59 protein-coding genes and 1 pseudogene (1 of these 60 running past the window's edge) are annotated in these 54,509 nt (G+C 70.3%); 45 read left to right on the forward strand and 15 right to left on the reverse strand.

All coding sequences use genetic code 11. From position 1 onward, the window contains the following. Positions 1–56 precede the first annotated feature (56 nt). Positions 57–917, forward strand: coding sequence for a bifunctional DNA-formamidopyrimidine glycosylase/DNA-(apurinic or apyrimidinic site) lyase (gene mutM / locus ABZ016_RS23695; protein ID WP_356918796.1), 861 nt, complete (start codon positions 57–59; stop codon positions 915–917). Here the strand turns inward: mutM and ABZ016_RS23700 are convergent. Together ABZ016_RS23700 and ABZ016_RS23705 are read right to left on the reverse strand one after the other, a co-directional pair. After that, positions 907–1,305 (reverse strand): helix-turn-helix domain-containing protein, encoded by a 399-nt coding sequence (locus ABZ016_RS23700; protein ID WP_356918653.1) that lies wholly within the window; start codon positions 1,303–1,305, stop codon positions 907–909. The genes mutM and ABZ016_RS23700 overlap by 11 nt on opposite strands. Positions 1,306–1,398: 93 nt before the next feature. Continuing rightward, a complete protein-coding gene (locus tag ABZ016_RS23705) occupies positions 1,399–2,541 on the reverse strand; it encodes a CAP domain-containing protein (RefSeq protein WP_356918654.1) in 1,143 nt (380 codons plus the stop codon). A gap of 162 nt (positions 2,542–2,703) precedes the next feature. Between ABZ016_RS23705 and ABZ016_RS23710 the strand changes: the two genes are divergently transcribed. From ABZ016_RS23710 to ABZ016_RS23725, 4 genes are all read left to right on the forward strand, one after another. Continuing rightward, the gene (locus ABZ016_RS23710) at positions 2,704–2,985 is read left to right on the forward strand and encodes an acylphosphatase (RefSeq protein ID WP_086840414.1); all 282 of its coding nucleotides are present in this window, start codon (positions 2,704–2,706) and stop codon (positions 2,983–2,985) included. A gap of 379 nt (positions 2,986–3,364) precedes the next feature. Further along, positions 3,365–3,568 carry a hypothetical protein gene (locus tag ABZ016_RS23715; RefSeq protein ID WP_003993245.1) on the forward strand — a complete coding sequence of 68 codons (204 nt, stop codon included), beginning with the start codon at positions 3,365–3,367 and terminating at the stop codon, positions 3,566–3,568. A 210-nt stretch (positions 3,569–3,778) separates the two neighbouring features. Beyond that, complete coding sequence (smc, locus tag ABZ016_RS23720; protein WP_356918655.1) at positions 3,779–7,387, forward strand: chromosome segregation protein SMC; 3,609 nt, start codon at positions 3,779–3,781, stop codon at positions 7,385–7,387. Between the two features lie 222 nt (positions 7,388–7,609). Next, on the forward strand, positions 7,610–9,028 hold the full coding sequence (locus ABZ016_RS23725) for a sugar porter family MFS transporter (protein WP_356918656.1): 1,419 nt from the start codon (positions 7,610–7,612) through the stop codon (positions 9,026–9,028). A gap of 113 nt (positions 9,029–9,141) precedes the next feature. Here the strand turns inward: ABZ016_RS23725 and ABZ016_RS23730 are convergent, their stop codons facing one another. Next, positions 9,142–10,113, reverse strand: a complete 972-nt coding sequence (locus tag ABZ016_RS23730; protein WP_356918657.1) for an LLM class flavin-dependent oxidoreductase — start codon at positions 10,111–10,113, stop codon at positions 9,142–9,144. A gap of 305 nt (positions 10,114–10,418) precedes the next feature. Here ABZ016_RS23730 and ftsY point away from each other — a divergent pair, with 305 nt between their 5' ends. Next, complete coding sequence (gene ftsY / locus ABZ016_RS23735; RefSeq protein ID WP_356918658.1) at positions 10,419–11,618, forward strand: signal recognition particle-docking protein FtsY; 1,200 nt, start codon at positions 10,419–10,421, stop codon at positions 11,616–11,618. Positions 11,619–11,726: 108 nt separating this feature from the next. Here the strand turns inward: ftsY and ABZ016_RS23740 are convergent, their stop codons facing one another. Continuing rightward, positions 11,727–12,392 (reverse strand): bifunctional DNA primase/polymerase, encoded by a 666-nt coding sequence (locus ABZ016_RS23740; protein WP_356918659.1) that lies wholly within the window; start codon positions 12,390–12,392, stop codon positions 11,727–11,729. A gap of 445 nt (positions 12,393–12,837) precedes the next feature. Here ABZ016_RS23740 and ABZ016_RS23745 point away from each other — a divergent pair, with 445 nt between their 5' ends. The 5 genes from ABZ016_RS23745 to ffh all read left to right on the forward strand — a co-directional run bounded on the left by ABZ016_RS23745 (position 12,838) and on the right by ffh (position 20,472). Next, a complete protein-coding gene (locus ABZ016_RS23745; RefSeq protein WP_356918660.1) occupies positions 12,838–14,337 on the forward strand; it encodes a hypothetical protein in 1,500 nt (499 codons plus the stop codon). Positions 14,338–14,686: 349 nt separating this feature from the next. Then, positions 14,687–16,027, forward strand: coding sequence for an ammonium transporter (locus tag ABZ016_RS23750; RefSeq protein ID WP_356918661.1), 1,341 nt, complete (start codon positions 14,687–14,689; stop codon positions 16,025–16,027). Continuing rightward, positions 16,024–16,362, forward strand: a complete 339-nt coding sequence (locus ABZ016_RS23755) for a P-II family nitrogen regulator (RefSeq protein WP_003993253.1) — start codon at positions 16,024–16,026, stop codon at positions 16,360–16,362. The genes ABZ016_RS23750 and ABZ016_RS23755 overlap by 4 nt, the downstream gene beginning before the upstream one ends. A gap of 28 nt (positions 16,363–16,390) precedes the next feature. After that, on the forward strand, positions 16,391–18,838 hold the full coding sequence (locus ABZ016_RS23760) for a [protein-PII] uridylyltransferase (RefSeq protein ID WP_356918662.1): 2,448 nt from the start codon (positions 16,391–16,393) through the stop codon (positions 18,836–18,838). 83 nt (positions 18,839–18,921) lie between these two features. Then, positions 18,922–20,472 (forward strand): signal recognition particle protein, encoded by a 1,551-nt coding sequence (gene ffh, locus ABZ016_RS23765; protein ID WP_356918663.1) that lies wholly within the window; start codon positions 18,922–18,924, stop codon positions 20,470–20,472. A gap of 91 nt (positions 20,473–20,563) precedes the next feature. On the opposite strand, the gene ABZ016_RS23770 is transcribed toward ffh, so the two are convergent. Next, positions 20,564–21,418, reverse strand: a complete 855-nt coding sequence (locus ABZ016_RS23770) for a methyltransferase domain-containing protein (RefSeq protein ID WP_356918664.1) — start codon at positions 21,416–21,418, stop codon at positions 20,564–20,566. 199 nt (positions 21,419–21,617) lie between these two features. On the opposite strand from ABZ016_RS23770, the gene proS reads away from it, so the two are divergent. From proS to ABZ016_RS23850, 16 genes and pseudogenes are all read left to right on the forward strand, one after another. Next, the gene (gene proS / locus ABZ016_RS23775) at positions 21,618–23,033 is read left to right on the forward strand and encodes a proline--tRNA ligase (RefSeq protein WP_356918665.1); all 1,416 of its coding nucleotides are present in this window, start codon (positions 21,618–21,620) and stop codon (positions 23,031–23,033) included. 250 nt (positions 23,034–23,283) lie between these two features. After that, entirely contained in the window at positions 23,284–23,892 is a 609-nt protein-coding gene (locus ABZ016_RS23780; protein ID WP_356918666.1) for a hypothetical protein, read from the forward strand. Positions 23,893–24,173: 281 nt separating this feature from the next. Next, the gene (rpsP, locus tag ABZ016_RS23785; protein ID WP_356918667.1) at positions 24,174–24,593 is read left to right on the forward strand and encodes a 30S ribosomal protein S16; all 420 of its coding nucleotides are present in this window, start codon (positions 24,174–24,176) and stop codon (positions 24,591–24,593) included. A 2-nt stretch (positions 24,594–24,595) separates the two neighbouring features. Continuing rightward, positions 24,596–24,835 (forward strand): RNA-binding protein, encoded by a 240-nt coding sequence (locus ABZ016_RS23790; protein ID WP_003973401.1) that lies wholly within the window; start codon positions 24,596–24,598, stop codon positions 24,833–24,835. 82 nt (positions 24,836–24,917) lie between these two features. Beyond that, positions 24,918–25,460, forward strand: coding sequence for a ribosome maturation factor RimM (gene rimM, locus ABZ016_RS23795; RefSeq protein ID WP_356918668.1), 543 nt, complete (start codon positions 24,918–24,920; stop codon positions 25,458–25,460). Continuing rightward, positions 25,460–26,293, forward strand: coding sequence for a tRNA (guanosine(37)-N1)-methyltransferase TrmD (trmD, locus tag ABZ016_RS23800; protein ID WP_356918669.1), 834 nt, complete (start codon positions 25,460–25,462; stop codon positions 26,291–26,293). Before rimM ends, trmD begins: the two co-directional genes overlap by 1 nt. Positions 26,294–26,428: 135 nt before the next feature. Next, a complete protein-coding gene (gene rplS / locus ABZ016_RS23805) occupies positions 26,429–26,779 on the forward strand; it encodes a 50S ribosomal protein L19 (protein WP_003993262.1) in 351 nt (116 codons plus the stop codon). A gap of 45 nt (positions 26,780–26,824) precedes the next feature. Beyond that, positions 26,825–27,553, forward strand: coding sequence for a signal peptidase I (gene lepB, locus ABZ016_RS23810; RefSeq protein ID WP_356918671.1), 729 nt, complete (start codon positions 26,825–26,827; stop codon positions 27,551–27,553). After that, a complete protein-coding gene (gene lepB, locus ABZ016_RS23815) occupies positions 27,546–28,637 on the forward strand; it encodes a signal peptidase I (protein WP_356918672.1) in 1,092 nt (363 codons plus the stop codon). The genes lepB (ABZ016_RS23810) and lepB (ABZ016_RS23815) overlap by 8 nt, the downstream gene beginning before the upstream one ends. Continuing rightward, positions 28,525–29,487, forward strand: coding sequence for a signal peptidase I (lepB, locus tag ABZ016_RS23820; protein WP_356918673.1), 963 nt, complete (start codon positions 28,525–28,527; stop codon positions 29,485–29,487). Before lepB (ABZ016_RS23815) ends, lepB (ABZ016_RS23820) begins: the two co-directional genes overlap by 113 nt. A gap of 51 nt (positions 29,488–29,538) precedes the next feature. Then, positions 29,539–30,318 carry a signal peptidase I gene (gene lepB, locus ABZ016_RS23825; protein ID WP_356918674.1) on the forward strand — a complete coding sequence of 260 codons (780 nt, stop codon included), beginning with the start codon at positions 29,539–29,541 and terminating at the stop codon, positions 30,316–30,318. Continuing rightward, the gene (locus tag ABZ016_RS23830; RefSeq protein ID WP_356918675.1) at positions 30,308–30,832 is read left to right on the forward strand and encodes an NUDIX hydrolase; all 525 of its coding nucleotides are present in this window, start codon (positions 30,308–30,310) and stop codon (positions 30,830–30,832) included. The genes lepB (ABZ016_RS23825) and ABZ016_RS23830 overlap by 11 nt, the downstream gene beginning before the upstream one ends. Positions 30,833–30,888: 56 nt before the next feature. Next, on the forward strand, positions 30,889–31,197 hold the full coding sequence (locus tag ABZ016_RS23835) for a DUF2469 domain-containing protein (protein WP_003993268.1): 309 nt from the start codon (positions 30,889–30,891) through the stop codon (positions 31,195–31,197). A gap of 82 nt (positions 31,198–31,279) precedes the next feature. Then, on the forward strand, positions 31,280–31,681 hold the full coding sequence (locus ABZ016_RS23840) for a YraN family protein (RefSeq protein ID WP_356918676.1): 402 nt from the start codon (positions 31,280–31,282) through the stop codon (positions 31,679–31,681). After that, positions 31,681–31,932 (forward strand): annotated as a pseudogene (locus ABZ016_RS23845) (magnesium chelatase domain-containing protein); the annotation flags it as partial. The gene ABZ016_RS23840 and the pseudogene ABZ016_RS23845, both read left to right, overlap by 1 nt. A 41-nt stretch (positions 31,933–31,973) precedes the next feature. Continuing rightward, complete coding sequence (locus tag ABZ016_RS23850; RefSeq protein WP_356918677.1) at positions 31,974–33,596, forward strand: recombinase family protein; 1,623 nt, start codon at positions 31,974–31,976, stop codon at positions 33,594–33,596. A 60-nt stretch (positions 33,597–33,656) separates the two neighbouring features. Here ABZ016_RS23850 and ABZ016_RS23855 read toward each other — a convergent pair whose 3' ends face one another. Then, positions 33,657–34,835 carry an integrase gene (locus tag ABZ016_RS23855; protein ID WP_356918678.1) on the reverse strand — a complete coding sequence of 393 codons (1,179 nt, stop codon included), beginning with the start codon at positions 34,833–34,835 and terminating at the stop codon, positions 33,657–33,659. 76 nt (positions 34,836–34,911) lie between these two features. Here ABZ016_RS23855 and ABZ016_RS23860 point away from each other — a divergent pair, with 76 nt between their 5' ends. Further along, a complete protein-coding gene (locus ABZ016_RS23860; protein WP_356918679.1) occupies positions 34,912–35,235 on the forward strand; it encodes a helix-turn-helix transcriptional regulator in 324 nt (107 codons plus the stop codon). Between the two features lie 39 nt (positions 35,236–35,274). Here ABZ016_RS23860 and ABZ016_RS23865 read toward each other — a convergent pair whose 3' ends face one another. Then, positions 35,275–35,949, reverse strand: a complete 675-nt coding sequence (locus tag ABZ016_RS23865; protein WP_356918680.1) for a hypothetical protein — start codon at positions 35,947–35,949, stop codon at positions 35,275–35,277. Between the two features lie 126 nt (positions 35,950–36,075). Between ABZ016_RS23865 and ABZ016_RS23870 the strand changes: the two genes are divergently transcribed. The 16 genes from ABZ016_RS23870 (at position 36,076) to ABZ016_RS23945 (ending at position 46,004) form a co-directional block, all read left to right on the forward strand. Then, a complete protein-coding gene (locus ABZ016_RS23870; protein ID WP_356918681.1) occupies positions 36,076–36,303 on the forward strand; it encodes a helix-turn-helix transcriptional regulator in 228 nt (75 codons plus the stop codon). Further along, positions 36,303–36,479 carry a hypothetical protein gene (locus ABZ016_RS23875; protein WP_356918682.1) on the forward strand — a complete coding sequence of 59 codons (177 nt, stop codon included), beginning with the start codon at positions 36,303–36,305 and terminating at the stop codon, positions 36,477–36,479. The genes ABZ016_RS23870 and ABZ016_RS23875 overlap by 1 nt, the downstream gene beginning before the upstream one ends. 125 nt (positions 36,480–36,604) lie before the next feature. Then, positions 36,605–37,123: a hypothetical protein gene (locus ABZ016_RS23880; RefSeq protein WP_356918683.1), complete on the forward strand. Its 519-nt coding sequence runs from the start codon at positions 36,605–36,607 to the stop codon at positions 37,121–37,123. 153 nt (positions 37,124–37,276) lie between these two features. Continuing rightward, positions 37,277–37,759 carry a hypothetical protein gene (locus ABZ016_RS23885; RefSeq protein WP_356918684.1) on the forward strand — a complete coding sequence of 161 codons (483 nt, stop codon included), beginning with the start codon at positions 37,277–37,279 and terminating at the stop codon, positions 37,757–37,759. Next, complete coding sequence (locus ABZ016_RS23890) at positions 37,756–38,166, forward strand: hypothetical protein (protein ID WP_356918685.1); 411 nt, start codon at positions 37,756–37,758, stop codon at positions 38,164–38,166. The genes ABZ016_RS23885 and ABZ016_RS23890 overlap by 4 nt, the downstream gene beginning before the upstream one ends. 5 nt (positions 38,167–38,171) lie before the next feature. Continuing rightward, positions 38,172–39,449 (forward strand): AAA family ATPase, encoded by a 1,278-nt coding sequence (locus tag ABZ016_RS23895; RefSeq protein WP_356918797.1) that lies wholly within the window; start codon positions 38,172–38,174, stop codon positions 39,447–39,449. 290 nt (positions 39,450–39,739) lie between these two features. Beyond that, complete coding sequence (locus ABZ016_RS23900; protein WP_356918686.1) at positions 39,740–39,976, forward strand: hypothetical protein; 237 nt, start codon at positions 39,740–39,742, stop codon at positions 39,974–39,976. After that, positions 39,969–40,355: a hypothetical protein gene (locus tag ABZ016_RS23905; RefSeq protein ID WP_356918687.1), complete on the forward strand. Its 387-nt coding sequence runs from the start codon at positions 39,969–39,971 to the stop codon at positions 40,353–40,355. The genes ABZ016_RS23900 and ABZ016_RS23905 overlap by 8 nt, the downstream gene beginning before the upstream one ends. Next, positions 40,355–40,489 carry a hypothetical protein gene (locus tag ABZ016_RS23910; protein ID WP_356918688.1) on the forward strand — a complete coding sequence of 45 codons (135 nt, stop codon included), beginning with the start codon at positions 40,355–40,357 and terminating at the stop codon, positions 40,487–40,489. Before ABZ016_RS23905 ends, ABZ016_RS23910 begins: the two co-directional genes overlap by 1 nt. An 84-nt stretch (positions 40,490–40,573) precedes the next feature. Then, complete coding sequence (locus ABZ016_RS23915; protein ID WP_356918689.1) at positions 40,574–40,744, forward strand: hypothetical protein; 171 nt, start codon at positions 40,574–40,576, stop codon at positions 40,742–40,744. After that, positions 40,744–40,923: a hypothetical protein gene (locus tag ABZ016_RS23920; protein ID WP_356918690.1), complete on the forward strand. Its 180-nt coding sequence runs from the start codon at positions 40,744–40,746 to the stop codon at positions 40,921–40,923. Before ABZ016_RS23915 ends, ABZ016_RS23920 begins: the two co-directional genes overlap by 1 nt. Beyond that, positions 40,920–41,222, forward strand: coding sequence for a WhiB family transcriptional regulator (locus ABZ016_RS23925; protein WP_356918691.1), 303 nt, complete (start codon positions 40,920–40,922; stop codon positions 41,220–41,222). Before ABZ016_RS23920 ends, ABZ016_RS23925 begins: the two co-directional genes overlap by 4 nt. Positions 41,223–41,325: 103 nt before the next feature. Next, a complete protein-coding gene (locus ABZ016_RS23930) occupies positions 41,326–42,039 on the forward strand; it encodes a hypothetical protein (RefSeq protein WP_356918692.1) in 714 nt (237 codons plus the stop codon). A 181-nt stretch (positions 42,040–42,220) separates the two neighbouring features. Continuing rightward, on the forward strand, positions 42,221–42,442 hold the full coding sequence (locus ABZ016_RS23935; protein ID WP_356918693.1) for a helix-turn-helix domain-containing protein: 222 nt from the start codon (positions 42,221–42,223) through the stop codon (positions 42,440–42,442). Further along, the gene (locus ABZ016_RS23940) at positions 42,439–42,798 is read left to right on the forward strand and encodes a hypothetical protein (protein ID WP_356918694.1); all 360 of its coding nucleotides are present in this window, start codon (positions 42,439–42,441) and stop codon (positions 42,796–42,798) included. The genes ABZ016_RS23935 and ABZ016_RS23940 overlap by 4 nt, the downstream gene beginning before the upstream one ends. Beyond that, positions 42,744–46,004, forward strand: a complete 3,261-nt coding sequence (locus ABZ016_RS23945; protein WP_356918695.1) for a hypothetical protein — start codon at positions 42,744–42,746, stop codon at positions 46,002–46,004. Before ABZ016_RS23940 ends, ABZ016_RS23945 begins: the two co-directional genes overlap by 55 nt. Positions 46,005–46,059: 55 nt before the next feature. On the opposite strand, the gene ABZ016_RS23950 is transcribed toward ABZ016_RS23945, so the two are convergent. The 5 genes from ABZ016_RS23950 to ABZ016_RS23970 all read right to left on the reverse strand — a co-directional run bounded on the left by ABZ016_RS23950 (position 46,060) and on the right by ABZ016_RS23970 (position 49,296). After that, positions 46,060–46,368, reverse strand: a complete 309-nt coding sequence (locus ABZ016_RS23950) for a hypothetical protein (RefSeq protein WP_356918696.1) — start codon at positions 46,366–46,368, stop codon at positions 46,060–46,062. A gap of 158 nt (positions 46,369–46,526) precedes the next feature. Then, on the reverse strand, positions 46,527–47,606 hold the full coding sequence (locus ABZ016_RS23955) for a radical SAM protein (RefSeq protein ID WP_356918697.1): 1,080 nt from the start codon (positions 47,604–47,606) through the stop codon (positions 46,527–46,529). Positions 47,607–47,666: 60 nt separating this feature from the next. After that, positions 47,667–48,206, reverse strand: a complete 540-nt coding sequence (locus ABZ016_RS23960) for a CYTH domain-containing protein (protein WP_356918698.1) — start codon at positions 48,204–48,206, stop codon at positions 47,667–47,669. 95 nt (positions 48,207–48,301) lie between these two features. Then, entirely contained in the window at positions 48,302–48,709 is a 408-nt protein-coding gene (locus ABZ016_RS23965; RefSeq protein ID WP_356918699.1) for a hypothetical protein, read from the reverse strand. Further along, entirely contained in the window at positions 48,706–49,296 is a 591-nt protein-coding gene (locus ABZ016_RS23970) for a DUF6415 family natural product biosynthesis protein (RefSeq protein WP_356918700.1), read from the reverse strand. Before ABZ016_RS23970 ends, ABZ016_RS23965 begins: the two co-directional genes overlap by 4 nt. A gap of 526 nt (positions 49,297–49,822) precedes the next feature. On the opposite strand from ABZ016_RS23970, the gene ABZ016_RS23975 reads away from it, so the two are divergent. After that, the gene (locus ABZ016_RS23975; protein WP_356918701.1) at positions 49,823–50,791 is read left to right on the forward strand and encodes an XRE family transcriptional regulator; all 969 of its coding nucleotides are present in this window, start codon (positions 49,823–49,825) and stop codon (positions 50,789–50,791) included. 1 nt (position 50,792) lies between these two features. On the opposite strand, the gene cutA is transcribed toward ABZ016_RS23975, so the two are convergent. The 3 genes from cutA to ABZ016_RS23990 all read right to left on the reverse strand — a co-directional run. Then, complete coding sequence (gene cutA / locus ABZ016_RS23980; protein ID WP_356918702.1) at positions 50,793–51,119, reverse strand: divalent-cation tolerance protein CutA; 327 nt, start codon at positions 51,117–51,119, stop codon at positions 50,793–50,795. Positions 51,120–51,175: 56 nt separating this feature from the next. Continuing rightward, the gene (locus tag ABZ016_RS23985) at positions 51,176–51,742 is read right to left on the reverse strand and encodes a hypothetical protein (protein ID WP_356918703.1); all 567 of its coding nucleotides are present in this window, start codon (positions 51,740–51,742) and stop codon (positions 51,176–51,178) included. A gap of 1,146 nt (positions 51,743–52,888) precedes the next feature. Beyond that, a protein-coding gene (locus tag ABZ016_RS23990) for a cell division protein FtsK (protein WP_356918704.1) crosses the window boundary here: on the reverse strand, positions 52,889–54,509 show its 3' portion. It continues 461 nt past the right edge of the window; 1,621 of the gene's 2,082 nt are visible here — the last part of the coding sequence; its start codon lies beyond the right edge, outside the window; its stop codon occupies positions 52,889–52,891.

Raw genomic sequence — 54,509 nt, forward strand, 5'->3', positions numbered from 1 at the left:
GCCCCCTGCCCGGGGCGGGCGCTCGGGTCGTCCACAGGGATGTGACGGGGGACCCCATGCCCGAGTTGCCCGAGGTCGAGGTCGTACGGCGGGGATTGGAGCGGTGGGTCGCCCACCGGACCGTCGCCGAGGCCGAGGTGCTGCACCCGCGGGCGGTGCGCCGCCACCTCGCGGGCGCCGACGACTTCGCGCACCGCCTGAAGGGCCACCGCATCGGCACCCCGAGCCGCCGCGGCAAGTACCTGTGGCTGCCGCTGGAGGACACGGACCAGTCGATCCTGGCCCACCTCGGTATGAGCGGCCAGCTCCTGGTCCAGCCGCACACGGCCCCCGACGAGAAGCACCTGCGCATCCGCGTCCGCTTCACCGACGCCCTCGACACCGAACTTCGCTTCGTCGACCAGCGCACCTTCGGCGGCCTGTCGCTGCACGACAACACCCCCGACGGCCTGCCCGACGTCATCGCGCACATCGCCCGCGACCCGCTCGACGAGCTCTTCGACGACGAGGCCTTCCACCGTGCGCTGCGCCGCAAGCGGTCCACGATCAAGCGGGCCCTGCTCGACCAGTCGCTGATCAGCGGCGTCGGCAACATCTACGCGGACGAGGCCCTGTGGCGCGCCCGCCTCCACTACGAGCGGCCGACCGCGACCCTCACCCGCCCGCGCACCCTGTCGCTCCTGGGCCATGTGCGGGACGTGATGAACGCGGCCCTCGCGGTCGGCGGCACCAGCTTCGACAGCCTCTACGTGAACGTCAACGGCGAGTCGGGTTACTTCGACCGGTCGCTCGACGCGTACGGCCGCGAGGGCCTGCCGTGCCGCCGCTGCGGCACGCCGATGCGCCGACGGCCCTGGATGAACCGGTCCAGCTACTACTGCCCCAAGTGCCAGCGACCGCCGCGGGTCACGTCCTAGCGGAGTCGTACCGCTCGCGCGCGGCCAGCACCTCGTCCATGCTGTCCTCCACGAAGTGGATCAGGCCGTGCAGCCGCTCGGCCACTCCGCGCCCCAGCGGCGTCAACTCGTAGTCCACGCGGGGCGGATTGGTCGGCTGGGCCTCACGGTGCACCAGGCCGTCGCGCTCCAGCGCGTGCAGCGTCTGGGACAGCATCTTCTCGCTCACCCCGGCGACACGGCGGCGCAGCTCGTTGAAGCGCAGGGAGCCCTCGAACAGCGCGCACAGGGTGAGCCCGCCCCAGCGGCCCGTGACGTGTTCCAGCGTGCCGCGCGAAGGGCAGGCCTTGGCGAACACGTTGTACGGGAGGTCGTCCAGCCCCTCCGTGAGCTCCTGGGTGGTGGTCATGGACACAGAATACGCCAGCACAGCGCTAACCGACAGGTCGCGCTAACTGATGGTTAGCGCCTGAGGGGTGTACTGCCGGGGCCGGGCAGGGGTCTAGTAACCGAAGTCCTGGGTCCACCACGGGCCGCCCGACCCGAACTCGACGCCCACACCCAGCGTCTTGAAGTCGCAGTTCAGTATGTTGGCGCGGTGGCCGGGGCTGTTCATCCAGGAGTCCATGACGGCGGCGGCGTCGGCCTGGCCCCGGGCTATGTTCTCCCCGCCGAGGTTGGATATCCCGGCCTTCTCGGCCCGGTTCCACGGGGTGGCGCCGTCCGGGTCGGTGTGGTCGAAGAAGCCCCGCTTGGCCATGTCCTCGCTGAACGCCTGCGCCAGGTCGGTCAGCGCGCTGTTCGCGTCGACCGGGCTGCAGCCCACCTTGGCCCGCTCCTCGTTCACGAGCTTGAGCACCTGGGCCGCCGCGGCGGACTCCTCGGAAAGGGCCACGGGGGCGCTGGGCTTCACCGGCGCCTTGGTGGCCGTCCGGGACGGCGTGCTCTCCGGCTTCTCGCTGGGAGTGGCCGCCGGCTTCTTCTTCTCCGGGGTCTTCTCCTGCGTCTTCTCGGGCTTCTCCGGAGTCTTCGTGGGCGCGGCCGACGACTTCGAGGCGGTCGGCGACGGCGACAGGGAGCGCTCGGCGTCCCGGCTCGTGGGCGTGCCACCCCGGTCGTCCGCGCCGCCCGAGGTCCCGCCCAGCTCGCTCGGCGAGTTCGTGGGCGTGTCGGCGGCCTGCACCTTGTCGCCGCCGTTGTCACCGCCGAGCTTGTAGTTGTCGAGTCCGGGCACCGCGCCCGTGGCCACCGCCACCGTGCCCAGGGCGACCGCGGCGGACACCCCGAGCAGCCCGGTGCGCATCGGCTTCGCGGTCTTCTTGCGGCGGCGGTGCGAGCCGCTGCGCCGGACGCCGCCGTCGGGCTCGAAGCCGTCACTGGCGAAGACGGCCGTGTCGCCGGTCCGGGGGCGGGGCACGGTCGCGTACTCCTCGTCCCCTGCCGCCCCGCCTTGCGCGAACAGGTACGCCTCGCTCTTCGCGTAGGTGCCGGCGTACGCGTCCGGGTTCAGGTAGGGCGCGATGCCCATCGTGGGCCCGTCGTCCTCCGCGGTGGAGAACAGCGCGTCAGGGCCCTCCGCGTAGCCGTCGGCCTGTGTGCTGCCCGTGGCGGCGCGGCCGGCGGCGGAGCGTCGGTGGCGTCCCATGTCCTGGCCTTCCTCGTCCTGGCGGTCGACTCGTCCTCGAGATCAACACCAAACTCACTCGATCGTGTGAGTTTCATATGAGATTCGTTGGGTGGGGACGGTACCGCATGGCGCAAGTGGAGGAAGTGCACCGGATCGAGATTGGGCGGTTAGGTTGCAGTCATGAGCGAGGATGTGCGACTGGTCGCCTGGGTGCGGGGACGCGTCCAAGGTGTGGGTTTCCGCTGGTTCACGCGGGCCAAGGCCCTGGAGATCGGCGGCCTGAGTGGTTTTGCTCTCAATTTGGGCGACGGACGGGTCCAGGTCGTCGCGGAGGGCGCGCGCGAGGGCTGTGAAGGTTTGCTGGAGTGGCTCCAGGGTGACGACACGCCCGGCCGCGTGGACGGCGTCACCGAGATCTGGGACACACCTCGCGGCGGCTACGAGGGCTTCGCTATCCGCTGACCCCGCAACGCCGCGCGGTCCCCGGGGCGGCCCGCGGACCTGCCCCGGGCGGTCGCCCCGGACGGAAACTTGCTGGTGATTGCCAAGAAGCGCTTGCCCTGGCAGGCTGCACACGCAAGGATGATCGCCACGCCCCGAGGGTCCCGCAGGAGCCGCAGCGCCGCCGTTCCAGGCCGCTTGCGCCCGGGTTGCCCCCAATACGGGGCGTGATCGTGTTGACCGTCAAACTTTTTGGTGAGACGCTGAAAGCCCCGCGCACCTTAGCTGTTTGGCATGGCTGAACGGCAGTACAACTCCAGGCCTGCCAAGCATCGCGGGTGCGAATCCCTCACGACCCACACCGCATCGGTCGGTCACTCATTGTGGAGGACCATCCATCATGGCAAAGGCGCTTCTCGGTTACGTCGGCGGCTCCGACCCGCGACTCCTCGCCGAGATGCGACGGCTCCAGCAGCGCGTCCAGGACCTGGAATCCGAGCTCGTACGGATCCAGGCCGAAAACGAGGCGCTGACGGCTGCCGCTTCTCACGACAGGATCATGGAGAGCGTTGACGCACACCAGGCGGAGCCTGCGCTCACCTGATCACTGCACGCTCCACAAAAGCACGAGCAGTGGTTGGGCCGCCCGTCATAACCGCTGAGCTGTCAGAAGTGCAAGGGACGCCATCGGCGTCCCTTCTTTCTTTCCCCCGCATCCTTTCACCCTCTTTAACGTCTGGTGTGCCCTGCGCGTTCAGCGGCGAAACCGTGGGTTCATGGAGTGAGACGAACCCGGGCGGTAGAGTCCAGCGGCGTGCACCTCAAGGCCCTGACTCTCCGTGGGTTCAAGTCGTTCGCCTCGGCGACCACGCTCCGGTTCGAACCGGGGATCACGTGCGTCGTCGGACCGAACGGCTCGGGCAAGTCCAACGTCGTCGACGCGCTCAGCTGGGTCATGGGCGAGCAGGGTGCGAAGTCGCTGCGCGGCGGCAAGATGGAGGACGTCATCTTCGCCGGCACCACCGGCCGCCCGCCGCTGGGCCGCGCCGAGGTGTCCCTGACCATCGACAACTCCGACGGTGCCCTCCCCATCGAGTACGCCGAGGTCACCATCACGCGGATCATGTTCCGCAACGGCGGCAGCGAGTACCAGATCAACGGCGACACCTGCCGCCTCCTCGACATCCAGGAGCTTCTCTCCGACTCCGGCATCGGCCGCGAGATGCACGTCATCGTCGGGCAGGGCCAGCTCGACTCCGTACTGCACGCCGACCCCATGGGCCGCCGCGCCTTCATCGAGGAGGCGGCCGGAGTCCTCAAGCACCGCAAGCGCAAGGAGAAGGCGCTGCGCAAGCTGGACGCGATGCAGGCCAACCTCGCGCGCGTGCAGGACCTGACCGACGAGCTCCGACGGCAGCTCAAACCCCTGGGCCGCCAGGCCGCCGTCGCCCGCCGGGCCGCCGTGATCCAGGCAGACCTGCGCGACGCCCGCCTGCGCCTGCTGGCCGACGACCTCGTACGGCTCCGGGACGCGCTGAAGGCCGAGGTCGCCGACGAGGCCGCGCTGAAGGAGCGCAAGGAGACCGCTGAGCAGGAGCTGCGCAAGGCGCTCCAGCGCGAGGCCCTCCTGGAGGACGAGGTACGGCAGCTCACCCCGCGCCTCCAGCGCGCCCAGCAGACCTGGTACGAGCTCTCCCAGCTCGCCGAGCGGGTGCGCGGCACGATCTCACTGGCCGACGCCCGCGTGAAGAGCGCCACCTCGGCGCCTCCCGAGGAGCGTCGTGGTCGCGACCCCGAGGACATGGAGCGCGAGGCCGCCCGCATCCGCGAGCAGGAGGCCGAGCTGGAGGCGGCCCTGGAGGCGGCGGAGCGGGCCCTGGAGGACACCGTCGCGCACCGCGCCGAGCTGGAGCGCGCGCTGACCGAGGAGGAGCGGCGCCTGAAGGACGTCGCCCGCGCCATCGCCGACCGGCGAGAGGGCCTGGCCCGGCTGAACGGCCAGGTCAACGCGGCCCGCTCGCGCGCCGCCTCCGCGCAGGCCGAGATCGAGCGCCTGGCCGCCGCCCGTGACGAGGCCCAGGAGCGGGCCGTCGCGGCGCAGGAGGAGTACGAGGCCCTCAAGGCCGAGGTCGACGGCCTCGACGCCGGCGACGCCGAACTCGCCGAGCAGCACGAGACGGCGAAACACCAGCTCACCGAGGCCGAGGCCGCCCTCACGGCAGCCCGCGAGGAGGCCACGGCCGCGGAACGCAAGCGGGCCGCCACTCAGGCTCGGCACGAGGCTCTCGCGCTCGGCCTGCGCCGCAAGGACGGCACCGGAATACTGCTCGCGGCGAAGGACCGCCTCTCCGGCCTCCTCGGCCCGGCGGCGGAACTCCTGACGGTGACCCCCGGACACGAAGTCGCCCTCGCGGCGGCCTTCGGGGCGGCGGCGGACGCGATCGCGGTCACCACCCCGGCCTCGGCAGCGGACGCGATCCGACTTCTTCGCAAGCAGGACGGAGGCCGGGCAACCTTGCTCCTGGCGGGGGCTCCCGACGGCCTCAGGGGCGCGGGGCCGCATTCGACATGCGGCTGCCGCCGCGCGGGCGCGACCGGCCACGACGAACCCGCAGACGCACCACACGCCTTCGCCGCCGACCTGGTCCGTGGCCCCTCCGATCTGATGCCTGCCGTCCGGCGGTTGCTCCACGGCATCGTCTTCGTCAGCACCCTCGAAGACGCCGAGGACCTGGTCCACACCTACCCCCACCTCACAGCCGTCACCGCCGAAGGCGACCTGCTCGGGGCACACATGGCCCACGGCGGTTCCGCCGGCGCCCCCAGCCTCCTCGAAGTACAGGCCTCCGTCGACGAGGCCGCCGCCGAGCTGGAAGAGCTGGCCGTGCGCTGCGAGGAGCTCACCGAGGCCCAGCACACCGCCGTCGAGCGGCGCAAGGCAGCCGCCGCACTGGTCGAGGACGTGGGGGAGCGGCGCCGCGCCGCCGACCGGGAGAAGTCCTCCGTCGCCCAGCAGCTCGGCCGGCTCGCCGGGCAGGCACGGGGCGCGGCGGGGGAGGCCGAGCGGTCCACGGCCGCCGCGGCCCGGGCACAGGAAGCCCTCGACAAGGCCCTGGCGGAGGCCGAGGAACTCGCCGAGCGGCTGGCGGTGGCCGAGGAGATGCCGATCGACGAGGAGCCCGACACCGCCGTGCGGGACCGGCTCGCCGCCGACGGCGCCAACGCCCGCCAGACCGAGATGGAGGCCCGCCTCCAGGCCCGTACGCACGAGGAGCGGGTCAAGGCGCTGGCCGGACGGGCCGACTCGCTCGACCGGGCCGCCCGCGCGGAACGCGAGGCCCGCGCGCGTGCCGAGCAGCGGCGGGCCCGGCTGCGGCACGAGGCCGCCGTCGCCGAGGCCGTCGGCTCGGGCGCCCGGCAGCTGCTCGCGCACGTCGAGGTCTCCCTGGCCCGCGCCGACGAGGAGCGCACCGCGGCGGACGCCGCCAAGGCCCGCCGCGAGCAGGAACTCGCCCGCGCCCGCACCGAGGGGCGCGATCTCAAGGCCGAGCTCGACAAGTTGACGGATTCGGTCCACCGTGGCGAGGTACTCGGCGCCGAGAAACGGCTGCGGATCGAGCAGCTGGAGACCAAGGCGCTGGAGGAGCTGGGTGTCGAACCGGCCGGGCTGGTGGCGGAGTACGGGCCACACCAGCTTGTGCCGCCCTCGCCCCCCGCCGAGGGCGAGGAGCTGCCGGAGGACCCCGACCATCCGCGCAACCGGCCGAAGCCGTATCTCCGGTCCGAGCAGGAGAAGCGCCTGAAGGCCGCCGAGCGTGCCTACCAGCAGCTCGGCAAGGTCAATCCGCTCGCCCTGGAGGAGTTCGCGGCGCTGGAGGAGCGCCACCAGTTCCTCAGCGAGCAGCTCGAGGACCTGAAGAAGACGCGGGCGGATCTCCTCCAGGTGGTGAAGGAGGTCGACGAGCGTGTCGAACAGGTCTTCACCGAGGCCTACCGGGACACGGCCCGGGAGTTCGAGGGCGTGTTCTCGCGCCTGTTCCCGGGTGGTGACGGGCGGCTGATCCTGACCGACCCCGACAACATGCTCACCACGGGCGTGGACGTCGAGGCCCGTCCGCCGGGCAAGAAGGTCAAGCGGCTGTCGCTGCTCTCCGGCGGGGAGCGGTCACTGACCGCCGTGGCACTGCTCGTGTCGATCTTCAAGGCGCGGCCCAGTCCGTTCTACGTCATGGACGAGGTCGAGGCCGCCCTCGACGACACCAACCTCCAGCGGCTCATCCGGATCATGCAGGAGCTCCAGGAAGCCTCCCAGCTGATCGTGATCACGCACCAGAAGCGCACCATGGAGGTCGCCGACGCGCTCTACGGCGTCTCCATGCAGGGCGACGGTGTGTCGAAGGTCATCAGCCAGCGCCTCCGCTAGAAGCGTGTGGTCTACACCGGTCTCACCTGCAACGCGCAGCGACTTCAACTCTTGAACACATCGCTCACACACTCCTGCCGCAGATTCCAAGTGACTGACCTATTGACTTCGAAACTTGAAGGCATAGTCTCGGCAACGTTCCTTTTACCTTCAGGTACCTTCAGGTGGACCTCGAAGGGCTGATCCCCTCCGGCAGCGTTGCCGGTGGCCCGAGGAGTACACGTGACCAGCACAGCGCAGGCACCCCAGTCAGGAGCCAGGACGGCTCACCCCGAGCATCTCGGGCACGTCATCTTCATCGCGGCAGCGGCCGCGATGGGCGGTTTCCTCTTCGGCTACGACAGCTCCGTGATCAACGGAGCGGTCGAAGCCATCCGTGACCGCTACGACGTCGGCTCCGCGGCCCTCGCCCAGGTCATCGCCATCGCCCTCATCGGCTGCGCCGTCGGCGCCGCCACCGCCGGCCGGATAGCCGACCGCATCGGCCGCATCCGGTGCATGCAGATCGCCGCGGTCCTCTTCACCGTCAGCGCCGTCGGCTCCGCGCTCCCCTTCGCGCTCTGGGACCTCGCCTTCTGGCGCGTCGTCGGCGGCTTCGCCATCGGCATGGCCTCCGTGATCGGCCCGGCCTACATCGCCGAGGTCGCCCCGCCCGCCTACCGCGGCCGGCTCGGCTCCTTCCAGCAGGCCGCGATCGTCATCGGCATCGCCGTCTCGCAGCTGGTCAACTGGGGTCTGCTGAACGCCGCCGGCGGTGACCAGCGCGGCAAGCTGATGGGCCTGGAGGCCTGGCAGGTCATGCTCGGCGTCATGGTCGTCCCGGCCGTGCTGTACGGCCTGCTCTCCTTCGCGATCCCCGAGTCCCCGCGCTTCCTCATCTCCGCCGGCAAGCACGAGCGCGCCCGCGAGATCCTCACCGAGGTCGAGGGCAAGGACGTCGACCTGGACGCCCGTGTCGCCGAGATCGAGGGCGCCATGCAGAGCGAGCACAAGTCGAGCTTCAAGGACCTGCTTGGCGGGAGCTTCTTCTTCAAGCCGATCGTCTGGGTCGGCATCGGCCTGTCGGTCTTCCAGCAGTTCGTCGGCATCAACGTCGCGTTCTACTACTCCTCGACGCTGTGGCAGTCGGTCGGCGTCGACCCGACGGACTCGTTCTTCTACTCCTTCACCACGTCGATCATCAACATCGTCGGCACCGTCATCGCGATGATCTTCGTCGACCGCATCGGCCGCCGGCCGCTCGCGATCATCGGCTCCGTCGGCATGGTCGTCGGCCTGGCCCTGGAGGCCTGGGCCTTCTCCCACCCCCTGGTCGACGGCAGGCTCCCGGCCGCGCAGGGCTGGATCGCCCTGATCGCCGCGCACGTCTTCGTCCTCTTCTTCGCCCTGTCCTGGGGTGTCGTCGTCTGGGTCATGCTCGGCGAGATGTTCCCCAACCGGCTCCGCGCCGCCGCCCTGGGCGTTGCCGCCGCCGCGCAGTGGATCGCCAACTGGGCCATCACCGCGAGCTTCCCGTCGCTGGCCGACTGGAACCTCTCCGTGACGTACGTGATCTACACCGCGTTCGCCGCGCTCTCGATCCCGTTCGTCCTGAAGTTCGTCAAGGAGACGAAGGGCAAGGCCCTGGAGGAGATGGGCTGAGCCCCGTCCCGCAGACTCGGGGAGAAGGGCCAAAGTCCCCGCTGCCCCTCTCCCCGTAACCCGCCGCCGCCCCGGTTCGGCCACTGCCCGAGCCGGGGCGGCGGTCTGCCGTCTCACCCGGCCAGCCGCGGCAGCACCCGCTCGCAATACAGGTGCAGACTCCGCCACCCCTCGTCCAGCGGCATCCCGCCCGACAGCGGATGCAGGACGAGGCTGTCCAGCCCCAGCTCCACACACTGCTCCGGCGTGAGGACCCGGTACACGCCCTCCGCCCGCAGCTCCGCCACCGTCGTCGCGGCCGACTTCACCGCCGACCGCACCCCGCCCGACTGCCAGGCGGCGTACGTCCGCGCCTCGTGCAGGAAGTGCTGCCCGTACTCCGCCCAGGCGCGGTCCGGGTCCTCGGCCACGTGCAGCAGCGGTGTCTCGGCGGCGGGCATCATCACCCAGCCCTCGGTGCCGTACTCGGTGAGCCGCTCCTTGTAGTACGTCTCCAGCTCCGGCAGGTGCGCGCTGGGGAAGAAGGGCAGCCCCAGCCGGGCGGCCCGGCGGGCGGCGGCCTTCGACGAGCCGCCGACCAGGAGCAGCGGATGCGGGTCGCTGTACGGGCGCGGGGTGATGCGGACCGTGCGGCCCCGGTAGGAGAAGGGCTCGCCCGTCCACGCCCGCAGCAGTGTCTCCAGCAGCTCGTCCTGGAGCCGCCCGCGCCGGGCGAAGTCCACGCCGAACAGCTCGTACTCCTCGGGCCGGTACCCGATCCCGGCGACCGTCACCAGCCGGCCGCCGCTCAGCAGGTCCAGCACCGCGATCTCCTCGGCGAGCCGCAGCGGGTCGTGCAGCGGGCCGATGATCGCCGAGACGGTGACCGCGACACGCCGGGTCGCTCCGAAGACGGCCCCCGCGAAGGCGAACGGCGACGGCAGCCAGTTGTTGTCGGCCCCGTGGTGCTCCTCCGTCTGCACGGTGCTGACGCCCCGGTCGTCGGCGTACGCGGCCATCTCCAGGGCAGTCCGGTACCGGGCGGCGAGCTCGGCGGGGCCGGCCCCGGGAGCGACGAGGTTGAAGCGTACGACCGTGACGGGCATGGGAAGTGTCCCCCTTCACCGGCGGCTGTGCGGGGACCATAGCTGACGGGCCGTCAGGCTGCTAGATGCTCTCACCGGGAAAGAGGGTGTGTCACGGCCCACCGTATGGGCCGTGACACACCCTGGGGGCGCTGCACGCGCACCCTGCGAGTCCAAGCTGATACTGGACGCGTTGTGACTCCGCCCCGAGGGGCTTCCGGCCGACGCGAGGTCGGACCGCGGGCCAGCCCGGCCCGGTGGGGCTTTCGCGGCCCCGCATGGACAACGGACGGCCGGGCGTGCGGTCACGCCATACTGGGCTTGTTATGGAAATCGTCATCCTTGCTGTAGTCATCGCCGTGGTCGTGCTCGGCGCGCTCGGCGGGCTCATCGTCGGCAGCCGGCGCAAGAAGCAGCTGCCGCCGCCCCCGCCCGCGGCGCCCGACATCACGGCCCCACCGGCCGAGCCGCACGTCGGCGACGAGGCCGAGACGCCGCGGGAGGAACCGCGGCGCACGATAGAGGAGGTGGATCTCCCGGGCGGCTCGGCCCCCGTCACCGTCGAGGAACCGCCCACCGAAGCTCCCGAGATCGAGATCCCGGAGCCCACCGAGGGCCGCCTGGTCCGGCTGCGGGCCCGGCTCTCCCGCTCGCAGAACGCCCTCGGCAAGGGCCTGCTCACCCTGCTGTCCCGCGAGCACCTCGACGAGGACACCTGGGAGGAGATCGAGGACACGCTGCTCACCGCCGACGTCGGTGTGCAGCCGACCCAGGAACTGGTCGAGCGCCTGCGCGAGCGGGTGAAGGTGCTCGGCACCCGCACCCCCGAGGAGCTGCGCACCCTGCTGCGCGAGGAGCTCGTCACACTGGTCGGCCGCGACATGGACCGCGCGGTCAAGACCGAGCCGGAGGACCGCAAGCCCGGCATTGTGATGGTCGTCGGGGTCAACGGCACCGGCAAGACCACCACCACCGGCAAGCTCGCCCGCGTCCTCGTGGCCGACGGCCAGACCGTCGTCCTCGGCGCGGCCGACACCTTCCGGGCCGCCGCCGCCGATCAGCTCCAGACCTGGGGCGAGCGCGTCGGCGCCCACACCGTGCGTGGACCGGAAGCCGGCGACCCGGCCTCCGTCGCCTTCGACGCGGTCAAGGAGGGCAAGGAGACGGGCGCGAACGTCGTGCTCATCGACACCGCCGGCCGCCTGCACACCAAGACCGGTCTCATGGACGAGCTCGGCAAGGTCAAGCGGGTCGTGGAGAAGCAGGCCCCGGTGGACGAGGTGCTGCTCGTCCTCGACGCCACCACCGGCCAGAACGGGCTGGTCCAGGCCCGGGTCTTCGCCGAGGTCGTGGACATCACCGGCATCGTGCTGACCAAGCTGGACGGCACGGCCAAGGGCGGCATCGTGATCGCGGTGCAGCGCGAGCTGGGCGTGCCGGTCAAGCTGGTCGGGCTCGGCGAGGGCGCGGACGACCTGGCGCCGTTCGAGCCGGAGGCGTTCGTTGACGCCCTTATCGGGGAGTGAGCTCCGGAGACCGTCGAGGAGTCACTTCCGAGCATTCGTATGCGGCAAGCAAGTGCCCGCCCCGAGAACCACTCGGGGCGGGCACTTCGCTCTGCTTCCGGCTGAGCTCTAGGCCCGTGACCGGTGCGCGACGTACGCCAGCGTGCCCAGCACCAGGCGGGCCTCCGGGGGCCTGGACGCCGAGTCCAGGGCGGGGGAGCGCAGCCAGCGCACCGGGCCGAGGCCGCCGCGGTCGGAGGGCGGTGCCGTGATGTGCGTGCCGGGCCCGAGGCCGCGCAGGTCGAGGGCGGCCGGATCGTCCCAGCCCATGCGGTAGAGCAGGCCGGGCAGGTCGGCGGCGGCGCCGGGGGCGACGAAGAAGTGGGCGCGGCCGTCCGGGGTCGCCGCGACCGGGCCGACCGGCAGGCCCATGCGCTCCAGCCGGGCCAGTGCGCGGCAGCCGGCGGGCTCGCTGACTTCGATGACGTCGAAAGCCCGCCCGACCGGCAGCATCACCGAGGCGCCGGGGTACTCGCCCCAGGCCGCGGCCACGTCGTCCAGCATGGCCCCGGCACGGATCACCGGCGCGAAGTCCAGCGGGTGCGCGCCGGGTGCCGGGCAGTCGCGCCGGCCGCAGGAGCAGGCGCCGGCCGAGGCCCGGGCGCCCGGCACCACGTCCCAGCCCCACAGGCCGGTGTACTCGGCCACGACGGTGCCTTCCGACGTGCGGCCGCGACGGCGCGAGCCGGTCCGGATGTCGCGCATGCCCCGGCTGATGCCGATCGTGAAGCCCATGCCCCCTCCAACGGGTCCCACGCACCGGCGGTTACGCAGCGGACGCGATGCGTGACTCTCTGTATTCCGCCTTCCCGGCGGTGGTCGGTTCACTCAGCGCCCGGAAGTGCCCAGGGGGGCGCGCTCGGCGACACGCGCCCCGGAGTGCATCACTGCACCCGCTCCTGGTTGTCCGGTGTCAAGTGAATCGCGCGGAGGCGTACGTGAGTTCATTCGAAGGGGTGGCGAATGGTGGCGTTTCCGTGTGGGCCGTGGCTGGACGGGTGATCGTAGGATTACTTTGTGTGCACGAGTCCTGGGGCACATGCGCTCGTGGGTATGCCGGAGGCAAGTCGGTATTCCGTTCGAAGGGTGACAAGGACCAGACGGACGGCAGTGCGGACCGGCATGCTGATAGGGCTTGGCGCACTCGGCGACAAGTGGTCTCAGGGATGGGGGCGTTCCAGTGAGCGGCAACGGCGGAAGCGGGACGGACGCTGCACACGCGACGCACACTGACAAGCGCCCTAACGAGCTGCTCACCTCCTGGTTCGTGCGCAGCGGCTGGTCCAAGGGCGAGCTCGCCCGCCAGGTGAACCGCCGGGCCCGCCAGCTGGGCGCCAACCACATCTCCACGGACACCTCGCGCGTGCGCCGCTGGCTCGACGGCGAGAACCCCCGGGAACCGATCCCAAAGATCTTGTCCGAGCTGTTCTCGGAGCGCTTCGGCGTCGTCGTCTCCGTGGAGGACCTGGGCCTGCGCACCGCACGCCAGTCACCCTCCGCGACCGGCGTCGACCTGCCGTGGACGGGCCCGCAGACCGTGGCCCACCTCAGCGAGTTCTCGCGCAGCGACCTGATGCTGGCGCGACGCGGCTTCCTCGGGAGCTCGCTGGCCCTGTCTGCGGGCCCGGCCCTCATCGAGCCCATGCAGCGCTGGCTCGTGCCCTCGCCGTCGGCCCCGCGGCCGGAGCCCGAGCCCGCGGCCGGCTCCTCCGGGCGCGCCCGCGGCCGGCTCTCCAGGCCGGAGCTGGACCTCCTGGAGTCCACGACGGTGATGTTCCGGCAGTGGGACGCCCAGTGCGGCGGCGGCCTGCGCCGCAAGGCGGTCGTCGGCCAGCTGCACGAGGTGACGGACCTGCTCCAGGAGCCCCAGCCCGAGGCCACCACCCGGCGGCTGTTCAAGGTCGCCGCCGAACTGGCCGAGCTGGCGGGCTGGATGTCGTACGACATCGGGCTCCAGCCGACGGCCCAGAAGTACTTCGTCCTCGCCTTGCACGCCGCCAAGGAAGCCGGCGACCGGCCCCTCGGCTCCTACGTGCTGTCCAGCATGAGCCGTCAGATGATCCACCTCGGCCGCCCCGACGACGCGCTGGAACTGATCCACCTCGCGCAGTACGGCAGCCGGGACTGCGCCAGTCCGCGCACCCAGTCGATGCTGTATGCGATGGAGGCCCGCGCCTACGCCAACATGGGCCAGCCCGGCAAGTGCAAACGGGCGGTCCGGATGGCCGAGGACACCTTCTCCGAGGCCGACGAGTGGGACGAGCCGGACCCCGACTGGATCCGCTTCTTCTCCGAGGCCGAGCTCCACGGCGAGAACTCGCACTCGTACCGCGACCTGGCCTACGTCGCCGGCCGCAGTCCCACCTACGCCTCGCTGGCCGAACCCCTGATGAAGCGGGCCGTGAAGCTCTTCGCCGAGGACGACGAGCACCAGCGGTCCTACGCGCTGAACCTGATCGGCATGGCCACCGTGCACCTCCTCCAGCGCGAGCCCGAGCAGAGCACGATCTTCGCCACCGAGGCCATGCAGGTCGCCAAGAAGGTCCGTTCCGAGCGGGTCAACACCCGTATCCGAAAGACGGTCGACACCGCCGCACGCGACTTCGGCGACCTCGGTGAGGTCGTCGACCTCACCGAACGGCTCGCCGTCGAGCTGCCCGAGACCGCCGAGGCGGTCTGAGCCACCGCCTGAGACCCGCCCGCACCCCTGAACCCCGGCCGCGGCCGGCCCTCCCGAACTGCCCGACTCGGCTCCCCCATGCCAGGTCATCGGAAGGCCGACCGCGGCCGGTCCGTGCGTCCTGAAGCCAGTGGGGACAGAAGGTTGCGCCACGATAACGATCGGCGCACCCGCAATCCGGCAGTTCATCGACGCGTAACACAGTGGGCGCCTTCGTCACGGCCGCGAAACAACGAGGGGCCTCCACCGAAACCGCGCTGCGCCAGTCTCGTGGCGCATAACCGGCCCACCCCTCAATCCGCTCGAGGCTTCGCCCGCACGGGGCCGTACCAACGACGAGGAGACGCCGATGGCACCAGCCATCACCCTTGCCGCAGAGGCCAAGCTGTCTGCCGCCAACACAGGGTTCATGCTCATCTGTTCCGCCCTGGTAATGCTCATGACCCCGGGTCTTGCCTTCTTCTACGGAGGCATGGTCCGCGTCAAGAGCACCCTGAACATGCTGATGATGAGCTTCATCAGCCTCGGGATCGTCACCATCCTGTGGGTGCTGTACGGCTTCTCCATGGCGTTCGGCACCGACTCCGGCAGCCTCATCGGCTGGAACTCGGACTGGGTCGGCCTCACCGGGGTCGACAAGGGCGAGCTCTGGGGGACGTACAACATCCCGCTCCTCGCGTTCATGGTCTTCCAGCTGATGTTCGCGATCATCACGCCCGCCCTGATCAGCGGTGCCCTCGCGGACCGCGTGAAGTTCTCCGCCTGGGCGCTGTTCATCACGCTGTGGGCCACGATCGTCTACTTCCCCGTCGCCCACTGGGTCTGGGGTGAGGGCGGCTGGGCCTTCGACCTGGGCGTGATCGACTTCGCCGGTGGTACGGCGGTCCACATCAACGCGGGTGCCGCGGCGCTCGGCGTGATCCTCGTCATCGGCAAGCGGGTCGGCTTCAAGAGGGACCCGATGCGTCCGCACAGCCTCCCGCTGGTCATGCTCGGCGCCGGTCTGCTGTGGTTCGGCTGGTTCGGCTTCAACGCCGGCTCGTGGCTCGGCAACGACGACGGCGTCGGCTCCCTGATGTTCGTCAACACGCAGGTCGCCACCGCCGCCGCCATGCTGGCCTGGCTCGCCTACGAGAAGATCCGCCACGGCGCGTTCACCACGCTGGGCGCCGCCTCCGGCGCGGTGGCCGGTCTGGTCGCCATCACCCCGGCCGGTGGCTCGGTCACCCCGATGGGCGCCATCGCCGTCGGTGCCATCGCCGGTGTCCTGTGCGCCATGGCCGTCGGCCTGAAGTACAAGTTCGGCTACGACGACTCGCTCGACGTCGTCGGCGTGCACCTCGTCGGCGGCATCGCCGGCTCCGTCCTGATCGGCTTCTTCGCCAGCGGTAAGGGCCAGTCCGAGGCCACGGGCGTGTTCTACGGCAACCACAGCTTCGACCAGCTGTGGAAGCAGCTCGCCGGTGTCGGCGGTGTGCTCGCCTACTCGCTGATCGTCTCCGCGATCCTCGCCTTCGCCCTCGACAAGACCATCGGCATGCGGGTCCCCGAGGACGACGAGATCGCCGGCATCGACCAGGCCGAGCACGCCGAGACCGCATACGACTTCAGCGGCGCCGGTGGCGGCGCAGCCAAGACCGCCGTCACGGCCCCGGTCGCCGCTGTCGCGAGCAAGAAGGTGGACGCATGAAGCTCATCACCGCCGTCGTGAAGCCGCACCGGCTCGACGAGATCAAGGAAGCCCTCCAGGCCTTCGGAGTACACGGCCTGACGGTCACCGAGGCCAGCGGCTACGGTCGTCAGCGGGGCCACACCGAGGTCTACCGCGGTGCCGAGTACACCGTCGACCTGGTCCCCAAGATCCGCATCGAGGTCCTGGTCGAGGACGACGACGCCGAACAGCTGATCGACGTCGTGGTCAAGGCGGCCCGCACCGGCAAGATCGGTGACGGCAAGGTCTGGTCCATCCCGGTCGACACGGCCGTACGGGTCCGGACCGGCGAGCGCGGTCCGGACGCGCTCTGAGGCAGGCGGACAGAACAGGAGTCGCTGGGTGACGGGTACGGACGTGCACAAAGAAGCAGAAGACTCGGGACCCAGCGGCTACGCGGCGGCCCGGCTGCGTCTCCTCACGGAGGAGACGCGGTCCGGGCCGCCGCGCCGTGCGGCCCTGGCGGATCTCACGGACGACTGGCTCACGGGCCTGTTCGCCTCGGGTGCGGAAGGACTGCGCGGCGCCTCCCTGGTCGCCGTCGGCGGTTACGGACGCGGTGAACTGTCCCCGCGCAGCGACCTCGACCTGCTCCTGCTGCACGACGGCAGCGACCCCAAGGCCGTCGCCGCCCTCGCCGACCGGCTCTGGTACCCCGTCTGGGACCTGGGCCTGGCCCTCGACCACTCCGTCCGCACCCCCGTCGAGGCCCGCAAGACCGCCGGCGAGGACATCAAGGTGCAGCTCGGCCTGCTGGACGCCCGGCACCTCGCCGGCGACCTCGGGCTCACCGCCGGGCTGCGCACGGCCGTCCTGGCCGACTGGCGCAACCAGGCCCCCAAACGCCTCCCCGAACTGCAGGAACTGTGCGCCGAGCGCGCCGAGCGCCAGGGCGAGCTGCAGTACCTGCTGGAACCCGACCTGAAGGAGGCCCGCGGCGGGCTGCGCGATGCCACCGCGCTGCGCGCCGTCGCCGCCTCCTGGCTCGCCGACGCCCCGCGCGAGGGCCTCGCCGACGCCCGGCGCCGGCTCCTCGACGTACGGGACGCACTGCACCTGGCCACCGGCCGCGCCACCGACCGGCTCGCCCTCCAGGAGCAGGACCAGGTGGCCGCCGAGCTCGGCCTGCTCGACGCGGACACGCTGCTGAGGCAGGTGTACGAGGCGGCACGGCTGATCTCCTACGCCAGTGATGTCACCTGGCGCGAAGTGGGGCGCGTGCTGCGGTCGCGCGCCGTGCGGCCCCGGCTGCGCGCCATGCTGAGCGGCGGGAAGCCGACCGCCGAGCGCTCTCCGCTGGCCGAAGGCGTGGTCGAGCAGGACGGCGAGGTGGTGCTCGCCCGTGCCGCGCGCCCCGAGCGCGACCCCGTACTGCCGTTGCGCGCCGCGGCCGCCGCCGCCCAGGCCGGGCTCCCGCTCTCCCTGCACGCCGTACGGCGCCTGGCCGCCACCGTGCGCCCGGTACCGACGCCCTGGCCCGCCGAGGCACGCGAACAACTCGTCACCCTGCTGGGCTCCGGCCGCCCCACCATCGAGGTCTGGGAGGCGCTGGAGGCCGAGGGTCTGATCACCCGGCTGCTGCCCGACTGGGAGCGGGTGCGCTGCCGCCCGCAGCGCAACGCCGTGCACCTGTGGACCGTCGACCGGCACCTCATCGAGACCGCCGTGCGCGCCTCCGAGTTCACCCGCCGGGTCAGCCGCCCCGACCTGCTGCTGGTCGCCGCGCTGCTGCACGACATCGGCAAGGGCTGGCCCGGTGACCACTCCGTGGCGGGCGAGACCATCGCCAAGGACGTGGCCGCCCGCATCGGCTTCGACCGCCAGGACGTGACGGTGGTCGCCACCCTCGTCCGCCACCACCTGCTGCTCGTCGACACGGCCACCCGGCGTGACCTGGAGGACCCGGCCACCGTGCGCTCGGTCGCCGAGGCCGTCGGATCCCAGGGCACCCTGGAGCTGCTGCACGCCCTCACCGAGGCCGACGCCCTGGCCACCGGCCCGGCCGCCTGGTCGTCCTGGCGCGGCTCGCTCGTCGCCGACCTGGTCCAGCGGGTCTCGGCGGTGCTCGCCGGGGACACCCCCGACGACCCCGAGGAGGCCGCGCCGACCGCCGAGCAGGAGCGGCTCGCCCACGAGGCCGCCGCGACGGGCAGCCCGGTGCTCGCCCTGCGGGCCCAGACCGAGCCGCCCACCGGGGAGGAGCCCTCGGGCGACCCCGAGCCGCTCGGCGTCGAGCTGCTCATCGCCGTCCCCGACCAGCCGGGCGTGCTGCCCGCGGTGGCCGGCGTCCTCGCCATGCACCGGCTGACCGTGCGGACGGCGGAGCTGCGGTCCCTGCACCTCCAGGCCGCCGTCGACGGCTCCGTCCTGCTGCTGGACTGGCGGGTCGCCGCCGAGTACGGCTCCCTGCCGCAGGCCGCCCGCCTGCGCGCGGACCTCGTGCGGGCCCTCGAAGGCTCCCTGGACATCGCCGGCCGCCTCGCCGAGCGGGACGCGGCCTATCCGCGCCGCCGGGGCGTCATCGCCCCGCCGCCCCGGGTGTCGGTCCACCCGGCCGCCTCCCGGCTGGCCACCGTCATCGAGGTCCGTTCCCAGGACGCCCCGGGCCTGCTCTTCCGCATCGGCCGCGCCCTGGAGGACGCGAGCGTGCGGGTGCGCAGCGCGCACGTCTCGACCCTCGGCGCCAACGCCGTGGACGCCTTCTACGTGACCGGCCCGGAGGGTGCCCCGCTGCCCGGGGACGAGGCCGAGTCGGTGGCGCGGAAGCTGGAGGAGACACTGCGAGGGTGAGGCCGACCCGGCGACTTGTCACGCCGGGATACCCTGGAGGGCGATTCCCCAGTCTGTCTCCGACCCCGAGGACCGCGAGCGCCGTGTTCGATACTCTTTCCGATCGCCTCTCAGCGACCTTCAAGAACCTGCGCGGCAAGGGACGGCTCTCCGAGGCGGACATCGACGCCACGGCGCGCGAGATCCGGATCGCGCTTCTCGAGGCCGACGTGGCGCTGCCGGTCGTTCGCACGTTCATCAAGAACGTCAAGGAGCGTGCCCTCGGTGCCGAGGTCAGCAGGGCGCTGAACCCGGCCCAGCAGGTCCTGAAGATCGTCAACGAGGAACTGGTCACCATCCTCGGTGGCGAGACCCGGCGCCTGCGCTTCGCCAAGCAGCCCCCGACCGTGATCATGCTGGCGGGTCTGCAGGGTGCCGGTAAGACCACCCTCGCGGGCAAGCTCGGCCGCTGGCTGAAGGAGCAGGGCCACTCGCCGCTGCTGGTCGCCTGTGACCTCCAGCGTCCCAACGCCGTGAACCAGCTCAGCGTCGTCGCCGAGCGGGCCGGGGTCGCGGTCTACGCGCCGGAGCCGGGCAACGGCGTCGGTGACCCGGTCAAGGTCGCCAAGGACTCCATCGAGCACGCGAGGACCAAGGTCCACGACATCGTGATCGTGGACACCGCCGGCCGCCTCGGCATCGACCAGGAGATGATGCAGCAGGCCGCGGACATCCGCGACGCCGTCTCCCCGGACGAGATCCTGTTCGTCGTCGACGCGATGATCGGTCAGGACGCCGTCAACACCGCCGAGGCCTTCCGCGACGGTGTCGGCTTCGACGGCGTGGTGCTCTCCAAGCTCGACGGTGACGCCCGCGGTGGTGCGGCCCTGTCGATCCGGCAGATCACCGGCAAGCCGATCATGTTCGCGTCGAACGGCGAGAAGCTCGACGACTTCGACGCCTTCCACCCGGACCGGATGGCTTCCCGCATCCTCGACATGGGTGACCTGCTCACCCTGATCGAGCAGGCGGAGAAGACCTTCGACCAGGCCGAAGCCCAGAAGATGGCGGAGAAGCTGGCCTCCAAGAAGGGCCAGGACTTCACCCTCGACGACTTCCTCGCCCAGATGGAGCAGGTCCGGAAGATGGGCTCCATCTCCAAGCTGCTCGGCATGCTCCCGGGCATGGGCCAGATGAAGGACCAGATCAACAACCTCGACGAGCGGGACGTCGACCGCACGGCGGCCATCATCAAGTCGATGACCCCGGCCGAGCGCCAGGAGCCGACGATCATCAACGGCTCGCGCCGCGCCCGTATCGCCAAGGGCTCCGGCGTCGAGGTCAGCGCGGTCAAGAACCTCGTCGAGCGGTTCTTCGAGGCCCGCAAGATGATGTCCCGCATGGCCCAGGGCGGCGGCATGCCCGGGATGCCGGGCATGCCGGGCATGGGCGGTGGCCCCGGCCGGACCAAGAAGAAGCAGAAGCAGGCCAAGGGCAAGCAGCGCTCCGGCAACCCGATGAAGCGCAAGCAGCAGGAGCAGGAGGAGGCCGCCCGCCGCGCGGCCGCCGCCGAGGGCACAGGCGCCTTCGGGCTGCCGCAGCAGGGCGGCAAGGACTTCGAACTCCCCGACGAGTTCAAGAAGTTCATGGGCTGAGAGCCCGGCTCCTCAACTCTCCGCACGACACCGAGGGCGCCCCTCGCACACAGGGGTGCCCTTTCGGTCGTTCTGGATCAGGTGCCGGGCGTCACGGCGTCCGGGCGATCAGGTACCGGAAGACGTTCGGCATCCACACGGTGCCGTCCTGGCGCTGGTGCGGGTGCAGGGCCTCGGTCAGTTCCTTGTCGACCTGGACCTGGTCCGTCGCCGTCATCGCCGCGTCGAAGAGGCCCGTCGACTTCAGACCGCGTACCGCGCTGTCGACGTCGGCGTAGCCGAAGGGGCAGGCCACTCGGCCGGAGCCGTCCGGCTTGAGACCCGCCCGCTGGGCGACCTCCTCGAGGTCGTCGCGGAGGGCCGGCCGCCAGCTGCCCGAGTTGCGCAGCGGCTCCGCCAGCTTGGTGGCGACCCGCAGCACGGACGCCGTGGCGCACCGCTCCGGCGGACCCCAGCCGGCCAGCACCACGGCCGCTCCGCGCGCGGCGAGCGGCGTCGCCTCCGCGAGCAGCCCGCCCAGCCCCTCCGAGTCGCCTGCCAGGCATCCGATCGGCTCGAAGGCGGTGACCAGGGTGTACGCGGGAGCGCCCGGCTCGTCGGTGTCCCCGGGCGAGCCGTCCACCAGCCGGGTGTCCCCGTGGGGGCGTGTGCCCCACGCCTCGGGCAGCAGCCGCTCCCGCGCGAGGCTCATTCTTTCGGGGGAAGCGTCGACACCGGTGACCGCCGCTCCCCGGGCGGCGGCCATCAGCAGGGCGAGTCCGGAACCGCAGCCGAGACCGAGCAGCCGCGTCGTGGAACCCACGTCCAGTCGCTCGTAGACGGCCTCGTAGAGCGGTACGAGCATCCGCTCCTGGATCTCGGACCAGTCACGCGCGCGTGCACGCAGGTCCACGCGGGGTGCGGCCCCCGCGTGAGGCAGGTGCTGCCGCACGAGCGTAGGTGTCATAAGTAAGCGCCCCAATCCGCCGAGAGTTGCCTCTTGCCCGATTACATGGCCCCCGTGACAGTGCGCTCGCACTACCCCCGTATGCCAGGAAACTCCCCCCTCGACCTGTCGTCCAGTGGAATGCGGCAGGGCTTGTGAGTTGTCATGTGCCTATGGCGAGATTTCACATTCCGGTAACCCGGGCCCGTACCATCTCGCCATGGCCAAGGCACCCGTTCTCACCCCGCAGGCGCACGATTTCCCGCGCTGGTACCAGGACTTGATCACCAAGGCGGAACTCGCCGACAACGGTCCGGTGCGCGGCACCATGGTCATCCGACCGTACGGCTACGGGCTGTGGGAGCGGATGCAGGCGGAGATGGACGCCCGCATCAAGGAGACGGGCACCCAGAACGCGTACTTCCCCCTGCTGATCCCCGAGTCGTACCTGACCAGGGAGGCGGACCACGTCGAGGGCTTCGCGCCCGAGCTCGCCGTGGTCACGCACGGCGGCGGCAAGGAACTCGAAGAGCCCGCCGTGGTCCGGCCCACGTCAGAGATGATCATCAACGATTACTTCTCGAAGTGGGTGCAGAGCTACCGTGACCTGCCGCTGCTCATCAACCAGTGGGCGAACGTCGTCCGCTGGGAACTGCGGCCGCGGCTCTTCCTGCGCACGTCCGAGTTCCTCTGGCAGGAGGGCCACACCGCGCACGCCACGTTCGAGGAGGCGCGCGACTTCGCCTCGCACATCCACCGGCGGGTCTACGAGGACTTCATGCTGAACGTCCTCGCGATGGACGTCGTCCCCGGCCGCAAGACCGTCAAGGAGCGGTTCGCCGGTGCGATCAACACCCTCACCCTCGAAGGCATGATGGGTGACGGCAAGGCCCTCCAGATGGCCACCAGCCACGAACTGGGCCAGAACTTCGCCAAGGCCTTCAACACCCGGTACCTGTCCAGGGACGGCCGGCAGGAGCTGGTCTGGCAGACCTCCTGGGGCTCCACCACCCGCATGATCGGCGCCCTGGTGATGATGCACGGCGACGACAGCGGTCTGCGCGTCCCGCCGCGACTGGCGCAGATCCAGGCCGTGGTCCTCGCGATCAAGGGCGACGAGGCGGTTCTGGCCAAGGTCCGCGAGCTCGGCGACCGGCTGAAGGCGGCCGGAGTCCGCGTCCACGTCGACGACCGCACCGACACCCCCTTCGGCCGTCGTGCCGTCGACTGGGAGCTCAAGGGCGTCCCCGTGCGCATCGAGGTCGGACCGCGCGACCTGGAGAACGGCACCGCGATGCTGGCGCGCCGCATCCCCGGGGGCAAGGAGCCGGTGTCCCTGGACGCCCTGGTGTCGCTGCTGCCCGAGGTCCTCGAGGAGGACCAGGCCCTGCTGCTGAAGCAGTCCCGCGAGCGCCGCGAGGCACGGACGACCGAGGTGTCCACGTTCGAGGAGGCGGTCGAGGCCGCCACCACCGGCGGCTGGGCGCGCATCCCGTGGGCCGCACTCGGCGAGGAGGGCGAGGCCAAGCTGGCCGATCACGCGGTGACCGTACGGTGTCTGGTAGCCGAGGACGGGTCGGTGCCGGACGCCGACGACGCACCGGGTAACGTCGCGGTCGTCGCACGCGCTTACTGAGTGGGGCGCACGGCGACCGAAACGCCTCTTGCGTATCCGCTGACCCCTGGTACCCCGGCGTGGGGACGTCCGCTACGCGCCGGGGCGTACGCGGGGCTACGCACCACCTTGTGGTGAGCTGCGAGGCTTCTCCACAGATCAGCGCACCCGCCCTCGTCGGGACGCATCAGAGGCAACTGACGGGTACGTGCAAATTATTTGGGATGGCCCGGAATCGGAACACTGGGGCACCCCGGCTCGTTGTCATTACGTGAGCACGACACAGACACCACCTGTTCTCGCCGCAGAGCTGGCACAGGCGTGGGCCGACATTCAGCGGTACCACCCCGAGCTGCCCGACCTTGCCGCGCCAGAGTCCCTGATCGGGGAGTCGTCGTCCGCGTGCGGTCACGAGCTCTCCTTCGAGCGACTGCTCCATGAGGCAGTCCATGGCGTCGCCGCCGCGCGCGGCGTCCGCGACACCTCCCGTGCCGGCCGCTACCACAACCGCAGATTCCTCGCGATCGCCGAGGAGCTGGGCCTGGACCACCCCGAGGAACCGCATCCCAGCAGCGGTTTCTCGCTGGTCACGCTCAGTCCCGAGGCGAAGCGCCGCTACCGCCCGACGATGGAACGCCTCCAGCGGGCCCTGAAGGCCCACACGGCGGCGACCTCCTCCGACACCTCCCGCACCTTCCGGGGCCCGGCCGCGCGCCACGGCTCCTCCGGCGGCGGTGTGCGCGTCAAGGCGGTCTGCGACTGCGGCCGCAACGTCCGCGTCGTCCCGTCGGTCCTCGCCCAGGCCCCCATCGTCTGCGGCGGCTGCGGCAAGCCGTTCCGCATCCCGGACGTGGTGGGAGCAGGAGCGGTGGCGAGCTGACGCCCGCACCGGCATCTCGTGGCTGCCGGTCCGGACGGGAGTCCGCGCACCCGACGTACGCCACCACCACGTCGGGTGCCGCTCCGGCGTGCCCGCACGGCGGCTCGCACCCCGGCCGGGAGCGGCCCGCAGGGTATGGCACAATGGCTAGCTGTACTCGACAGCCGCACAGGACCCCTCTCTCCTCCGGCTGACGCGTCCATCGGGCACTCGGGTACCGCAACCCCACGCGGCTTCTCTCGCCGTGCCCAACCACGTCAAATCCAGGAGAACCCACTCCCGTGGCAGTCAAGATCAAGCTGAAGCGTCTGGGCAAGATCCGTTCGCCTCACTACCGCATCGTCGTCGCCGACTCCCGTACCCGCCGTGACGGCCGGGCCATCGAGGAGATCGGCAAGTACCACCCGACGTACAACCCGTCGGTGATCGAGGTCGACGCCGAGCGTGTGGCGTACTGGCTCGGTGTCGGCGCCCAGCCGACCGAGCCCGTGATGGCCATCCTCAAGAAGACCGGCGACTGGCAGAAGTTCAAGGGCGAGCCCGCCCCGGCTCCGCTGCTGCAGGCGGCCGAGAAGTCGGCGCGTCCGTCCTTCGAGGCTCTGGCCGGCGAGGACGAGGGCAAGGGTGAGGCCATCACCCAGAAGAAGAAGGCTGAGAAGAAGGACGAGGCCGCCGCCGAGTCCGCTTCGACCGAGGCCTGAGCATGCTCGAGGAGGCTCTCGAGCACCTCGTGAAGGGCATCGTCGACAACCCTGACGATGTGCAGGTCGCCTCGCGCAACCTGCGCCGCGGCCGTGTGCTCGAGGTCCGGGTCCACCCGGACGACCTCGGCAAGGTGATCGGCCGCAACGGCCGCACCGCACGCGCCCTGCGTACCGTCGTGGGCGCCATCGGCGGTCGCGGTGTCCGCGTCGACCTCGTCGACGTGGACCACGTCCGCTGACGCTTATCGCAACCGGCTCGGGCCGGGGAGGGCCTTCAGGGCCGTCCCCGGCCCGCAGTCGTACGACAGGAGAGTTGGACACGTGCAGCTGGTAGTCGCACGGATCGGCCGTGCCCATGGCATCAAGGGTGAGGTCACCGTCGAGGTACGCACCGACGAGCCGGAACTCAGGCTCGCGCCCGGCGCCGTACTCGCCACGGATCCCGCCGCCACGGGACCGCTCACCATCGAGACGGGCCGCGTCCACAGCGGCCGCCTCCTGCTGCGCTTCGAGGGCGTCAGCGACCGCAGCGCCGCCGAGGCCCTGCGCAACACCCTCCTGATCGCCGAGATCGACCCGGACGAGCTGCCCGAGGGCGAGGACGAGTACTACGACCACCAGCTCATCGACCTCGACGTGGTCACCGCCGACGGCACCGAGGTCGGGCGTATCACGGAGATCTCGCACCTGCCCACGCAGGACCTGTTCATCGTGGAGCGCCCCGACGGCAGCGAGGTGCTGATTCCCTTCGTGGAGGAGATCGTCACCGAGATCGACCTCGAGGAGCAGAAGGCCGTCATCACCCCGCCGCCCGGCCTGATCGACGACCGGGCCGAGATCGCGTCCAGCCGGGAAGAGTCGTAATGCGCCTCGACGTCGTCACGATCTTCCCGGAGTACCTGGAACCGCTGAACGTCTCCCTCGTCGGCAAGGCACGCGCGCGTGGACAGCTGAACGTCCATGTGCACGACCTGCGTTCGTGGACCTACGACCGTCACAACACCGTCGACGACACGCCCTACGGCGGCGGCCCCGGCATGGTCATGAAGACCGGGCCCTGGGGGGACGCGCTCGACTCCGTCCTCGCCGACGGCTACGAGACGGGCGCCGGGGCCCCCGCCCTGATCGTGCCCACGCCCAGCGGACGCCCCTTCACCCAGGAACTCGCCGTCCACCTCTCCGAGCGCCCCTGGCTGATCTTCACGCCGGCCCGCTACGAGGGCATCGACCGCCGCGTCGTCGACGAGTACGCGACGCGGATGCCGGTCTACGAGGTGTCCATCGGCGACTACGTCCTCGCCGGCGGCGAGGCGGCCGTCCTGGTCGTCACGGAGGCCGTGGCGCGGCTGCTGCCGGGTGTCCTCGGCAACGCCGAGTCCCACCGGGACGACTCCTTCGCGCCCGGCGCGATGGCGAGCCTGCTGGAGGGCCCCGTCTACACCAAGCCGCCCGAGTGGCGCGGCCGGGACATCCCCGAGGTGCTGCTCAGCGGCCACCACGGCAAGATCGCCCGCTGGCGCCGGGACGAGGCCCTGAAGCGCACCACGGCCCACCGGCCCGACCTGATCGAGCGGTGCGACCCGAAGGCCTTCGACAAGAAGGACCGCGAGATGCTCTCCATCCTGGGCTGGGCACCGGACCCCGAGGGGGAGCCGTACGGCCGATTTTGGCGCAGGACCGAGGGCCTGGCAGAATAGACCGCTGTTGTGCGTCCGTCCGGCGTGCGCCCCTGCCACAGGGGGAGACGACGCCCGTCCCGACGCGCACAGCTCTGATCCGAAACACCTAGTTTCCGTTGATGACCTGTGGCATCAGCGAAGAAAGCAGACGAAATGTCTCACCTGCTCGACACCGTCGACTCCGCGTCGCTGCGCAGCGACGTCCCCGCCTTCCGTCCGGGCGACACGGTCAACGTGCACGTCCGCGTCATCGAGGGCAACCGCTCCCGTGTGCAGCAGTTCAAGGGCGTCGTGATCCGCCGCCAGGGTTCGGGCGTGCGCGAGACCTTCACGGTCCGCAAGGTCTCCTTCTCCGTCGGCGTCGAGCGCACCTTCCCGGTGCACACCCCGATCGTGGAGAAGATCGAGCTCGTCACCAAGGGTGACGTCCGCCGCGCCAAGCTGTACTACCTCCGCGAGCTGCGCGGCAAGGCCGCGAAGATCAAGGAGAAGCGCGAGAGCTGAGCGCTCTCCGGGGTTCGCGTCGGGGCCGGATAGCATCTGGCTCCGATGGACACCGAAGCACAGTCGACGGAGCGCGACCGCTCCTCCCGCCCTTCCGACTCCGAGGAGACCTCGGACCCCGGAGGGCCGGAGGAACGGTCGCGTTTCGCGTTGGTGTCCCGTGCCGCCGAGTGGCTGCCCGGCGGCCGGATCACTCTGACCCTGCTCACGTGCCTGCTGTTCCTGCTCCTGCTCAGCACCTTCGTGCTGCGGCCGTTCCAGATTCCCAGCGGATCCATGGAAAAGGCATTGAGGATCGGAGACCGGGTTCTCGTAAATAAGTTGGCGTACCGTTTCGGTGCCGCGCCGCAGCGGGGAGACATCGTCGTGTTCGACGGGACCGGGTACTTCGGGCACGCGGACTACATCAAGCGCGTTGTAGGCGTGGGGGGAGACCACGTGGTCTGCTGCGACAAGGACGGGAGGATCCAGGTGAACGGCCGGCCGGTCGACGAGTCGCGCTTCCTGTACCCCGGCGACAGCCCCTCCACGGTGTCCTTCGACGTCGCCGTACCCGACGGCACTCTCTTCGTCCTCGGCGACCACCGCAGCCGGTCCAGCGACTCCCGCGACCACCTCGGCTCGCCGGGCGGCGGCATGGTGCCGGTCGCCGACGTGATCGGCCGGGCCGACTGGATCGTCTGGCCCGCCGGCCACGCGGTCCGCCTGCACCGCCCCGACGCCTACGCGCACGTGCCCGCACCCGCCGCCGGAAGGGCGGGCGCCCATGGGTAACCGCGGCAAACCGCGCGGCGTCGTCAGCAACGCCGCGGAGAACCTGCTGCCCACCGGCGCCCGGCGCACCTCCGCCCCGTCCGGCGGTGGCCGAACGCGCGCCGAGCGGCGCAAGCTCCAGCGCAAGGTCAAGCGGCGCCGCAGGCGCGGCGCCGTCAAGGAGATACCTCTCCTCGTCGGCGTCGCGGTCCTCATAGCCCTCGTCCTGAAGACGTTCCTCGTCCAGGCCTTCGTCATCCCGTCCGGCTCGATGGAGCAGACGATCCAGATCGGCGACCGCGTGCTGGTCGACAAGTTCACCCCGTGGTTCGGCTCCAAGCCGCAGCGCGGGGACGTCGTGGTGTTCAAGGACCCCGGTGGCTGGCTCCAGGACGAGCAGACGACGACCCCGAAGGACGACCCCGTCGTCATCAAGCAGGTCAAGGAAGGCCTCACCTTCATCGGTCTGTTGCCGTCCGACAACGAGAAGGACCTCATCAAGCGGGTCGTCGGCGTCGGCGGTGACCGCGTCAAGTGCTGCGACGGACAAGGGCGCGTGACCGTCAACGGCATCCCGCTGAACGAGGACTACCTGTACCCCGGCGCAGCCCCGTCCGACACGCCGTTCGAGATCACCGTCCCCCAGGGCCGGCTGTGGGTGATGGGCGACCACCGGAACAACTCCGCGGACTCCCGCGCCCACCAGGACACCGACTACGGCGGCACGGTCTCCGAGGACGAGGTGGTGGGCCGCGCCATGGTCATCGCCTGGCCCTTCGGGCACTGGAACATGCTCGACGAACCACAGACCTACGCCTCCGTGTCGGACTGGGCCGGGTCGACCGCTGCGCCCCCGCTGTCGCATAGGGTTGCTTCCGACGATTCGAACGGAACGATCCAGCTCCCGACCCCTGCGGAACTCCCGCTCGTTATGGGAGTGGTGGGCCTGCGCCGCGTATGGGGCAGGCGGCGGCACACAGTGAGGAGTTGGCGTGGGGGATGTGGCGGTTGGCGCACGGTCCGGACACGACGGGGAGGAGCACCGCGGAAGCCCCGCGGAATCCACCGTCCCGGCCGCGGACAGCGCCGTGACCTCCGGGAATGACTCCGGGGCAGCCAAGGACGACAGGGTGACGGGCGAGCACACGACAGCCGAGGGACAGGGGCCGGGCGGCACGGCCCGCACAGCGAAGAAGCCACGCTCCTTCTGGAAGGAGCTGCCCATCCTGATCGGCATCGCGCTGGTGCTCGCGCTGCTGATCAAGACCTTCCTGGTGCAGGCGTTCTCCATCCCCTCCGACTCGATGCAGAACACGCTCCAGCAGGGCGACCGCGTGCTGGTCGACAAGCTCACCCCCTGGTTCGGCTCCGAACCGGAGCGGGGCGAGGTCGTCGTCTTCCACGACCCGGACAACTGGCTGGCGGGCGAGCCGACGACGGACCCGAACGCGCTCCAGACGTTCCTCAGCTGGATCGGCCTCATGCCGTCGGCGGAGGAGAAGGACCTCATCAAGCGCGTCATCGGCGTCGGCGGCGACACGGTCGAGTGCAAGAACACCGGCCCGCTGAGGGTCAACGGCAAGGCGCTGGACGAGAAGTCGTACGTCTACGCCGGCAACACGCCGTGCAGCGTCGACGACCAGGGTGGCCAATTCAAGGTAAAGGTTCCCGAGGGCTACATCTGGGTCATGGGGGACCACCGGCAGAACTCCCGGGACTCCCGCTACAACCAATCGGACGCGCATCACGGCATGGTGCCGGTGAAGGACGTCGTCGGCCGTGCCGTCGTCATCGCCTGGCCGGTCAACCGCTGGGACAACCTGCCGGTGCCGGACACCTTTGACCAGAGCGGCCTGGGCGCCCAGCCGGCCGCGGCCGGTCTGCCGGCGGCGCCGCAGGGACTCGCGCTCGCCGGTGTGGTGCCGGTGGTGTGGTGGCGCCGCAGGAAGCAGTGATTCCGACGGCGGGCTGACCCTGGTCGGTACCCCCGGGTAGGGTGCGGACCCATGGGTGGCGAGAGCATGACGCACACGGTCCCGCGCAGCGGTGGCCCGAGCACGGGCCCGGTGGGCAGCCGGACCGGACAGCGCTTGTCCGGACTGGCCGTCGCGCTGGGCCTCGTGTTGTTCCTCGGGGGGTTCGCCTGGGGAGCGGTGGTCTACCGGCCGTACACCGTTCCGACCGGCTCGATGACGCCGACGATCGGCGCGGGCGACCGGATCCTCGCGCAGCGCGTCGACGGCGCCGAGGTGCGCCGTGGGGACGTCGTCGTCTTCAAGGACACGACCTGGGCCAACGCCCCGATGGTCAAGCGCGTGGTCGCCGTCGGCGGTGACACGGTCTCCTGCTGCCAGGACGGCAAGCTGAAGGTCAACGGCAAGGAGATCGACGAGACCTACCTGCCCAAGGGCAAACCGGCCGAGATCAGCAACTTCCCGACCGTGACCGTCCCCGAGGGCCGGCTGTTCCTGCTCGGTGACGAGCGCGACAGCTCCCTGGACTCCACCGCCCACCTGACCGACGCCGCCGGCGGCACGGTGGCGCGCAGTGCCGTGGACGCGCGGGTGGACGCCGTCGTCTATCCCATGAACGGCATGCTGCCGCGCCCCACCGGCTTCGAGCCGCTCGGCACCCTGTCCTCGCCCGGTCCGCTGCGGACGATCACCGCCGCGGTGATCGCCGGTGCCGTGCTCGTCCTGGCCGGAGGCGCCTACGGGCCCATCGCCAAGCGCACGGGCAACGCCAGGGCCCGGCGGGCGAGCGCGGAGCCCGCGGGTGCCCGCTGAGGCCGTGGGGGCGGGCGACGACACCTACGAGGGCGGACTGCGCAAGGTCGCCCGGGTGGTACTGCTCGACCCGCAGGACCGCATCCTGCTGCTGCACGGGCACGAGCCGGACGATCCCGCCGACGACTGGTGGTTCACCCCCGGTGGCGGCGTCGAGGGCGACGAGACCCGTGAAGAAGCCGCACTGAGGGAACTCGCCGAGGAGACGGGCATCACCGAGGTCGAGCTCGGCCCGGTGCTGTGGCGGCGGATGTGCTCGTTCCCGTTCGCGGGTCGCCGCTGGGACCAGGACGAGTGGTACTACCTGGCTCGAACGGACCGCACGGCGATCCAGGCCGCGGGGCTGACCGAGCTGGAACGGCGCAGTGTCGCCGGAGCGCGCTGGTGGACGTGTCCGGAACTGTCCCGGGCACATGAGACGGTGTATCCGACCAGACTCGCCGGGCTGCTGCGCACGCTGCTCGACGAAGGTCCCCCGGCCAGGCCCGTGATCCTTGACCCGGAAATCGTCTGAGGGCTCACGGTACTGGCGCACAATGGTGGGATCGCACGGCTGAAGGGGAACATGCCATGAGCGCCGAGGACCTCGAGAAGTACGAGACCGAGATGGAGCTGAAGCTCTACCGGGAGTACCGCGATGTCGTCGGTCTGTTCAAATACGTGATCGAGACCGAGCGGCGCTTCTACCTGACCAACGACTACGAGATGCAGGTGCACTCGGTCCAGGGTGAGGTGTTCTTCGAGGTGTCCATGGCGGACGCCTGGGTGTGGGACATGTACCGGCCGGCGCGGTTCGTGAAGCAGGTCCGGGTCCTCACGTTCAAGGACGTGAACATCGAGGAGCTGAACAAGAGCGATCTCGAGCTGCCGAGCGGGTGACCGCGTGAGTCACCGAGTGGGTGACGGGGTTTTCCACAATCGCTGAGCCGTCCACCAAGATCCACTTCGTGGGGAAGGCTGCGTGATCGTTGGCGCCGGAGGTGGTGCCGACATGAACGCACATAGGGCACGCAGCGCACTGGGCAAGTACGGCGAGAGCCTGGCCGCACGGCGGCTGGCCGAGGCCGGTCTGACGGTGCTGGAGCGCAACTGGCGCTCCGGCCGGACCGGTGAGATCGACATCGTGGCCAGGGACGGGGACGTCCTGGTCGTCTGCGAGGTGAAGACCCGCAGGGAGGGCCCCTTCGGTCATCCGATGGCGGCCGTGACCCCGCAGAAGGCGGAGCGCCTGCGGGACCTCGCCGAGCGGTGGATCCAGACCCACGGGGGCGCACCGCCCGGCGGGGTCCGCATCGACGTGGTAGGGGTCCTGCTGCCGGCCCGCGGCGCGGCCGTGGTCGAGCACGTGCGAGGGGTGGCCTGATGGGGTTCGCCCGTACGTGTTCGGTGGCGCTGGTGGGTGTCGAGGGCGTGGTCGTCGAGGTGCAGGCCGACCTCGAACCGGGCGTCGCGGCGTTCACCCTGGTGGGGCTGCCCGACAAGAGCCTCACGGAGAGCCGGGACCGGGTGCGCGCCGCGGTCGTCAACTCGGGCGCGGCCTGGCCCCAGAAAAAACTCACGGTCGGCCTGAGCCCGGCCTCGGTGCCGAAGTCGGGCAGCGGCTTCGACCTGTCAAGGGTGGCACTCAGACGCTTTTAAGCCGTACCCTCCTCGGCATGACCAACCCTCCCCGCGCTGGCCGACGCATGGTCATCTACGCCCGGATCAGCGACGACCGAGAAGGCAGACAGAACGGCGTCGACCGCCAGGAGCGGCAATGCCGCACCCTCGCTGACAAGAACGGTGACGAGATCGTCGCCGTCTTCACCGATGACGACCGGTCCGCATACAGCGGCAAGCCGCGCCCGGACTACCTCAAGATGCTCGCCTTCCTCCGCGCCGGCCACGCCGAGGGCGCTTACGCCCTGGCCCCGACGCGCTTCTACAGGCGACTCGACGACGGCCTTGAGTTCTTCAAGCTGATCGCCGAGAAGGGCCTCGAGGTCGAGACCGTCAAGGCGGGCCGCTACAACCTGGCAACCGCGGACGGGCGCCGTGACGCTCTGCGCGCGGCAGTCGACGCCCAGCACGAAGCCGAGCAGATCAGCGAACGCGTCCGGGATGCAAAGGCGGACAACCTGGCGAAGGGTGAGTACCGCGGCGGCCCCCGCCCGTTCGGCTACGAGGCCGACGGCATCACCCCCCGCTCACTGGAATGCCCGCAGTGCCCCGCCCCGGACGGATTCGCCATCAAGCGCGAGGACGACGAGGAGACGGGCAGCTTCACCGTCGTGGCCGTCTGTGTGGCATGCGGGGCAGACGCAGAGGTCGCAGACGGCTCCGAGGCATGGCACGCGGAAAAAGCCACGGACGCCATCATCGCCGGAGACAGTCTGCGCTCGGAGTGTCGGGCCCTGGCGGCCGCTGGAATCCGCACGGTGCCTCGCCGGTACAAGCAGCCCGACGGCAGCCGCGGGGAGCCCGAGTCGCGGGAGTGGACGCCCACAGAGCTGCGCAAGATGTTGCTGCGTCCCCGCAATGCCGGGCTCATCGAGCACAAGGGCGAGATCGTAGGCAAGGCCTCATGGCCGCCTCTGGTGCCCGAGGAGAAGTGGCGGGCATGCAAGGCCATCTTGGAGCGCCCCGAGCGTCGTACGACACCAGGGAACGGGCGTGTGTGGCTCGGTACGGGCCTGTACCGCTGCGGTTTCGACGAGTGCACCGAGACCGTGCGCTGCTCGACCTCGGGCAAGGGGACCGGCCGCGTGCATGTGCCGGCGTACCGCTGCCGCACGGGCAAGCACGTCACCCGGGTGGCCGCTCCACTGGACGAGCACATCACCAACCTCGTCTTGGTGCGACTGTCCCGACCTGATGCTGCCGCTGCCCTGGTGCCGCCTGCCCGGTCGGCTGAGAAACAGGAGGATCTCGCGGCCGCTGCAAACGCACTGCGGGGCAAGCTCGACTCCCTGGCAGCCGACTACGCGGAGGACCTCATCACGCGGCAGCAGATGCTCGACGGGACCGCGCTGACCAGACAGCGGCTGGATCAGGTCGAGGCACGGATGGCGGCGCAGGCGCAGCAGTCGGTGCTGGCAGGGCTGCCGCTCGGTACGCCGAAGGTGGTCGAGGAGTGGCCGGACTATCACCTGGACAAGAAGCGGGCGATTGTGGACGCGCTGATGACGGTCACCCTGCTGCCCGCGCGTCGTGGGAGGCCGGCGGGGTTCCAGCCGGGGGTGACGAAGTCCTACTTCAACCCGGACGCCGTGCGCATCGACTGGAAGCGGCCTGGCTGATCAAGGGGAGCGGCCCGGCCGGGGGAGTCCCTGGCCGGGCCCTTTGCTGTCGCCGAGCGCTCAGGTGTCGGCCTGCTCGCGGGCCTTGGCCCGGGCGGCGTGCAGCGGGTTGTTCGCCTTGCCCTGGGCGGGCTCGACGTAGTGCTTCCGAACCGTCTGGGAGCCGGGCTTCCACCGGCCTTGTGCGGTCGGGTCGCCGCCCGCATCAGCGATCTCCTGCGCCGGGCCGCGCCGGGCACCGTGCGCGGTCGCCGGGCGGCCGTCCGGGCCCTTCACCCCGGCGAGGGCGGCCCGGGTCTTGAAGACGTCGCCGATGGCGTCGGGGCTGAGGAAGTCGCCCCGCGGCCCGGAGCGCGGGCGGATAGTGCCGCCTCGGGTGATGTGCCGGAACAGCGGCCCGGACGTGATGCCCTGATGGCGCAGCTCCTCCAGCCACGCCCGTACCCGGCGGACGGGGCACACGGCAGGCTCGTCGGGGTCGGCCGGGACGAACGTGGACTCGCCCTTGGCGGCCTGGTCGGTCTTGGAGAACGCCACCAGAACGGTGACGCCGTCGTTCTCGACGACCAGCTGCTCGATCAGGAGGTTCGCGAGCTCGCTGCGCCGGGCGAGCATCCCCCAGCCGAGCGTGAGCAGCGCGGCATCCCGCAGGGCCCTGGGCCGCTCGCGGTCGTCCTGGGCGGTGCAGGTGCCGACCATGGCGGCGAGGGCAGGCGTACGAATCGGCGGGGCCTTCCTGGGGGTGCGGCGGCGGGCCCACTCCCGGGAGTGCTTGCGGAGGATCTGCCGGGCCTCCTTCGTGCCGGGCTGCTGCCCGTCGGGGTGGGCGGAGCGGATCGCCGACATGTGTACCTGGACGGACGTGGGCGCCATGTCCCGCTGCACCAGGTGCCCGACGTACTCCACGAACGTCGCCGTGGTGCACGGCATGGCCACGCGGCCGTTCTCCTCGCACCAGGTGCGGAACTGGCCGAGGGCGGAGCCGTAGGTGCGGGAGGTGTTGGCGGGGGGCGCCTCGTCGATCAGGTCGGCCGTCTCGCGCGAGATCCGGAAGTCTGCCTCTGTGTACTTCGGGAGGTCGGCCGTCGTCGGGACCGGGGCGCCGGGGCGGAGCAGGGTGTGCCGGTCCACGAGGGCGCGGGGTGCCGGCTTCTCCGCGACGGCGGGTAGCGCGCGGCCCTCGTCGTCGTCCACCAGTTCGGCGTCGACCACCTCAACAACGGTTCCGGAGTCGATCACTGACCCTCCCTCAAACTAGCCTTGTATAAGGGAAATTATACGGAGCTACCCCCGGTAAGGGGGTGGCCCTAGGTCCATGCCCGAGTTGACTCGCGCCCATATCGTCGACTGTATGCACACGGTGACTCGGCAGCGGCGTACCCCTCCGGCGGGACTCGGGGAGGCGCTGCGCCAGGCGCGCGACGAAGCCGGCCTCTCTCAGGGCGCGGTGGCGGCCGCGGTCGGCGTCCGGCCGGACTACATCTCGAAGTTGGAGCGCGGCGAGCGCTGCCCATCCGTGAAGGTGGCGCAGGCGCTCGCTTCGGTACTGGAACTGCGAGCGGCAGGGTCGGCTCTGCTGTCGGCCGCGGCGGTCGACGACGCCGGCCGATCGCACCCGTGGCGCACTCGGCAGCAATGAACCCCTCACCTGTGCAGGCGGGGGGTTCAGGGGAGCAGGTCAGTCTTCGTTGACTGGCGAGGTGGCGACGGCTGAGAAGTCGGGGCCCCCCTTGTACTCGAGTCCCTCTTGCTTGGCGCCGTGCAACCAGGTGCGTACCGTCCCGGGGGCGACTCCGCGCTTCTCCGCGACGAAGGCCGCTGGCGCCTTCTCTCCCGCCGCGATGGCTGCGGCGTACTCGAGTTGGACCTCGGCCAGCCGGATAAGGCGCTTCCATCGACGCAGGGCCCCTGGTCCGTCGTCCGGGTTCACGTCGGGGTGTCGCTCGCGAACCATCTCGGCTGCGCGCTCAGGGATTAGTTCGGGCGGCGGCGCCATCTCGACCATCCGGATTCCAGATGTGAGCGGAGCGCCACTGGGTGCGCGCAACCCCAGGGATAGAGCGAGGCGAGCGGCGCGCTCGAGCTGCGTCACCGGCAGGTCCCGGATGAGGGTGGCGGCGAGAGGCTGCCACGCTGACGCCTCGAGATCAGGGGCCTGCTGGATCCGGATGCCATAGGGGCCTTCGATGCGCTCCCCGTCCCGAATCACGTACTCGATGCGGACGAGGACATGCGGATATGTGACGGGGACGAGGGACACCAGTGAACGGGCGAGGTTTCCGGGTGCGCCTTCGATGGGCTCCGGATCCGTGATCCAGACGCGATGGCTTTGGGGGGCGGTCATGATGCTCATCCTGCCCGCCTCCAGCCCGAAGCGCAACGCCAACGGGAGGCGCACGGGAACTCGCATGGAGCGACGTTCTGATGCGTAGTCCCGAATGAGTTCCATAACGCTCCCGGGATGTGCTTAGATAGTCCCATGACCACCGAAGACCTTCGGCGGATCAGCGCAGTTCGCGTGCTTGTCGCCAGCGGCAAGGTGCGGGAGCGGCGCGAGAACCGCAGACTCACGCTCCGAGAGATCGCCGATTCCGTCGGCGCCAGCGTGTCGACCGTGCACCGCTGGGAGCAGGGCACCGCAGCTCCGCGCAGCGCGGCCGCTCTCCGGCTGGCTGACGTCCTTGACATCACGTCGAGCGTCGCCTGATGGACGCCGAGAAGCTCGCGGCAGAAGCCGCAGCCCGCGGCGATAAGGCCGGCGAGGCCTACTGGCTGGGGGTGCAGCGGCTCGTGAACGAGGCCCCGCCGCTCAGCCCCGAGCAGGTCGCCCGGCTTCAGGTCCTCATCTGGACCGACCCCGCGCCGCACATCACGGCCGCATGAGAGCGGCCCGGCCGTCGGTGTCATCACCACCAGCGACCGGGCCTGAACGTCCCACCAACGACGAAGCCCCCGGCTCATCGCCTGCCAGCGACCGAGGGCCCGTCATCTCAGAGAAGGAGAAGACGTTGTCTCACCAGCTTAAGACCATCCCCGCCCTGGACACCACGCCCACCGGCCGGGTCCCGTTCCTCGTCGACGAGCCGCGCGAGCACGGCACGGACCCGGAGCAGGCCGCGCGCGTCGAGGTGGCCGTCGACCGGATCATCGGGGCCCTCGTCGAGCACGGCCGGAAGTACACCGCCGAGACCCTGCACGAGACCCTCGCCCGCGAGGCCGCCGAGCGGGAGGCGGGCCGGATCCCGCGCCCCTGCGACGTCTACGACTGGTGCGACGACGTCGACACGCACGACGACCACTGCGGCCCGGAGTTCTTCGTGCGGTCCTTCGACCGGCACGGCGAGCCCCTCGTGTTCGCCTGCCTCGCCGAGATCGGCGACCAGGCGCCCGCCGTCTCGTTCATGGGCGACGACCTCACCCCCGAGCAGACCCGCATCACGGCCGCACGGCTGCGGGAGCTGGCCGACGCCATGGACGGCATGGCCGCCACGGTCGAGGCCGCCCAGCAGGACGGTCCGCAGGCGTGACCTGCCTCCCTCGTCCCCTCGCTTCCGCCCTGCTCGTGGCCGGGCGGAGCCCGGGGCCCTGACCCACGGCGCGGCTCCGCCACCCCGCGCCCACGACGTCCCCCAGACCCTGGCCGGCCGCCCACCGGCCGCCCTCTCGGCAAGGACCCGAACGTGAACGAAAACCGTGTCGCCCGTCCAGGCGACAAGCGCCCCGCGGCCACCGCGGGCACCGGGGCGTGGCGTGCCCCGACCGGCACCGACCAGGTGGCTCTGTGGGCGTCGGCCCGAGTGACCGAGCTCATCGGCGATCAGCGCCAGCCAGTGCCCGCCTACGGCACGCAGGAGTGGCAGCAGCTCGGAACCAACGATCAGCGCAGGTTCGCGGCCGTCCTCACGGCCGCCGAGCTCTGGCGTCAGTACGGCGACGAGGATGCCTTGCTGGCCTGGTTCAAAGAGGCTTCCGCACCGCACGCTCCGATCGCCGAGCGGCGGACGCTCGCGGAGCTGGACGCCCTCGCGCAGCCTCGACCGACGCGCCCTGTACAGGCCTCCGAAGGGTGGCCACCGGTCGCGATCCCCGGTCGGCCGGGCTGGTACCGGTGCCTCCGTGACGGCCGTCAGGTCGACGTGCAGAAGCGGCAGGTGGCGGCATGAGTGCAACCGTCACCAAGCTGTCCCCGCGCTCCGACGAGGCGACGGTACGGATCGCGGGTGTGGTTCTCGTCGACCTCTCCGAGCACGTCGACCGGGACACCCTGATGTCGTTCCGGCCGACCGTGGACATCCCCCCGTGCGGGTTCCCGCCCGGCACGAACGTCGAGGTGCACATCGGTGGGGCGCGCGGCGTGTACGAGGGCGACGCGAACCTGCGGGCGCTCGTCGCCGCTGCTCACGCCTGCACGATCGTCGTGAAGGGCTTCGACGCTAACGGCGTGATCGAGGCGCAGCGGGTGCTGACCCGCCTGGCCGGCATGACCCCACGGCCCGAGCGGCTCGGCTGCGAGCGCGGCGGATGCGAACTCCTCTACGGCCCTGCCGACCTTGAAGGGCCCCGCCGGTGACGAACATGCCCGACCTCTGCGTACACCCGACCCGCGACGGCGGGGTGTGCGGGCTGGCGTATGCGACCCACCAGACGGGCCTGCTGGGGCACGAGTTCGCAGGCAGGGAAGACCTGTGGGCGACCGAGCCCTATGGCGAGTCAGAGTCTGAGGTCGAGAGAGCAGGATCAGAAGGCCGTGAGAGCAGCCGTCGCCCGCGCTCCCTGCTCTTGCGGCCCGCCTCCGGTATTCAGATCCGTCCGGTCCGCTGGCTGTGGGACACCACACCAGAGGGGGCCCTGCCAACATCGCACGGCCGGATCCCGATGCACTCCCTCGTACTTGCAGCTGGCGGTCCTGGGCTCGGCAAGTCGCAGTACGCGGTATGGCTCACCGCCCAGATCACCCGCGGCCTGCTCCCTGGCGAGTTGTACGGCAAGCCTCGACCGGTCATCTACGCGGCGGCCGAGGACTCGTGGGCGTACACCATCGCTCCCCGACTCATCGCGGCCGACGCCGATATGGACCTCGTCTTTCATGTGACCGTCCAGGACGACGAGCAGCTGCACGCGCGCCTGAGTCTCCCGGTCGATACCTCCCTGCTCGCCCGGGAGGCCGAGGCGCACAGCGTGGCGCTGCTCGTCATGGACCCGCTGCTGTCGTACATCGACAAGACCATCAACGACTACCGGGCCGCAGAGGTCCGGCAGGCCCTTGAGCCCCTTGTCGCCGCGGCAGACCGGCACCGGTTCACCATCCTCGGACTGGCGCACTTCACCAAGGCCGGCGGCTCGGACCCTCTCGCCCGGGTGGCCGGGTCGGGCGCCTTCGGCCAACTGATCCGCTGCCTGATCGCGTTCGCCCGACACGAAGACGAGCAGGGCGACGAGCGGCTCGTCATGTCGCTGGAGAAGAACAACCTTGGCCGCCTCGGACTGCCCTCCCACGAGTACGCGATCCAGCCGGTGACCGTCAACACCCCCGAAGGGCCCTCCTACGTCTCCCGGTTCGTCCTCGGCCCCGAGGTGTCCACCTCCGTCAGGGAGGTCATGCGCGCCGAGAACGAACCCGATGTCGGCCGCGAGGAGACCAACGAGGCCTCCGTGTGGCTGCGGGACTACCTCACCGACCTCGGCGGCGAGGCGGACGCCAAGGAGATCAAGCAGCACGCCAAGGCGGCAGGGTTCAGCAGCTCGGCCATGGACCGCGCCAAGAGGCGTCTCAAGCTCACCTCAACCAACACCGGCTTCGGGAAGGAGAAGCGCGCCATCTGGTCCCTGCCGACCTCCCTCGACACACGCTGACGTGATTGACGGAACTGACGGAATTGGGCCTGACCTGCGGCTCCACAAGATCAGACGAGTGACGAGATTGACGAGATTGGCTGACGAGATTGACGGCCCAATTTCACCAATCTCGTCACCCCGACCCCCAATCTCGTCACCAATCTCGTCAACACAAAACAGCAGGTCAGATCCAATAACACCAATCTCGTCACCTCCCAGCGTGTGTAGGAGAGGGAGGCGACCGATCGAACCCCCTACCTCACGTTGCTGCCCTCCCTGGCGGCCGCCACAGAACAAGGAGTCACCGAATGCCCAACCTCATCCCCGCCGCGCCCGGCTGGTACCTGCGGAGCGAGGCCGTTGGGGCCACCGACCCGATCATTGCCTGGCTCCCCAGCATCGACGGTGACGCCCCGACCCTCCTGCCGTTCGTCCCCGACGGCCGTGGCTACTCACCCACCCTCGTCGACGCCAAGGCGCTGGCGGAGCACGAGTGGGAGGTCGTCTACCTCCCCAACTACGACCCGGCCAGCGTCGATGAGTAGCCACGTCGAGCAGCAGGTACAGGCCCGGATCGCCGCCGCGCGAGCCAAGGCCGAGGCGGACAGACGGCGCCGGCAGGAGTTTGCCGAGGAACGGCAGCACGGCGTCGCCGCCCGGCATGCCGAGAAGCTCCGGCGCCAGGCCGTCAACGACCTCACCGACGAGGAGCGAGCCGGGCCGGTCGGCTACGTCGCCGCCTGCCTCGCTGTCCTCCGCACCGGCCGCAGTCTCGAAGGCGCCAGCGTCGTCCTCGCCGCGGTGCGTCCCTCACGGGACGACGTCGCCGAAGCGCGCCGCATCACCGAGGGCCTCGCCGTCCTGGCCCCCAAGACTCCGGCCGTCGACCGGCGGCCGGCCAACGCGAGCAGAGAGGAGCCCTGATGACCTTGAACGCGATCTCCACCGGTCTCCACAGCATCAGCGGCGCCCTGTGGATGGTGTGCGCCGTGCGGGCGTGGCGGGTGCGCGACCCGGTCGCCCGGCGTCGGGCGTCGGCGCGGCGGGCTCGGGCGTGACCGCCCTTGGTGGGTTTGGAAACTGGACTGGGTTGGCTCCGCTGTGAGTGTTGGCGGGCCGGTAGGCAACGAGAGGTGATCCGGATGGGTGGTTGGGAGTTCGCGGCGGTGGCCGTGGTGTGTCTGACGGTGGCGTTCTCGATGGTCGTGTGGGCCGTCGTACGGGCTGGTCAGGGTTCGCTGCGTGGCCGGGGCGCCTCGGGGGTGCCGGGGGCGGCTGAGCGGGGGCGTACGGGCCGGGAGGGGCAGTCCTGATGGTGCGGACGCGGAAGGTCGGGGCGGCGTTGGCTCGGGTGCGGTCTGAGCTGATGGACGCGGCGGGGCTCGGGCTGCTGGCGACGGGGGTCTTCTCCTGGTCGACGACGGCGGGCTTCCTGGCGGCCGGTGTGGCGGTGCTGGGGATGAACTGGCGCCTGAACGAGGGTGCCGAGTGAGCGGCGGGCACAACCTCGCGGGCGCCCGGCCGGCGCTGGCCCTGGGGATCCCCGAGTTCGTCATGGATGCGCAGGAGCCAGTGCAGTGCCGTGAGGATCCGGACGCGTGGTTCGCGGAGGGGCTGCGGCAGTCGGACGCCGAAGCGTTGTGCGACGGCTGCAGCTTCCTGGATGTGTGTGAGGCGTTTGCGCTGGAGCGGCCTGAACTCTTCGGGGTGTGGGGCGGTACGACGCGGCGTGAGCGGGATCGGCGGCGCCGTGGGGGCCTGGCATTGGGGGCAGGGGCAGTGGCCTCGTAGGGCGGCCGCGGGGCTTTCGTCTCTGAGGCCCTGGTGGTGGCGAATGACCCGGGCGGACGTGTGTCCACCTGGTTACCGGTAGACGGAATCAAGGAGTAACGGCATGAGGATCAGCGAGCAGCAGGTTGAGGCGGCGGAGCAGCGGGCCGTGCTGGCGGAGGGTGAGCGGGATGCGGCGGCGCGGGAGTTGGAGCTGTCGCCGTACTCGGATCTGGCGGCGGCAAAGCACAGTGAGGCGGCGCGTACGGCAGCGCAGCTCCGAGCCAACGCCCGGGAGTTGCGGCAGGCGTACGAGCAGCAGGTGGCGGAGGAGATGCGGCGTGCGTCGCGGCCGGAGCTGGAGAAGGCGGCGGCCGCCGCGATCGGTGCGGCTCGGTCGGAGATGGCGGGGTTGCACGAGGGGTTCGTGGAGGCGTTGGCGGGGGCTCAGGAGGCCCTGGTGGCGCTGGTGGAGGCGGCGGGTGCGTACAACGCGGCGATCGAGTCGCACACGGACGTTCTGGCGGCGGCTGGTCTCGATGCCCGTGGGGGTGAGACGGGTGGCGAGCGGAATTCGCTGGGTGGGGCGCGGCTGAAGGTGGATGGCCGGGTGTACGAGCCGGTGACTGAGGGGGGTGCGCCGGCGTGGGTGCTGCGTCGGGTGGTCGAGGGGCGTGTGTCGAAGTGGCATCACCTGCTGGGTGCGTTGGCGGGTGCGGCGTTGGACGCGGAGCAGAAGGTGCCGGATGTGCTGGCGCAGGCGCCGGAGCTGGCGCCCGGGCGGGGCGGGACGCGGACGCTGGTGGGCGCGTTCAAGTCGCTGCGGGGTTCGAGGTGACGACTGGAGGCATGTCGGCTGCCGAGGGGTGCTGAGCGGCTGTCTGGTGGGCGTGGCGCCCGGTACTCCCTGATGGGCGTGCCGGGTGCTTTCGTGTTGGGTGAATCCTCCAATGCAGGAATCGGCATCCTGCATGGAAACTTGCATACCTCCTTACGATCTTTGTGGGAGGTGGACAGTTATGGCCACGAACGGACATGAGGAGCTCCCGCCGAAGGTGCGGGCGGCGGTGCTGCTGGCGATGGGCCGCAGCGCTGAGGAGATAGGCCCCGAGATCGGGGTGTCGGGCAGGACGGTGCGCCGGTGGCGTCAACGCCCGGAGATGCGGGCGGACATCAGGCGGGTGCGTGTGCGGCTGCTGGAGGGCGCTGTGGCGTCCGTTCGGGCGGGGGTGGGGGAATGAGCCGCTCGAAGTCCCGTAAGCCGCGTAGGAAGCGCCCTGAGCGTGCCGGGGACGTGTTCCTGCGGTTCGAGGGCGCGGAGGACGTGAGGGTCCGCCTGCCGGGGATCACGACCGCGGAGTACGGACGCGTCCGGGACCTGGCGCAGGCCGGACGAATCCACGACCCGCTCGTCATGCGGTTCGTCCGGGCGTTCGCCGACGTGGTGGGGCGGATCGACGGCCAGGCCGTCGACTTGGAGGACTGGTCGGACGCGGAGACGATCGGGTTCCTGCGCTGGCTGGACTTCGTGCCGGCGGACGAGTGGACCGCCCTCGACGACGTCGAGCTCACCCAACTGGCGGGGGGTGCGTCGTGAGCAACGACGTAACGATCACAGTCTCCGTCCGGGACTTGACCGGGCCGGGTTTCCGCTCGGTGAACCACAACATCAACCAGATGCAGCGCAACGCGAACGGCAGCCTCGGCGCGCTGCGCGGTCTGAGTGTTCAGCTCGGCGGCGTCTCCTCTGCGGCTACGGACGCTGGCAGTTCGCTGGGCGGCGGGATGGGGCTGCGGGGGCAGGCCATCGGGGCCGCGGCGGCTCTGGGTACGTCGCTGCTGCCGACGATCGGGGCGTTGGCGCCGATGCTGACGGGTGTCGCGGCCGTCGGTGGCGGGGCGGCCCTGGCGCTCGGCGACCTGAAGAAGAAGGCGAAGGAGCTCAAGGCCCCGTTCGAGGACTGGAAGAAGGCGGCGGAGAAGGCGGTAGCTCCGCATACGGAGAGGGCCGTCAAGTCTCTGAAGGGGGCGATGGCCGACCTGACGCCGGTCATCGAGACCGGGGCGGACACGTTCGGCCGGATCACGGAGAAGGCGGCGCGCTTTGCCGATTCGCCAGCGTTCAAGGGAGCTTTGGCGAAGAACGCTGAGATGGGATCCCGATGGGTGGAGGAGTTCGCCGGGTCGGTCGGCACGTTCACTCAGGCGTTCCTCGACTTCGGCACCAAGTCCCAGCCAGCGCTGGATGCGTGGGACAGCCTGCTGGGCGGCCTCCTGGACACCGGCCTGGTGGGGATGTTCGAGGGGCTGGAGCAGGGCATCGGCGGCGCGTCGGAGATGCTCGGCGGGTTCGCGTCGTTCTTGAACGACAGTTTGCTGCCGTCGCTGGGGAAGATCTCGGGCGCGTTCGCGGAGACGTTCGGGCCGTTGCTCGGTGAGGCCTTCCGTGGGGCGGGTCTCGCTCTTGAGGGTTTTGCCTCGGTTTTCGAGGGGGCGCTGGAGGGCGTCGAGCCCACGATGCACATCCTCGCCGACGTGTTCAGGTCGTTCAACGAAGTCGGCAGGATCGGTTTCGAGGTGGCCGGGGATCTGGCGAGTGTCCTCGGCGGGGCGCTGGTTGAGTCCCTGCTGGCGGTCAGCGGTGTGGACGTGTCCACCCTGGGTGAGGGTTTCCGGGGCCTGTCGAACTGGGCGCAGGAGAACGAGGGCGCCATTCGGGGCGCGTTCGTCATGGTCGGCCAGACGATCATCGACATGGTCAACACCGGCGTCCAGTGGCTGCCCATCCTGAGCTCCGGGTTCACGATGATGGCGCAGACAGCGATCGAGTCCGCCGACCTGATCATTTCCGGTCTGGCCATGGCCTTCGAGCACGTCCCGGGGATCGGTGACGCGCTTACGGAGTCGAACAGGAAGTTCGACGAATGGGCGGCGGGCGCCTCCGAGACGCTGGGCACGGTCAACGGCAAGATCGGCGAGTTCGCCACTACCGCTGGGGAGAAGCTTGGCCGCGCGAAGCTGTCGCTGAACGTAAAGGAGGCCGAGGACAACCTCGCCAGCATCAAGGAGAAGCTGGAAGACCCGTCACTGACCAAGGAGCGCCGGGCGAAGTTGACGGCCGACAAGAAGGCGGCCGAGGAAGCACTGAGGGAGGCGCGCGGCGAGCTGGCCGACTTCGACAAGCGAAAGTCGGAGGCCACCCTGGCGGCGGACCCGAAGCCGTTCTTTGGTGAGGCCACCAAGGTCAGGGGCACGAAGTTCGGGAAGAAGAACGTGCCGGTCGGGGCGAACCGTTCGTTCTTCGATGCGGCGGTCGCGGCGATCAACGGCTCTGTGGTCGGTACGGCGTACATCAACGTGCAGCGCCGGTTCGCGCCCAGCGCTGCCGACAACCGGGCGGCCAGCCGGTTCAGCGCCAACGGCAACATCTTCCGTGCCTTCGCTGACGGCGGCATGGAGGACCACACCGCACAGATCGCCCCGGCGGGAGCGTGGCGGGTGTGGGCGGAGCCTGAGACGGGCGGCGAGGCATACATCCCGCTCAGCCCCGCGAAGCGGCCACGGTCCCGGGAGATCGCCGAAGAGACGGTCGGCATCCTTGGCGGCGCGGTGAAGTGGTTCGCGAAGGGCGGCGTCACCAAGAGCGAAGCGCAGGCCCGGAAGGACGCCCGCGGCGACCTGACCATCAGCCACTTCGGGGTCATGGCCGGGCATCAGCGCTCCGAGTTCCGGTCGGCGCTCGCGAAGCCGGGCGACGCCCGGTCCCTCATCGACTCTCTGAACCAGTGGGCCACCAAGATCCGGGCCGCCACCCACGGCACCACCGAGAAGAACCTGCTGCGCGCCCTCGACTCCACCGGCCGCAAACTGCTCGGCTACGAGAAGTCGTTGACCAAGGTGACGGCGTCGCTGGACAAGGCGAAGGACAAGCTCGACAGCCTGAAGCAGGCAGCCGCGCAGCTGTCCGACAGCGTGAAGTCCGGGGTACTGAACTCGGCGAACATCACCAAGCGGCAGGGCGACGGACCGGTCACCGTGGCGTCGGTCATGGGCGGGCTCACCGCGTCCCGCGACAAGGCGACGTCGTTCTCGAAGGCGCTCGCGTCCCTGCAGAAGAAGGGCCTCTCCGGCGCGCTGCTCCAGCAGATCGGCGAGGCCGGCGTCGACGGCGGCGGGCTGGAGACGGCGGGCGCCCTGTTGAACGCGTCGTCGTCGGAGATCAAGTCGATGAACTCGCTGCAGTCCCAGATCGCGAGCGCGGCCAGCGCGGCAGGCAAGACCACCTCGGACGCGGTGTACAAGAACGCCATCGCCGCGCAGGACAAGCTCGTGAAGTCGTTGACGTCGCAGCAGTCGAAGCTCGCTGGCGCGATGGACAAGCTGGCCTCTGCGATGGAGAAGGCCATCGAGAAGGGGTTCGGGATGCGGGCGGCGGGCGGCATCGTCGGCGCTGCGACGGGTGGTCTCCGCTCCGGCTGGACGATGGTCGGCGAACACGAGCCCGAGCTCGTGAGGCTCCCGTTCGGCAGCCGCGTGTACTCCGGGCCGGACACCCGCCGAATGCAGCAGCAGGCATGGGCCTCCATGCTCAACACCCCCCGCTCCGGCGGCGCCCGGTACACGCCGGCCCCGGCTGGTGGTGGGGTGCAGAAGGTCGAGCTGGTGATTCGCTCCGGAGGGAGCAAGCTCGATGACGCGATCGTCGAGATCATCCAGAAGGCCGTCAGCACGCGCGGTGGCGACGTTCAGGTGGCACTCGGGCAAGGGCGTTACAGGATCAGCAACGGCAACATCGTTCGCTGAGTCGGCGCGAGCACGCATCGAGGGGTGGGCGTCAGTGCCCACCCCTCAGGCGTGTCTACGGCTCGTCGCCCGTCGCCGCATCGACAGCGGCCTGCTGGGCGTCGTCGTACTCCTGCAGCACGCGCAAGACGTCGCTCTGCTCCTGCCTGCTGAGGGCCCCGCATTCGTCTACCTGCGCCATCATCGGCGTCGCCGGGTCGAGGTTCGGGTACGCCTCGACGAGGCCAGCGAGGCACGCGGCGCTCGCGTTGGCGGCCTCCGTGACCGTGACGGTGGGCGCAGGTGTGGCGTCGTCTGCGCCAGGCTGGCAGGCGGTGAGTGCGGCGGCCAGTAGGCCCACCGCGGCAGCGGTTCGGATGCGCATGGTTCCCCCCTGGGAGTGCGATTGCGCGAGCATCCTGCCGGAAGCGCAGCCCGTCCGTACGGGGTTCTCGAGAGGCGGTGACCCGCCCGCCCTCTCGCCACTAGGGCGGGGGTTCTGAGGACGGGCGGGCGTCTGTGGGGGCGGCCCCGGGCCCGTGGTCAGCCGGGGTGTGGCCCGCCGGTTGCTGCCGGCGTGGCGTGCAGACGGGTCAGCCGCGCCGCTTCGTCGTCGCGGAAGGTCGCGACCTCGCGGCAGCGCTGGCTCATCACGAACTCGCCGAGCGACAGGCACAGGTCCATGCGCTGGATGCACACGCCGACCATGAACGGTCCGTCCGCGGCGCGGTACATCCGGACTCCGTAGTAGCCCTCCTGGCAGTCGTCGGGGTTGTTGAACCGGCAGTCGGTGCAGGTTTCGGGCAGGCGCACGGGCCGGATGCTCTTCGCGTACAGCGTGCGCCCGTCCGGAAGTCGGTAGCGCACCCGCTGGTCGGACGCCCCGGCTGTGATGATGCGGCGGACCGGCACGGCGCCCAGGTGGTCGACGACAGCCTGCATAGCGGCCAGGGAGGCGCCTCCGTCCTCCAGCGACACGAGCATCCGGACCACGACAGAGCGGCCGTGTCGCTCGATGATGCGTAGCACCCGCTCCACGTGCCCGCGGTCGGGGACCACGATGTTGGCGGAGACCTTGATGCCGTGCGCGGTCGCCGTCTCGATCGTCGCATCGAGGGCGGCCAGCTTCCGCTCGGCGAGCTTCGGCGAGGCAAGCCGCGGTGCCTGGACGGCAGCGAGCTCGGCCGGGGTGGTGCCGAACACGGACAGGTTGATGCGGTCGAGGCCGGCGGCCGCGGCGGCGGGCAGGACTGCGGCGCCGTTTTCACCGTTCGAGGTGAGCCCGACTGTGAGTCCGAGTCGTCGGGCGATGGTGATCAGGCCGGGCAGGTCGGGGTGCAGAGTGGGCTCGCCGCCGGTGAAGTGCACTTCGTTCGTCGGGAGGCTGCCACGCACAGCGGCGAGGGCCATGGCGAAGTCGGCGTCGGCTGCGATCCGGGCGGGCAGGAAGTCGGCGCCGTTGGTGCGGAGGTAGATGGAGACGCGTCCTGTGCGGCCTGGTGCGGCGACGGGTGTTCCTTCGTTGTGGCAGAACGAGCAGGCGAGGCCGCACGCGTCGATGATCTTCACTCGTAGGGTGCGGTCGGGTTTCACTTCCACCGGCACGTCGCTCAGGTCGTGCATGGTGCCCCCTTCTCCGGGTGGCCGGGGTTAGGCGCCCCGGCCGGTGTTGCGGGCGCCGGCCTACTCGAAGCGCAGGTCGGCGATGGAGTCCAGGTCGATGCCGTACAGGGCGTAGACCTTCGTGGTGTTGATCGATGTGAGCTGGTCGTGGTCGATGCCGAGCGCGGCGGCGGCCTCCCACACCTGTGGTTCGTCGTCGGCCTCGATCTCCAGGTACGGCGGGATGCGGGGCCACTCGTCGATCTCAAGGCGGACGGCGCCGAGGGTGTACGAGGTGCGCCGGTTCTCCTGGTAGCCGCGCGGCGTCAGTCCGGACAGGCGCAGCAGCGCGGCGGCTTCCTCGAAGCTGTCGACGGTCACCTCGGTCTCGTGGGTCCCGTCGACGGCGTCCGTCGTGATCTGCTTCACGCACAGGGTGACGTCGGATCCCGTGTCGCGTAGCCGCACCCAGCGGCCAGGGATGGCCGGGATGGTGTCGTACACGTACCGCCGCATGAGGCGCGTTCCGGCCGTGCAGGCGCCGCCGGCCTCGGTGATGAGCCGCACGATTTTCGCGGGGTCGATGTCGAGGGCCTTCGCTTCGAACTCAATGCCTGCCACGGGGTCTCCGATCGCTGGTCGCTGCTGGTGTCTCAACGACCGTGCAGCGTAGGGGCCTGTGCGCTGGCGGGCGTTCACTCCGTGGGGAGGCAGGGCTACAGGCGGGTGCCGACGGCGATGGTGTCGTTGCCTGCGAGGCGGATGATCGCCCGGAGGACGATCGGCAGACGGCGGTCGTCGAGGTCCTCAACGGACGCGAGGGTGGTGATTCCGATGCCGACCATGGACAGCACCAAGCTGAGGAACACCCGCTGCTGCTCGTCGAGGCCGAGCCCGTACTGAAGCCCAGATAGCTCTTCGAAGCGGGCCGCCGCACCGCGGCTGGTGTCGACGACGAGCGCGTGGCGGACGGCCGGCACCGACAGGATCGTCTGCTCCTCCGCCAGCGCCTGCACGGCCGCGCGGACGCGTGACGACTTCGCGGTGCGCACCAGCTGCTTACACAGCCTCGGCAGCTCGTCGGTGACCTCGGGCGTGGCGTCCTCGGTCTCGGCGGTGCTCATGCCGATACCTCCGCACGGTGCCCGTGGCCGACACGGCGGGCCGCGGCCGCGCGCCCCCGGGCCCTCCGGTACTCCTCGTACAGCCGGGTCTCTTCCTCGCACAGGAGGCCAACGTTCACGCCCTGGTCGTCCATGGCCCGGCACGTCGAGCACGTCAGGCAGTGCTCTGCCAGGCGCACGAACGCGGCCTGCTCGGGTGTCTGCTCGACTCCCGCGATGACGGTCTCGTAGTGGTCGCACAGGGCGACCAGGACGCGCGCGAGTCGCCGGGCGTACATGACGCTGCCGGCCAGTACGGCAAAGCCCAGCTCGGGCGCACGGAGCTTGCTGGAGGCCTCGCCGACGCACGCCAGGGCGCTGGAGCGGGTCGGGGCATTCTCCGGCAGCCGCCTTGCCGCCCGTTCGACCTCGGGCACGAGCAGCTCAATGTGACCGCGCAGCGCGGCGGTGAGCGTGTCCAGCTCCTCACCGGCTGGCGGTACGGCGTTGGGGACGTTGTCCGGTCCCAGCACGTGGTGCGCGGTCTCGCGCATCGTGGCGACGTCTGGCCGGTCTTCGGCAGCGGTCGTTCTGACGGTAGCTTGCATGGTGTCGGCGCTCCTCAGCAGCGTTGACCACGCCCCGGGGCCCTGCCAGGCCGCCGGGGTCTGAACGCCTCAACCTGTCAGCTCCGTCTGGCTGCTGGCTTCCCGCCGAGGGGTATCCCCATGATGGGTAGGCTGCTCTTCTTGCAGCGAGACACACGGTGTGACGGGGCCATAGATGACCGGTTACGAGCCGCCAACTGCACTGCCGAGGGTCCTGCTTGAGCGGGCGGATATGAGGGCTGCGCTCGCAGCTCACGACTTCGGCACGGTGTTCCGTCTCGCGCGTTCTGAGGCCGGGATCAGCTACTCGAAGATCGCTGCTGAGTGCGACATGAAGCCGGACCGCGTCGGCCTTCTGGCGCGCGGCCGGGGAAGCGTGACAACGTTCGAGAAGATCGTGCAGATTGCAGATGCCTTACGGATTCCGGGCCGCGTGCTCGGCCTGGCCCCTCGCCCATGGGAGGCGGCCTCACTGCGCCGAACGCCTCCCGCACATGGTCCTGGCCCCGACTCGGATGGAGGGGAAGTGCAGCGCAGGAGGTTCGTCAAGGCCGGGGCCGGGCTCGCCGTTGGCCTGCCGGAGCTGATGCGGCCGAAGGTGGGCAGTCGGGTTGGAGGCGACTACCCCGAGCGGCTGAGGGCACGTACGGCGCGGCTGCGTCGCCTCGACGACGTCCTTGGCGGGGGCGACACGTATCGGGTCTACCTCGGCGAGTACGCGGCCACGAAGAGGCTCCTGCGCGATACGACGTACACCGAGCACACCGGCCGGGCCCTGCTCTCTGTGCTCGCCGAGCAGGCGCAGCAGGCCGGTTGGGCGGCGTTCGACGGCGGCCAGCACGAGGACGCGACCAGCTTGTACGAGGCCAGCCGCGAGGCCGCGGTCGACGCGGGAGACGCCGAGCTGGCGGGCAACGCGCTCGCGTTCCTCGCCTACCAGACCGTCAACGGTGACCGGCAGGCCGGTGTCGACATCGCCTCCCGCTCCGTGGATGAGGCAGGTCCTGGTGCGGCCCCAGGGGTCCGTGCCCTGCTGTACGAGCGGCTCGCGTGGGCGCACGCCGTGGCGGGCAGCGACACCGAGACCGAGCAGGCATTGGAAGCCGCCCAGACGGCGCTCGCCGAGGCGGGCAGCCACCGACAGCCGGATTGGGTGGCGTGGGTCGACCAGACCGAACTACAGATCATGGCGGGTCGGTGTTGGACGGAACTGGGCCGGCCACTGCGAGCCGTGCCCGTGCTTGAGGCCGCGCTCGCCCAGTACGACGACGCGCACGCCCGGGACAAGAGCCTGTACCTGTCGTGGCTCGCCGACTCGTACCTGACGGCCGGAGAGGTCGAGCAGGCGGCGGCAGTCACCGGCCGCGCACTCGACCTTGCCTCCGGCGTAGCATCCGTCCGGCCACGCCAGAGGCTTACGCCCGTCCTGCATCGGCTCAGCGACTACAAGGCCCTGCCCGCGGTCGCCGAGGTCCTGGACAGGACGCACGGCTGAGCTACTCGGTGGGCGTGGTGTTCGCGGCGAGCCACTGCAAGCAGGCCTCCGACCCGGCGACGATCGGCACGGCCGCGATCTCCGGGTTCTGCCACGGGTGGTGCTTCAGCAGGTGGGCCTCGAGTTCGGCGTATCGGCCCTGCTGGGTCTTCAGCAGCAGCTGCCACTCCTCACCGGTGCCGAACTCTCCGTCGTGCCAGAAGACAGAGGTGACGGGCCCGATGATCTGGGCGCCTGCGGCGAGCCTGCCCTGGACGACCGATCGGGCCAGCTCGACCGCCTGCTCTCGGGTCTCCGTTGCTGTGGATACCTGCACGAAGTCAGTCATGCGCGGGAGCCTACCCACGGGCAGTGGGCAGGCCGCCGGCCCACGGAGACGGCCGCCTATGCCTTCGGGACGTTCCACTCGGCAGGGGTATCCAGCGCTTCCGGCACGTACAGCACGCGCTCGGGTCGCTGCTTGGTCGGCACGGCGAACACGGTTTTCCCGCGGACGCAGTCGCCGGCCTTCATCTTTGCCTCGTACGGGTACTCAGGCTTGGGGAAGTCCCCATAGGTCACGCTGCTCGGCTCGATCCGCGCCCCGTCCGCGTAGGCCAGCGCCCACGGGTACCGGGTCACCCCGCTCGTGCCCTTCTTCAGACAGGCCTTGATCTCCACCGCAGCCCAGGTGTAGCCCTTCGTGCCGAACTCCTCGTCGGCTGAGGTCTGCGGGTGGAAGGTGTCCTGCTCGTATCCGAGCACCGTAATGCCCATCGTCATGCCGTCGTCGGTGAGCGTGAACTCCTGTCCGAAGGCCCGGGGCTCGGCGGGGCTGGGCTTTGCGTCTGGCGTGCTCTTCGGTGCCGTCGGCTTGCTCGCCGTCTCCGTGGCGCGCGGCTCGTTGTCACTGCCGCAGGCGGTCAGGGCGAGCAGCAGGATGGCGGCCGTGGTGATGGTGCGGGTGCGCATGGTCCCCCCAGGGTGCTGTATGTCGAGAGGGCATCATGCGTCCCGTGAAGGCACCATGTGGGCCATGTGGCCGTGTTGTGACCCCGGCGGGGGTCAGAGCAGAGGGTAAGTCCACTGCTCTCGGCGCCCGAGGCGGCCGCGCCATGTGATGACCACGCCGATGTCGTCGCGGAGATCCTGAGGACGCAGGACGGGCTGCACTCTCGCGGACGTCCCGCGTGGCGAGTGGTGTCGAAAGATCCATTTACGACATCCTTCGCCTCAAAGGAAGGGGAGCCTGCGGTGTCTCGTTCCTATTGGGAGTTCGTCCTGGCAATGGCGTACGGCACGAGCACGATGGGTCCAGCGATCGACGTTTTTCAGACCGTGCGCGGGCAGCCGCCCCAACGCCTCGTTGCGGCGCACACATCGCTCTCTGAGTTGGCGGGGGAAACGGGAGGTCTGACACTGGCGGGTCTTGGTCTTGCCGTTACGGCCTGGATCTGGATTCCCACCGACGACCCCGTCGAGGACTGGGCGGCGCTCGGTGCGACCTTCGGTCTTCTCGCTGGCCTCTGGGTGTGGAGTGTGAGGCGACTCGCCCCCGCTCCGTGGGCACCCGGTTTTGAGGAGGGTCTAACCAGGCTCAGTATCTTGCTGCGACGGGGGGTCGTGTTCGCCGGTTCCGCCGTGTCTATCCTTGCCCTGAGCTGGTTGCAGATGTGGGCATCGCGCCTGGTTTGGTGGGTCGCTCGACAGATCGGCTGAAAGGTCGGCCCCGCCACAGGAGGCCTCAGCGGCTTCCGGCCTCGCGCGTGCGGCGCCACGCGTTGTGCACACGCCGGCCGACGCGCAGCCGGAGTCTCTTCCCGCGGCATCGGGGGCAGGTCCGCGCCTTTCGGAACCGCTCGATTTCGCCCGTCCCCCGGCACCTGCGGCACGGAGCGAACGGCTTCACTGCGCACAACAGCGCGTAACCGACGAGCCCGAGCAGCAGCGCGGCCATAGCGACCAACATGAGGTGTCCTCCCCTCGGATCGTGGGTGTTTCCCGTTTCCCGGGTGGCCCCTGCTAGACGCTAGGCGCCTGTTCAGAGGCAGGATTTGGTGCTAGCGGGGCTGCTAGGCCTAGCAGGGCGGTCTGCTAGGCCTAGTGGCCGTTCGTGGGTCAGGCCGCGAGCCTGTCGGCCTCACGGCGGGTGACGGCGGCGACGACGTCGGCCCTGCGGAAGCCGCGGCGGGTGGCCTTGTCGCCCTCGTCGGTCTCGCCCCACACGTCGCGGATGACGACTGCCCAGGGCTTCAGTGAGCTCGTGACGTTGGCGGCCGTCCACCCGCTGTAGACGTCGGGCCGGAGCTCGGCGAGCCGGGCGGCGACCCGCTCGTTCCACACCTGCTCTTCGGTCGCGGCCACGACCTGGAGGACGTCGCTGAGGACGTCCATGCCGACGGTGGCGGACGGACCCTCGCCGATGGCGTGGCCGGTGATGTTGCCGTACTCCTCGCGCATCTTCCGGGCCCGGGTCACGACCAGTTCGGCCTTGGGTGCGTCGACGAAGGAGCTGGCGACGATGCGCGGGTCGTCGCCCTCGCCGGACTGGAAGCAGATGCCGAGGTCGCGGCGGGAGAACATGGTGGCGCGGATGCCGGCCTTGTACATGCCGGTGCCGAGGACCATGTCGTTGGCCTGGTGGTTCATGACCTTGAGGCAGAACCTGAGGACCGCGTTCGCGGAGATGCCGGTGGGCAGGGACTTGGAGTCGGGTCGCTGGGTGGCGAACATGCCGATGATGCCCAGGGCCGGGCCGCGCTTGGTGATGTCCGTGCAGATGGACTCGATCTCGGCGCCGTACTTCTCGTGCTCGAAGACGACCTGGCACTCGTCGACGCCGATGACGATCGGGTGCAGGCCGAGGCTCTTGTCGTTGGCCAGGCCGGGCGTGACCTTCGACTCCGGGCAGCGGGAGCGCGGCAGGCCCTTGATGACCTTCGCCCGGCGGCGCAGTTCCTCCTTGAGCTCCCGGAGCGCCTGGACGATGTACTCGATGTCGTCGTCTTCCTCACCGGCCCGATAGCGGTGGCAGACGGCTTCCAGGGCGCCGAGGTCGCCGGTGCCCTTGAGGTCGAAGGCGTACAGGGCGGCACGCGGGTCGAGGGCGGCGATGAGGAGAAGCAGGCGGAGCAGGAACGTCTTGCCCATGCGGGGGATGGAGCCGATGACGATCGAGGCGAACATCAGGGTGACCTCGACCCACCGCATGCGCTGGTCGTTGCCGAACACGACGGGCTTGAAGAGGTCGACCTGGCCGTCCTTCAGCAGCGGCCAAGCGGGCTTCGTGGTCTCGTTCATGGGCCGGTCGCCAACCCACAGCACGAGGCGGCCCTCGTGCTCGTCGGGGTCGCCGGACGGCCAGACGCAGCCGACCTTGCGGCGCAGGCCGGACGCGAGTTGCTCGCGCTTCTCCATGATGTCGTCGGGGGTGACGCCGTAGGGCAGGTCGAGGTCGGCGCGGTAGCCGGGGCCGTCGCGGACGATTTCGCTGGTGAAGCGCATGCCGTCCATGTCGCCGCCCTTCTTGATGGCGGCGGAGATCTTCGGGTTGCCGATGGAGTCGAGTCCGCGCAGCACGATGGTGCCGGTGAGCTTCTGCAGCTCGGTGCGCATCACGGCAGGGCCGATGACGGGGGCGTCGGGCTGCTGGCCGAGGTAGCCGAGGGTGAGGACGGCGCCGGCCGCGAACACCCACAGGTAGGCGGGGGCCATGACGTACAGCCACAGGGCAAATCCG

Origin of the sequence: Streptomyces sp. NPDC006372, assembly GCF_040612515.1 — a bacterium.
Taxonomy (GTDB): domain Bacteria; phylum Actinomycetota; class Actinomycetes; order Streptomycetales; family Streptomycetaceae; genus Streptomyces.

Excerpts from the sequence above, each read along its gene's own strand:
- trmD (WP_356918669.1), top strand. The coding sequence starts at position 25,460 with ATGCGCCTCGACGTCGTCACGATCTTCCCGGAGTACCTGGAACCGCTG.
- ABZ016_RS23700 (WP_356918653.1), bottom strand. The coding sequence starts at position 1,305 with ATGACCACCACCCAGGAGCTCACGGAGGGGCTGGACGACCTCCCGTAC.
- lepB (WP_356918674.1), top strand. The coding sequence starts at position 29,539 with ATGGGTGGCGAGAGCATGACGCACACGGTCCCGCGCAGCGGTGGCCCG.
- ABZ016_RS23930 (WP_356918692.1), top strand. The coding sequence starts at position 41,326 with ATGAGGATCAGCGAGCAGCAGGTTGAGGCGGCGGAGCAGCGGGCCGTG.
- lepB (WP_356918672.1), top strand. The coding sequence starts at position 27,546 with ATGGGTAACCGCGGCAAACCGCGCGGCGTCGTCAGCAACGCCGCGGAG.
- ABZ016_RS23970 (WP_356918700.1), bottom strand. The coding sequence starts at position 49,296 with ATGCAAGCTACCGTCAGAACGACCGCTGCCGAAGACCGGCCAGACGTC.
- ABZ016_RS23985 (WP_356918703.1), bottom strand. The coding sequence starts at position 51,742 with ATGCGCACCCGCACCATCACCACGGCCGCCATCCTGCTGCTCGCCCTG.
- ABZ016_RS23865 (WP_356918680.1), bottom strand. The coding sequence starts at position 35,949 with ATGAGCATCATGACCGCCCCCCAAAGCCATCGCGTCTGGATCACGGAT.
- ABZ016_RS23740 (WP_356918659.1), bottom strand. The coding sequence starts at position 12,392 with ATGGGCTTCACGATCGGCATCAGCCGGGGCATGCGCGACATCCGGACC.
- ABZ016_RS23850 (WP_356918677.1), top strand. The coding sequence starts at position 31,974 with ATGACCAACCCTCCCCGCGCTGGCCGACGCATGGTCATCTACGCCCGG.
- ABZ016_RS23730 (WP_356918657.1), bottom strand. The coding sequence starts at position 10,113 with ATGCCCGTCACGGTCGTACGCTTCAACCTCGTCGCTCCCGGGGCCGGC.
- ABZ016_RS23955 (WP_356918697.1), bottom strand. The coding sequence starts at position 47,606 with ATGCACGACCTGAGCGACGTGCCGGTGGAAGTGAAACCCGACCGCACC.
- ABZ016_RS23755 (WP_003993253.1), top strand. The coding sequence starts at position 16,024 with ATGAAGCTCATCACCGCCGTCGTGAAGCCGCACCGGCTCGACGAGATC.
- rplS (WP_003993262.1), top strand. The coding sequence starts at position 26,429 with ATGTCTCACCTGCTCGACACCGTCGACTCCGCGTCGCTGCGCAGCGAC.
- ABZ016_RS23790 (WP_003973401.1), top strand. The coding sequence starts at position 24,596 with ATGCTCGAGGAGGCTCTCGAGCACCTCGTGAAGGGCATCGTCGACAAC.
- ABZ016_RS23915 (WP_356918689.1), top strand. The coding sequence starts at position 40,574 with ATGGGTGGTTGGGAGTTCGCGGCGGTGGCCGTGGTGTGTCTGACGGTG.
- ABZ016_RS23895 (WP_356918797.1), top strand. The coding sequence starts at position 38,172 with ATGCCCGACCTCTGCGTACACCCGACCCGCGACGGCGGGGTGTGCGGG.
- ABZ016_RS23935 (WP_356918693.1), top strand. The coding sequence starts at position 42,221 with ATGGCCACGAACGGACATGAGGAGCTCCCGCCGAAGGTGCGGGCGGCG.
- lepB (WP_356918671.1), top strand. The coding sequence starts at position 26,825 with ATGGACACCGAAGCACAGTCGACGGAGCGCGACCGCTCCTCCCGCCCT.
- ABZ016_RS23950 (WP_356918696.1), bottom strand. The coding sequence starts at position 46,368 with ATGCGCATCCGAACCGCTGCCGCGGTGGGCCTACTGGCCGCCGCACTC.
- ABZ016_RS23940 (WP_356918694.1), top strand. The coding sequence starts at position 42,439 with ATGAGCCGCTCGAAGTCCCGTAAGCCGCGTAGGAAGCGCCCTGAGCGT.
- ABZ016_RS23710 (WP_086840414.1), top strand. The coding sequence starts at position 2,704 with ATGAGCGAGGATGTGCGACTGGTCGCCTGGGTGCGGGGACGCGTCCAA.
- ftsY (WP_356918658.1), top strand. The coding sequence starts at position 10,419 with ATGGAAATCGTCATCCTTGCTGTAGTCATCGCCGTGGTCGTGCTCGGC.
- ABZ016_RS23890 (WP_356918685.1), top strand. The coding sequence starts at position 37,756 with ATGAGTGCAACCGTCACCAAGCTGTCCCCGCGCTCCGACGAGGCGACG.
- ABZ016_RS23835 (WP_003993268.1), top strand. The coding sequence starts at position 30,889 with ATGAGCGCCGAGGACCTCGAGAAGTACGAGACCGAGATGGAGCTGAAG.
- proS (WP_356918665.1), top strand. The coding sequence starts at position 21,618 with ATGGCCAAGGCACCCGTTCTCACCCCGCAGGCGCACGATTTCCCGCGC.
- ABZ016_RS23750 (WP_356918661.1), top strand. The coding sequence starts at position 14,687 with ATGGCACCAGCCATCACCCTTGCCGCAGAGGCCAAGCTGTCTGCCGCC.
- ABZ016_RS23715 (WP_003993245.1), top strand. The coding sequence starts at position 3,365 with ATGGCAAAGGCGCTTCTCGGTTACGTCGGCGGCTCCGACCCGCGACTC.
- ABZ016_RS23905 (WP_356918687.1), top strand. The coding sequence starts at position 39,969 with ATGAGTAGCCACGTCGAGCAGCAGGTACAGGCCCGGATCGCCGCCGCG.
- ABZ016_RS23910 (WP_356918688.1), top strand. The coding sequence starts at position 40,355 with ATGACCTTGAACGCGATCTCCACCGGTCTCCACAGCATCAGCGGCGCC.
- ABZ016_RS23875 (WP_356918682.1), top strand. The coding sequence starts at position 36,303 with ATGGACGCCGAGAAGCTCGCGGCAGAAGCCGCAGCCCGCGGCGATAAG.
- ABZ016_RS23900 (WP_356918686.1), top strand. The coding sequence starts at position 39,740 with ATGCCCAACCTCATCCCCGCCGCGCCCGGCTGGTACCTGCGGAGCGAG.
- ABZ016_RS23870 (WP_356918681.1), top strand. The coding sequence starts at position 36,076 with ATGACCACCGAAGACCTTCGGCGGATCAGCGCAGTTCGCGTGCTTGTC.
- ABZ016_RS23920 (WP_356918690.1), top strand. The coding sequence starts at position 40,744 with ATGGTGCGGACGCGGAAGGTCGGGGCGGCGTTGGCTCGGGTGCGGTCT.
- ABZ016_RS23860 (WP_356918679.1), top strand. The coding sequence starts at position 34,912 with ATGCCCGAGTTGACTCGCGCCCATATCGTCGACTGTATGCACACGGTG.
- ABZ016_RS23770 (WP_356918664.1), bottom strand. The coding sequence starts at position 21,418 with ATGACACCTACGCTCGTGCGGCAGCACCTGCCTCACGCGGGGGCCGCA.
- mutM (WP_356918796.1), top strand. The coding sequence starts at position 57 with ATGCCCGAGTTGCCCGAGGTCGAGGTCGTACGGCGGGGATTGGAGCGG.
- ABZ016_RS23965 (WP_356918699.1), bottom strand. The coding sequence starts at position 48,709 with ATGAGCACCGCCGAGACCGAGGACGCCACGCCCGAGGTCACCGACGAG.
- ABZ016_RS23705 (WP_356918654.1), bottom strand. The coding sequence starts at position 2,541 with ATGGGACGCCACCGACGCTCCGCCGCCGGCCGCGCCGCCACGGGCAGC.
- cutA (WP_356918702.1), bottom strand. The coding sequence starts at position 51,119 with ATGACTGACTTCGTGCAGGTATCCACAGCAACGGAGACCCGAGAGCAG.